Raw genomic sequence first — 57671 nt, 5'->3', positions numbered from 1 at the left:
TTCTTTTTGAAAAATGTCCATTTCATTTGTTTGCGGCATCTACATCCTCCCTCCTTTCAATATCTCGCGTATTTAGCGCGGAATCACTTCATCTAAACCATAGGATGTTATGTGATCAAGGTTATCTGCAATTTGACCTTCAAGTCTCATATTTCCGTCTGTTTCTATATAAAGCTTTGTCATACCTGTTGTACCAAAAATCGGAACGATCCTGCTGCGAAATTTAGACGGTCTATACGCCGGCGGAAGAGTTCCAAAAACAACACCTCTTTTTGTAATGATTTCGCCCTCTAATAAAAGAAGCCCGCCCATTAAAGCACAACGCACTTTTCGATCGCCGTGGGACGCTCCGTTTTTAAGCGGAACATCAGTCCATGAAGGTTCCAGATCATCTGCTGTTACGATTCGTTTCCATCCCTTGAAGATTCCATTCGTATGAACAGTTCCATGCCATAAAGTATTATCATAGCTTCGCCATGCGTAAATGGTTTTTCGGCCTGCATCCGTCTCAATAACATCATAATTGAACCATGAACTATCATTGGGTACTGGATTATTTTGAACAACGTGCCCCGCCGCAAAATAAAATCCGGTTGGCAATGTTAAAATATCTGTTCCATTGGCAAGCTTGGCCCTTGATCCATTATCAGTCGTCACCTTGTATAATTGTGCGTTGCTCCATTTTTTACGTTCTTCACCAGTGATGTGAAAAACCGCATTGTTCGCGTGAGCATCGACTTTTAATTGTGCCCCTGAGACAGATTCAAGCTCCTCCCATTCCGACCAGTTCCCTCCGGAAATGGCTTTTCGGTATGTTTTATTAGCATGATCAAATGCGATAGCTTGGCCGTAGCTGCCTGTATGATCACATGTCCAGATGCCTCTTACAGCTGTGTCGGGTCCATTTTGCGCACCCGCTGCTGCTGTAAAGTGAATCAGCCCTGTATACTGAGGAAGAACAACATGAAAATCGTCTGCTTCACCAATAAAGACTTTTCCTTGTCCATCCTCATTGGTAATATTAAAAATTTGACTGCCATTCCACTTCATTCGCTCATTTACTGTAATGTGCATTGTATTGTCTTTAAGGTGTGCATTGAAATCCATTTTGGTTGCTGTATTTTGTTCTACCTCTTCAGCACGCTTTGCAATCAGTTCATCATTTTCATTCAGCTGATCCACAACTTTATTAAAAATATCGGCATGAGCGCGGTCTGTTGTTTCAAAGCGTCTCGTTTTTTTGATTTCCAACCTGTTTTCGCCTCCTAAATCAAGTAGGATGTCTTTTGCTGTAAATTGATCAGCTTCGCTCTCGGACTCTGCTTTCGAATTCTCAATTCTTTCTGAGCGTTCAGCATCTCTGCTCAGATGAGACCGGTGTCGGCATAAGCAGCAATGGCTCTTGATCCAAGTCGGGTGTTCTTATTTGCTGAAAATCCCGCCCTTCTGCTTTATAGAGACATAATAAAAAACCCGTCTATATAGACGAGTTCATTTGTTTTCTCGTGTAGGCTGGATCATTGGTAAATAATCCATCGACCTTTAATTGAAGCATTTTTTCAGTCAGTTTTTTCTCACTATCCGCATCAAAAAACACATGAATCTGAAGACTTTCCTTGTGAATCTTACGAACAATCGCTCCATTGACTAATTTGCCGTTTGATCCGACAGAAGAAGCATATGTTTTGATTTTTTTTAACGTATCAGTGTTTAAGTGCCTTACTTCATCATCGTGCAGAAGGCGGGTAAGCGGAATATCGTTGTTGATGGAATGGACTTTCTTTAGGCTTTTATCACTAAAAGATTGCACAACAGCTTTGTCTCCAGAAATTAAATCATATTTATTGAGTATATCAACCAACTGTTTCTCCATGACCAATCGCCCGTTATCATCTTCCCTCGTTTCAATATAATACTTTGTTGACTGGCCAAATTTACTGAGGATCTCTTCAAGGGTCAGTATTTTTTGTCCTTTTCCTGCATCGAGTTTTTTTAATTGAGACAATGTTAACTTTTGCACTTTTCCTTTTCCGTTCGTTGTTCTTTCAACATCTTTATCATGTATAGCGACTAATTTGCCGTCTTTCGTTTGTCTCAAATCAATTTCGATGAAATCAGCACGGTCTTTGATTGCGTGCTCATAAGATGAAAGTGTGTGCTCTGGCTCAATAGCAGAAGCTCCCCGATGTGCAATCATTAAAGGATCGTAGCTGTTTACCCGGGCTGCTTTTATCGATATCTCTGCCTCCGAACAGCCGCTTACCAAAATAAATAGCCCTATTATAAGGATGTAGATAATCTTTTTCATCATAAGGACAAAAATATCATACTTTTCCATTAACGGCAATGTTAAACGGTTTTTAAACAGCTTTAAAACTAAAGCCCAAACTGATATATTCATTTGGATTAACCGTATTTGAGCAATTTTCGATGATGACCCTTCCATTAATATCAACGAGTAAACGGTGATGTTGGGGAGCGCCTGACATCCCTATTTGAGAAGCTACGCCGACAAACTGAAAAGACCGTGATGGACGATATCCGACAGGAAGCTCAAATGCAGGTATTTCAAAGCCGACCTTTCCTTTAGCAATAGCACCTTCGACAAAAACAGTTCCTGTCGCGTCCTTCATGTATCGCACTTTATTTGAATCTGTATAATTGACCCAATCATTTTGAAGCACTGGATAGAGCCATGATGTCTTTGTTAAATCAGCCTTCAGGTTATCGGTATATTTTTTAGCATCACTTAAAACCTTATCCGCCTTTGCCTGGCTGCTCGATTTTGATTCAATAGGGAACCAATTAATTGCGGTATGAACTGTGTTGTAATAAAACCACCAGGCATTTCCTAATGTATCAACAGCATATCCCATGCCTATCCCTTTTTGGCCGACCAGCTGCATCCCCCGAAGGCTACCATTTGTCGGAGTATCTTCCACGGCATTCGTACCGTAAAAAGTTACGGTTCCTACATGTTTTAAAGCCGAGAAGAATGAACCGGATGTCAGATTTATTTTGTGTATTCCCGAATCGGAAGTTATTTTAAATAATTGGGCACCATTCCATTTATTTCGTTCAAGATCTGTAATATGACGGATGACATCTTGGTCGTGCGAATCAAACTCTGTTTTGGCCGCTTGCTTAATATTGTCTACATTACCGAGCCCGATCTGATCCTTCGTGACTCCGTGCGGGTTGTCTTTATTTCCCGCATGCTTGTCAAGATATGTTTGCGCATTCTGTTCCGCTTCATCGGCCCTTTTTGCAATTTGTTCGTCATTTTCGTTCAGCCGCTCGATCACTTCATTAAAAATATCGGCATGAGCGCGGTCTGTTGTTTCAAAAGGCCTGGGCTTTATTAGATCCATTGTTTCACTCCTTCATTCATAGCCTCCATCCGAGCCGCTAAAACAATTTCTGAAACTGAAGCATATTTCTCCTATCAAGTTAAGTAATTTAATCCGCTGATTTCTTTGATATCCAGATAATTATATTGAGGATATTTATCAGAAACGGCTCTTTGCTTTGTCCCGTCATAACCGACATACATGCAAATTTCAACATAATCGCCTTTTTTCATCGGAACAACGGCCGATCCATTTACATTAACAAAAAATTCATTTACTTCTCTTGCGGTCCCGCCTCCTACGCTTTCTCTATAATGATCGATGGGTTTGAAAAGGGAGCCGTTTTTATAGACAAACAGATGGAAATTAAAATACGTTTCCCAGTTTTCCAAAAACAAACCTGTACTGACATAATAAACTCCGTCATTGGGGGCTGTATACCGACTTAAAGACGTATCGAAGGCATCATGGCTGTCAATAACCTTTTTATTGAATTTTATTTTCGGGGTCGTTTGTTTATCAAGCTCCTGTTTGCCTGACATGGTTAAGCTGGCATACGCAAACCCTGATATCTTCTCCCACTTCGTCCAGCCTGAAGTAGTATACCAATGGCGAATCCATGTTCCAGTTAGATTTGAACCTGTTGTTTGATTACCAGTTCCATAAAAATATTGAGTAAATCGAACGGCAGATAACTTTTCATTTTTTATAAGTCCATAACCTAACGGGTATCCTGTTTGATTGTTATCAAATATACCCATGAAAGTGATCCCCGTTGGATAGTCTTCTCCACTCAATGTGGCATCTTGAATTGCATCAGAACCAGTCAAAACAGTCAATTTTTCATTGTTAAAATTTGTGTCGGCGTAAGTTTTAGCATCAGACAACGCTTTATCTGCTTTCAACTGAGAACCTGAGTTTGTTTCAGATTTGCGCCAGCCTTTCCATATACCCGCGTTAATGGTATTTGTAAAAATCGTTCCGGTGGTGTCCGCCGCAATCACAAACCCATATCCATCAGAACCGGAATTTAAAAATGTTCCCCGGACATAGCCGGCAGAGCCAGGCGGCCGGTTTGAAGCGGCTATACTGATTGCAAACGTATGAAAACCCGTCCCTAAACCAAAAAGCTGTGCTAGCGCATCTCCACTTGTAATATGCAGCTTCTCAACCCCTGTATCATCGGTAATCTTTACGAGCTGGGCAAGTTCATTCAATTGTTTGATACCTTGATCCGTATATTCCTTCGCACTCTTTTCCGCTGCTTCAGCACGCGTTCGAATCAGTTCATCGTTCTCATTCAGCTGATCAATCACTTCATTAAACAAATCGGCATGGGCGCGGTCTGTCGTTTCAAAGCGTCTCGGTTTTTGAATGTCCACTTGTTAAATCCCCCTTAATAAATGTCGTCGATTTCAAAGACGAATTCGATGTCGCCGTCTTTATGTTTGTCTGTCATGGTCCTGACCGCGGTGAATTTTCCGTTTTCATCGACAAGGGCGAGTTCGTTGATGATCTCCCCGGCCAGCTCGCTTTCTTCCAATGTGCATGTATAGCGGACTTTCGCCGGTTCCATGAAGACGAATCCGTCGATGTCTTTTTGAAGAAGTTCGTTTTTCAGCGCCTGCTCTGTGCCCTGTAATGAAATCGGTTCGCCTGTATCGTTTGTTCCTCCGTTTCCGAAAGCCATTTTGACGATTTTGGTGAGTGTACCTCCTTCCGCCCGTGCTTTTGCCATTTGCTGTCTTGCATAAAGCGTTGTCACCGTTAATTGTTCTGCCATGTTCATGTCTCCTTTTATAATGCGATTTTTTGCGCTGACGCTGCCAGCTGTTTTGTCCCGTCAAGGAAATATGCGCCGTTAAGCGTCCACCATTTTTCTTTCATTTCAAGTGAACCCGTTTGTTTGATATCGTGCTGGCATTTGAAGCTGATGTTGAGCGACTGGACCTTCTCGTTTTGATTGCTGATGCCGGATCTAAGACTGGATTTTGCTTTTTGTCTCGTTCGATTTTCTGTGCTTGCCCTCATCATAAGGTGTGAAGCAGACCAAATGTTTTGCTGCTTTTTGTGGCGCAGTGTCAGCTGATGCCTGAATCTGCGCGGCAAACCGTCAATCTCGCGGAAGCCGTTCAAATAAAATGAATCATCAAGCGGATACTGGCCGTCTAAATAGACCGGAATCGTCCCGAAAAAACCGTTTTTGCTTCTTAATACAAGCCTGTTTTGATAGCTTTTCGGAGCCTGAAACCTATAATGAAACCCGCCCCGAAACGTGTAAGCTAAATGGGCGGGCTTCATATGGTTGACGGTCTGGATGATGGAAGGAATATACTGCAGATCTTCTCCGTTTACATTCAGCAAAAAATGATACCGCCCTGCGGTCAGTCTGACTTCTGCGGACGGCTGTTTTAAAAAAGCATTGACTGCGCGTTCGATCGAGCGGTAGGTAATCGGCGGAATGTTGGACATTTTAGTCAATAATCGCGCTCGTCGAATATCAACGCCATCCGAAGCTTCTCGCCTGACATCCAAAATCGTTTCCCACCGCTCCAGTCCCCAAGTGGCTGTTGTGACAAAGAGCTGGTCTGTCATGTCAAAAATCTGTTCATTCTGCTTTTCAAACTCAGGGGCTTCAGTATTTAAAATCTCATCGATCTCCCGGATTTCCGCTAAATAGGGAGGCAGGTCGAAAGTCATTTCGTCAATCTTGCTCAATGATGGTCACCTGCCCCAGCTTTGGAATTTCCGTCTCTGTCAACTGCAGATTTTTCACTTCGCCGTTAATAGCCACTTCAGAATAGTCGCTGACAGAGGATGATTCATATATCATGTTGTTGATTTGCGACAGCCGGATGACGCTTTCTTTAAAGGCAATTTCTTTAAACAAAAGAGTGATCTTTTCTTCAATTTCCTGTTTGGCGTCAGCGATCGTCCGGCCTGTTGCAGGAATGATTTTCGCCGAGATTTGAATGTCTTTCCATACTGCGCTTTCAACCGTCGCATATGCGCCGATCGGCGCCATCCCTTCTCCTTTTCCAGGTTCAGGGTCGATATATTGCTTGACTCTTTCGATTAAAACTTGTGATGCAGGCTCCATTTTGGCATTTGTAATGACGATTTTCACGGTTCCTTCGCCATTCCAGAGCGGAAAAATTTTTGCTTTGCCGACACCTTCCACTTCTTCCGCCCACTGTTTGTAATGGAGCTGATTCGCGCTGACTGCTTCCCGGCGGACCCGCACCAGATACCTTTCATACAGAGACTCGTCCGATTCTTCATCCCGACCTGGGATCTCGAGATTCCCCATGACCGCTTTTTCAAGTCCGGGGATGGTGTCGAGCGGGAGCAAAGTTTGACCTGTGAGGTTTGCGTTCCCGCTTGTCCCCGCAGTTTCACATTCCAGTTTTCCGTTCTCCTGCATCGTAAAGTACAAGTCTTCTAGAAAAAAACGGGTTCCGGCGGGAATGAACACACCTTCTGTAAACTCGCCGGACCAGATCGCTTTTGATGCCTGGTAGCGCTCTAAGCCGGCTTCAGCAGCCCTTCTGTCCAAATATTCGCCTTCAGCCGTATCCGCGTAAACCAAATTCAGCACTTGGTCAAGCCAAATATAAGAAACGGCCAGCTCAGCCGCCGCCGGGGCAAGGGCATTCCAGATCACGCTGTTTTCACGCTTGTCAATATCAGCTGAAACCCGGTCAAGCATCCGTTCCATAATCTCTTCAAATGTCTGATTTTCAAACATCTTCCCCTATCACCTCCTCTATTTCCAATGTCCCTTCATCTGTTTCCACTGTAAATGACACATGGAAAGCATCCCCATGACGTTCAATCTCAAAATCGCTTACTGCAGCGATCCGCTCATCATAGATGAGGGCTTCTTCAATCAACCTCGGAATCTCCATTTCTTTATAAGCATCTGTTGTCTCATTGTCTGAAAGTACTTCCTGAAGCTCATTCCCTATATTATGGCTGTAGACGGCATAGGCATAACGCTCAGTTCTCAGCGCCATGTAAACCATTTGTTCAATTGCCTCAAGTCCTGAAATGATTTCACCTGTAAGCCGGCCGGTTTCAAAATCAATTTTGTACGTTTTTGAGGTTTCGATTACTTCACTGTCATCCTCGATATCTTCGAAAGGTATTTCTGGTGAAAGAGCCAAACCAAGCCACCTCCTATATCCTGTCGATCACAAAAAAAGATTGTCCACCCGGCATGGCGGCAATCATCACGTGGTCGCCTGCATGTAATTGATTGTAAAAGCGTATCGTTTTCTCTTCCCCGTCAATCCGGATCAGTTCTGTATGTTCAGTTAAATGCCGGGCCACCACCAATAAGTCGGACGGGATCACCAATTTTTCATGATCGCGCAGTTTAAGCTTGAGCGGGGCGGCAGAAACAACTTCCGCGGGCATAACATCAACAGGTGCTTCGGCATTTACAGCTCCCAGAGCCAGTTCTTTTATCGCATCGCTAAATCTCATGATGATGCTCCTTTAGGTAAAGTGTTTTTCGCTACAACATCAATCGTCATCATATGCTTCGTTCCGATAAAGTCATGTTTATCTTTATCAACCCAGTAAGTCTCTTTGACACCGGCCTCCGGAATCGAAATATAAACCGGCAGACCGCTTTGGATTTCAGGAATGCCGATGGCCTGTATGCTTTTCAGCTCTTTTTTGACACCTTTCTTTTCGGCTTGCAGCCGCTTTGCCCGGTCGCGCAATTGAGCCTGGTTAATATCGTCTGAAACCGTTTCTGTATATTGAAGAACGCCGAATTTTTTTATGCCCGCGCTGTCTCTCTCAGATGCAGTATAGGTTTTGTTATCCTTCTGTTTTCTCAATTTAACCCGGGTTGCCGTTTCTTCGATTGATGTGCTGTAACCGTAATCCGTAATGTTTACGCCGGTTTCCAAAACCCAAATCTCCGCTGGGGATGGCCATGCTCTTAAACAGAGCCTGCCTTTTTCTGAATACAGCTGATAATTTTTCCCCGTTTGTTTTTGTGTTTCCTTTAGTGCCTTTAAGATGATGTCATATAGGCTCGTATTGTCCTTGAATACAAGCGATTTGATCGTGTGACCCGTTCTAGCGATCGCGCCTTTTGGAATCTGAAAGTCGCTTGCAATCCGCTTGACAATCTCATCGGCCGTTTTGTTCGAAAAGACATAAACATCCTGGTTTTTCACCAAGTACTGAAGCATGTCATACGCTTTAAACGACAGTGTAAATTCTTTCGGCACCCTGCTGAACACGATGCCGCGAAACAGCTCTTTTCCTTTCCATTTGAACAGAACGGTATCTCCTTCCTGTACGGTGTAGTACTTATGGTTCCCTTGCTTGATCACAATCTGAGCCTCGATCGAGCGCGGAGCCTGAAATCTTTGGCCTTCCAATGAGACGCTTTCTGCGACAAGCTCATACCGTTCGGTTTCTTTTATGACAAATAGTTCGATCATCATTATCCCCTGCTTTGATTTAACGAAGAAGCACCGGACATGCCGGTGCCACATTCTACGGTATTTTCAGCTTCTGTCCCGGAAAAATCCAATGTCCCGGCTGCTTAATGTTGCGCTTGCTGCGTTTTATCATCGCTTGTTTATTGGCATTCCAAATTTTTCGCCACTCCTGGCTGTTTCCGTAAAAGCGCCCTGCAATGTGCCAGAGCGTATCTCCTTTTTTGACGGTGTATACTTTAGGAGCAGACTTGGACGGCCGTTTCTTTTTTGTCTTCTTTTTCTGTTTGATCTTTCGCGGCGAAGCTGTTATATATTCTTTTAATGAGATATCAAAATCGCGGTCGCCGATATCCTTTTCTCCCTCGTGATGGGAAAAGCTTTCGATGCTGCATGTGAAATTCACCTTCGTCCCGGTCACGAGAAATCGAATCGGCTTTTTTGCTTTCATCCATTTTTCAATTTTAAGAATCGCGTTTTCCGGCGAAGGAAACCCTTTGTATTCGGCGAGTGAAGAATATTTTTTTGGAAAATGGGACGAAAACGAAATCGTCTTGGCGCCCGGTTCATTAATAAAGGTGACCTCGCCGAATTTCGCCACTTTTACCGACTCGTTACCAAGATTATCGCTGACCACAAGCTGCTCCGGAAGAACGGGGAGGCGCAGCTTTTCCTTGCCTTGTGTCAGCCAAAATTCGTACACGGATTTAGTCATAAGCTACGCTTCCTTTCGTTCCGATATGGATGTCTCGCTCAAGCTCTTCGACAAGGGCCCGCTTCATTTTGGCAATCAATGACTCATGATCCTGATCATTGTGGTAGTGATTGTCTCCTGTTATATAAATATTGACTTCTTTGGCTCCTTTTGCAGCCGTTTGCTGCGTGCGGGTTGCACCTGCAGTGGCTGCCGCCGCTTGACCGCTTGGTATAGAGCCGGACGGCTCGGAAGCCGGATTATGAACTTCCATTCCCAACGCTCCTGCAGCCCGTTGCAGCAAGTATTTGCCGCGAATGCCGCGCTCTTCTGGAATGATCCATTCGCGCTTGCCGCCTTCACCGATCCTAGCGATTTGCTCGCTTGTAATTAAGCCGCCGTTGGCATAGCCTTTATAAGCCCCGCCTCTTGCCATGCTTTTGATACCTGGAGTATTGAAAGGCGACCCGTATCTCGATTTGATGTAGTTGATGGCAGCTACCGCATTATGAATCGGATTGAAAATATCGTTCATTCCTTTTTCTTTGTATGCGTTGAACGTTTGGCCGATCGTCTGCATCAAACCTCTGCTCGGGTCCCCCCGCTTGGCATTGATGTCCCAGCCGTTGTAGGCACGCGGGTTCCCCCCTGATTCTTTTTGGGCAATGACAGAAAGCGGATCTAGCCAAGACAGCGGTGATCCTGTCGCCATTAACGCCTGCTTTATCCAGGACTTCACATTTCCGCCGACTGCACCGATGCCTGAGAAAGCGGCTGCCAGTGATCCGGCTTGTTTTTCAGCAAAACTTTTGACATCGACAGAGCTTAAGCCTTTGACGATACCGACTGAGGCAAAACGTCCGAGGCTCATCATAACCCGGGATGGAGAATGGATATCAAGTTCTTCACGGAACGCTTTTTCTACTTTTTTGGCCAGGTCTTTCGCAGCCTGGGACACTTCACTGCTTTTCTCATTCATGCCGGAAATAAAATGCCCGATCATTCCGGAACCCCATCCCGAAGCAGACTGTCTAGAATCCAGGAACGGTTTATTGATGTTTTTTTCTACGTATTGTGTCGTCCCCGTCGGTGTCGTATTTTGCCCTGAAGCAAAGTTTTTGACAGTATTCACTCCCCATGAGGATGAGGTTTTCACCGTTGTTTGGTAAGGCGCATTTACTTTTGACTGGAGAAAGCCGTTCGTACCCGTCACAGACGCATTTTGCCCTGAAGCAAACCCGGCGACTGTCTGTTTGCCGTAATTAGACGATTCTGCCGTAAGACTGCTAAACGGTTTGCCAATATTTTTTTGCTTCCATTCATCAAGTGAAACAGCACTTGAGCCGATGCCTGTGTCAAATCCGTCGGTAAATTCCCGGCCGAGAGACGCTGCCTGATTCGCCATATTCACGGTGCTCACGGCAGGCGAAACAGAAGCTGAATAGGAAGACACGCTTGAAACAGTTGGAGCAGTTCCGCCATCTGCCGCTGCGGCACCCATGTCGTCAACAACGTGCATGCCAAGCTTTGTCGCCGCCTGGGCAAGCAGCATTTTTCCCCGTCCGCGATTGTTTTCCGTCGGGATGACAAATTCGTTCCCAGCTTCACCGATCCAGGAGATGGTTGGTTTTGTGATGTAGCCGCCTGTGGCGTTTTTATCGGCTTCTTCGTTGTTCCCTGTCATGAAGTTGATGACGGCATCGATACCGCCGCCGACCTTTTCCCAAATTTTTCCTACCCAGCCGAACGCTGCTTCAAAACCATCGCTGATCAGACTTGCAATCTTTACAATCGGCTTTTGAATGTTTTTCTCAAACCAGCCGGCTACACCTTCCCAAATGTCCGTCACCGTTTTTTTGGCAGCTTCGAATTTATCTCCGATGGCTTCCTTTACTCCTGAGAACGTACTTTGTATCGGGTTCCAGACCGTATTCATAAACCATGAAGATACCGCGCCCCATACTCCTTTAATCATGTTCCAAGTCGTTTGAAAACGATTCCAGATTCCTGTCGCTACTTCTATCACTTTTGAGACCACCGGATTCCATACGTTTTCCGCAAACCAGCCGGCCACTGTCATAAAGGTTTCCTGGATCATCGTCCAGGCTGTCACAAGCTGGTTCCAGATTCCTGTCGCTACCGCTATCACATTTGTGATAATCGGATTCCAGACATTTTCTGTAAACCAGCCGGCCACTGTCATAAAAGTCTCCTGAATCATCGTCCAGGCTGTCACAAGCTGGTTCCAGATTCCTGTCGCTACCGCTATCACATTTGTGATGATCGGATTCCAGACATTTTCTGTAAACCAGCCAGCCACTGTCATAAAAGTCTCCTGAATCATCGTCCAGGCTGTTACAAGCTGGTTCCAGATTCCTGTCGCTACACCGATAACTGTTGTGAAAAGCGGGTTCCAGACGTTTTCCGTAAACCAGCCCGCAACCGTCATAAACGTTTCCTGAATCATCGTCCAGGCTGTTACAAGCTGATTCCAGATGCCCGTCGCTACTTCTGCCACACTTCCGGCGATCGGGTTCCAGACGTTTTCCATAAACCAGCCTGAAACCGTTGACCATGTGGCTTGAATCGCTGACATGGCCTCTCCCGACTTTTCTTGTATTGTCTTCCACGCTTTTCCGACGCCGCCGTTGTCATCAAACATCTTACCGAAATATTCGCCGATGCTTGAACCGCCAAGGCTTCCGACCATGCCGCCGATAGCGCCCCCAATTGCCGTCCCGCCTACAGGAAGAATTGCAGTTCCGATGGCTGCTCCCGCTGCTGCACCGGCTAAACCGCCTCCAATCCCTCCGCCTGCTGAACCGATTTTTTCGCCTGCATTCTTGCTGTTCATGTCGAGCAGCTCAGTAGCTGATAAAACAGCCCCTGCATAAGGGAGTGCTTTCCCCCCTATTTTCCCCAACTTGCCAATGCCTCTCCTAAACCTGCCGCCGGACCTTGCTTGTCCATTCGTCGGACTTCTTTCACTTCCAGGTCTGTTGCTTGTTGCGGGTTCATTTGTCGGGCTTCTTTCACTTCCGCGTCTGCCTGCGGCGGGTTCATTGATTGGGGAACCTCCCCCCTCACAACAGCAACCGTTTCCGCCGCCTTCATTGCCTTTTAAAAATTTACCGAGGATGGCATCAAATGATTTATCCCATACCTTTTCCGGAAGACCCTCGACCCATTTTACAAATTTGTCTTTTCCCGCCTGAAAAAATTTCGTCCATATTGCATCCGATGAAGACTCTTTTTTATCTTTTTCTTCCCCTTCTGAAGAAGTAATTTTTACGTCAATGGCCCGCTTCGCCTCAATTTTATCAAGCTTATTCTGGAGAGCCATGATTTTACCTGTTGCCAGATCATTGACGGTTAGGGTCGCTTCGAATTCTTTTGCCAAATGGCTGTCGATATAAGAAGAAATTCGGCTGGCTGTTTTTGTTACTTTATCGATCACATTGAGCGTTGCCGTATATCCTCTTTCAAATACGCCCTTCATGTAACCGGCTATTTTTTGAACGGCTGGGGTGACCCCGTCTTGAATGGCTGCGGTTATGGAGTAGTCTGCAGAAGACAGCTTTGACAGCATGTTTCTGATTTTTTCGATGCCGGCTGTCGCCTGATCGGTGACTGTGACCGAAAATTGATAGTTATCGGGCAGTTTTGTTTTAAGCTGATCTGAAATTCTTTGAATGGTCTGGCTGGCCATATCTACAGCTGAAATCTGAAGCTGCCATGATTGCAAGTTTTTTTGTAATGAAAGATGGAATTTTTTTAATAGATTCTCTGCTTTTTTGGAATTGACTTTAATGGTTAGCGGACGCTCAAACTTCTTCCGCCTTTTTTCCAAGTCCTTAAATCCTTTTTGAATCCTCCGCAGCTTCTTCGACACCCGGTCTTCCAGCTCAAACCGCGCAGTCAGTTTTGCCATGATTATGTACCTCCTTTCCTTGCTTCTTTTTCCAAGATGTCTAGCTTATAGCTGATTAAGCCGTACAATAGAGCTTTAAAAGGCTTTGGCGCTTCATAGAGCTCCTGAAGCTGGGATGGAGAATAATGAAGTTCATGCATCGCAAAATATAGATACACCGCTTCTTTATTCCCATCCTTGATTAGTTTTTTGCTTCTTCTTCCAGATCTTCAAGGTCGTCTTCAAAGCCGTTGATTTCAATCGCCTTGTTGAGCCAGTTGGCATATTCTCCGCCGACGGAAAGGACGCGTTTGGCCACTTCGACCGGATCAGCTGTTTTATAAGCTTCTCTTAATTCTTTTGAACGGAAATCGGGATAGATGGTGGATTCGATCGCGATTCTGGCATAGAAGCGCTGGGTGTCGAGGTCTTTGACGCGGCCTCTGCCTTTAATGTTTTTATACGTCGTATTTTCTTTTTCCAGCTCATCGATGCGCTCTGTTGTAATCGGTTTAAACACAAATGGAATGACATTGCCTTTTTTATCGGCGAAGCGCTTTGAAATCGGGACTTTGATTTCTTCGGCTTCAACGGTTTGGCCAGGCATAAAAAAGGATAGATCATATACTTTTTGTTCTTGTTTTTCGCTCATAATTGTTTGTCCTCCCAAAATTCGTTTTTCGGATTCGTATTTTTCAAAAATAAAAAACACCCCCGGCTTAGCGAGAGTGCATGGTATAATATTCCTTGTACAACTGAATTGGCTCACTCAAGGGGCGGTCTGGCTCACTCCTTTAAAAAGGGGGTGAGGCCTTTTGACGACATTTGAAGCGCTGATGCTGACATTTACATTTACCAGCTTAATCGTTGCCATGCTGTCATTCAACAAAAAGAAATAGACCAACCCTTGAGCCTCACAAACCAGGGATTGGTCTATTTCTATGAACAATCTGAGCCAGCCCGCTATGGGCTTCGTTGTACACGGCTTCAGGTGTTACCAGCACCTGAAGCCCGTTTTTATTTTACGAAGAATATACCTTTTTTATAACATAGATAGAGAATATTGACAACCGACAGCCATTAAAACGTATCCTTCAGCTTTTCAGGTACATCAAAATCTTCAAATGTGAATGGCACTTCTTCTTCAAGCGCCTCTGAATCAACGTCAAGTCCGGCGATTTTGGCGGAGTCGAAGTTGACGTCATACAGGGTGACGCGCTCTGTTCCGCGGCCTGATGATTGATCTTCAAGAACGGCCTGGAGAGTAAAGTACGGATCTTCGCCTTTTTTCACATAATTCATCATCAGCGTGACAAATTGAGAGGTGACTTTATAAAATGTTGCCGTTCCAGTACCGTTTGCACCTGTTGTTTTGTGGCCCGTCATGCGCCGTCCCATAATATTGACTTCAGCCTTATTTTTTTCTACATTCGCTTCAAATGTTTTGATATGGGCCATCTCCTGTCCATCAAGAAACAGACGGCCTTCTTTTCCTGAAATCGTATTTTGCGCTTTTAAAGCCATATTATTTTACCTCCACATTAAAGTAGAATTTTTCTGCCGCATCAACCGGCTGAATTGCTGCATCGATTAAAAATCCGTCGCGGTCTTCGTTCAGCGCAATGGCAATGTCATTTTCTGAATCAAATCCGGAAATGCCGCCTGCTTCCTGAAGCGCCGTCATGTATTGGATAATCAAGGTTTTCACATACTGCAAGCCGTCGTCAGAAGCAGGAATGCCGCTGCCGCTTGCTTTTCGGGCTTTGATTAAAGCCTTCAATTCACGGGTCAGGTCATTGTTTACCCCGTCAAGGACGCGGATGATTTTGTTTTTGGAGAATTTTTTATTCTTTTCCGCCGTGAAGCTCGTTAAAGAGTTGATGTCTTTTTCAACGCTGACCGATTGATCTCGGGCATCAAACGTAAATAAGAACTCGCCTTTTTTCAAGCGGTCAATCACCCGGTCTTCATCCAAACGGTTAAGGACGTCAACAGCGCCTTCATATTCGACAAAAGTTAATGATTGATTAAAAGTCGCACCCGCGCTTGCTCCGGCGACCCATGCCGTCGCTTGTTCAGGGGTGATTTCTGTGCCGTCATCCAGCACAACGCCCCCTGTTACATTAATGATGCCTTCATAATCACCGGCATAATTGGCGACGACGCCTTGGATTTTCAGCCCTTGTTTATCGCGAAGCCGCTTGATGAAAGCCGCAAAAGTAGCTTTCAGCTGTTCATTTTCGGCTACGGGCAAAGCGATCGTATGAAAGTATTCTGTTTCAGCTGCATCTAAAAATGCCGTGTAATCGGCGACACTCGCCGTGCCGTTTTCACCTCCGGACAGTTTTGCGCCGGCTGTCAGTTCAAGGGGGCCTTCTCCCTGAAATTCGACATAAGCATTTGGCATAAGCTCTTCAGCCGTTTTAACGGTCTGGCGGTCAGCTTCATCTGTGCCGACAAAAGTTGCCACATCATATTTTTTTGAATCGAGAACATTCTCGGAAATGCGAATGGAGATGTCGTTCCCTTTTTCACCTCCGTATTTTGCTGTTACCGTCATTGTTTCGCCAATTTGAGCTTTGGCTGTAACACCTGTATTCAAACGGTATAATAGAACCGTCTCCGCATTTTTCTTCGCTTCGCGCAACAATAGAAGAGACGGATCATCAATGTTCAGTCCCACTTTTTTGTTTAAATCCTCGATGGTTGAAATGGCTGCAAATGTTTTCGGTTCTCCCCAGCTGGTTATGACAGGAAGCGCTACCGTGCCGCGGTTTCCGAGAGAAACCCGTTCCTCTGCTGTCGTTTTGAAATTAAAATAAATACCGGCACGCTCTTTTTCTTTACCTGGTGTAAATGTTCCGCCGTTCATTAATTTATGACCTCCTTGGCTAAAAATGTTTGAATAAGCTGACTTGCCTCAGTTTTTGAAATTTGTTGTTCTTTCACATGAAAAAGAGCACCGTCGAGAACTTCCGCTTTAATGCCGAAAAGCTCTTTTGCGTGCTCTCGCAGATCTGCAATAAAAAAAAGCGCTTCATGCTCTGCCTGAGACGCCTTTTTTGCTTCGGATTTTGTCTTTTTACCGACTGCCAATTATTTCACCCCGTTTGTAAAATCAATTGTTTCAAGAGAAGGCTGAGCTTCTCTTTTATACCAATAGCGGCTGTTCCATTGAACAATAATGGACGCCGTCCCGGCATCTCCTATCCTCGTCTCGATTCTGCTGATTCTCAAGCTTTCCCCGGTATCGGCGCCTGACTGATCAACAAGCGGAATGGCATGGCGCACTTGTCTTACGGCGTCTGCGATCCGTTCCGCATGATCATGGGCTTTTTGTGAGTCATGATGAAACAGTTTTACATTCAAGCTGAAGACCTTCTTGAAGGTTGAGACTGTGTCATTTTCATCAAAGACAGAAGGAGGAGGAAAATAAAGCGACGGTATTTGAAAATGATCTGGAATTTCTTTTTCATAGCATACTGCGGGAAAGATTTGATAAAAGAAATTCATGACAGATCCCGTTTCATCGTTCAAATCATCACCTCCTTACAAGGAATCCAGCCATGTTTGCAGCCTTTCATCAAGACGTTTTTCAAATAAACGCTCAAATATGTAAAGCGCATGCTCCCAATAGCCTGTTCCTTTTATCCATTGCCGTTTTAATGCCATGCCCTTTGATGATCCGGGATCATATTGAAAACGTCCGCCCTGCCACCTTCCGGGAATCCACCTGACTCCTTCTTTTCCTCCCATCCAATGACCGTCATTCACAAATGAGGCATAATCCAATTCAGTGCCTATTTCGAGCGACAGGCCGCCGCTTTCCATTGTCCATATATTCCTGTCCGCTCCCCGCCGGAACGAACGCAGAAGCAGTCCCGTATCAACGGAGCCCGCCTGCATGATTTCTTGCCTGACAAGATCTAAAAAATCAAGCCCCTCCTGTTCAAGCCACTCGGCGGCTTTTTTCCGGAAGCTTCCGCGTCCGGCTTTTTCAAGTGCTCCGGACAGCTGCTTCAAACCTTTTATTTTCATAGTTTTTCATCCCTTACGGCCAAGACTTCCCAATGATGATCTTTGATGCTTTTTGGTTTTTGCAGAGTATAGCTGACACCGTTCCACACGACTAGATCATGGAGACGGACATCTGCATTTAGCGGAAAATGCACCAAATAGGAATGGTAAATGACCTGCTCCGGATCTTTTTGAATCATCGACTGGCTTCTTTCTGTAAAATAGCAGGGGACATTTGCAGCATCAGGCGTTTCCCCATATGTGCGGAGCGGCTGAAGGTCTCCGGCAGGAACGCCGTATCTCGCTTCTTGCGCCTGCTCTTCTTTTACATGGTAGATATCACAGCGGTCGCTTAACAACTTCCGGTAGCTCATATCGCACGCACCTTTAAGCGGGCAGATTCGTAATCGAGAATATATTCTTCAAGAAGCTTGTAGACATCCGGCTTCACTATTCCTCCGCCGTCAGACAGCGTATAGGAGTAGTCTCCTAGCTTTTCGGATTTGTAGCCTTTCAGCAGTGACTCATCACCGTTTTTCAAGGCATAGTATTGTGCCAGCTGCAGCAAAGCGAGCCTTGCCTTTTCCGGAAGCGGATAATATTTTTCATCTGTGAAACGATGACCCGTCATCTGCTGGATGTCTGCTTCGGCTTCAAGAATATCCCGGCGCAGCAATTCCGGAGGACGGTTTTTCACAGCCTCGAAAACGGAATACTGAATGATTTCATCAGGTGTGATCAGCATCTTCATCCATCCTTCCTCGGGCTTTTGCCGTTTTCCGGCGCGTTTCCTTGACTTCAAAACAAGGGTTTTCTTTTATATACCGGTATATTTCCCTGGAAATGGGCTGTTCCTCTTGATATCTGAACCTGCACCCTTTCACATCATAGGTTCTCCCTTTTACCAATCTTGCACTGTACATGCCTGCTACTCTTTTACATTAATCATTTTTGCGACTGCATCTTCTTCTTCAAATTTGCTGTCGAGCTTAGCAGTCAGCACGATGATAAATTTGCGGGCGCGGATGTCTTTATCAACTTCGATTCTGATATTCCGCGAGAAACCGAGAATAATGTTTTTCGGATGCGTCAAGATGATGTCTGAAGCCTCACCTGCCGTTTCTCCTTCTCCATAGGTATACGGCTGAATGTTTGATACCCCTTTAACAGGTACTCCGAAAGCGGTAGACAATCCGCCTTGAACGGCTGCATCCCCGAGATTTGTTTGACGGTCTGCGACACGGTCCTTCCATTCCACTTCCTGTCCAAGCGAAGTATAGAATCTGAATTCCTGAGGAACGCGCATATATTTTGCCGGAACGGCTTTAAGCCCCCGTTTAAAAAGCTGTCTGCTGATTTCTTCTCCTCCGGCATCGACAATGTGGGAGACGGACTGCTTCCTGATGCCGTCAAGCTGGGCAAGATATGGGTCAGATGATGACACATCACCATTGACAATCAGCTCTTCAATATCGACGGCGGCGCGTTCTGCAAGCATCTGCATCAGCGTATTTTGCAGGCCGTCTTTTTCAATGTTATTTTCAAGCGTGTCGTACGTAATGTTGACTTCGGCGATGACTTCTTTCGTATTCAGTTGAACAGTGCTTGTCACCGGGACGGTTAATTGATCATCAGCCAATGCTTTTCCTTCATCAGCCGCCCTTAAAATCCGCTGGCCAAAGCCGATCTTTTCAAACTTCTGCGAATCGTTTTCCATTTGGATGACGCGGGATTCATTGAAGATCGTCGGCGTATTTTGCACCATGCGAATAAATGCGGAAGCCTGCGCCGGATTCATTAATCCTCCGCTTTTGAGCGTCGCAAGCGACATTTCTGCTTTTCGAATGATATCTTGATTTCTCATTGTTTTCCTCCTCTTGAATTAAAGCAATCCGCTCCAAATCGATTTTTTAACTTCCTCAGCTCCGCCTTTTTCATCTTCGGTCTGCTTTGAAGCGCCTCTCATCTTTTCGAGCGCTTCAATTCGTGAAATAAGGGGTTCGAGCATTTCCTGGATCACTTCTTTAAGATGAGCGTCCTGCTGTGTTTGATCGTGTTTATCGTTTGCATCTGTATTTTCTTCCAGAGCGTCAAGACGCTTAAGAAGCGGAGCCAAGACGGCTTCGATGGTTCCCTGGAATTCTGTTCGTTTCATCTCTTTTTCTCCCTCTCCCTTTTTTTGTTTGTCTCGTGCGAAAAATTGTTTCATCAGCTGAAAAAAACTGTCATTTTCCCTGTCGGCTGCTGATTGATGGTGGAGCGTTTCAGCGGTTCCTGCCATACTGTAGCCTGTTATTTCTCCTTTTTTAATCTGCTCCCAGACTTCATCACAGGCTTTTGTGACCAAGACCCAAGAGCCTTTTACAATCGTTTCGCCGTTTACTTCAAAATCAGCCGGAGCGACATATGATTCGACAACTTCACCGACGCCGCCCTGAAAATTGTGGTCCTTGTCAATCTTGCGGGCGTCTTTCAGAAAACCGTGAGCCGCCTTTTGGATTTCCTCAGCCGTCATAAAATCGCTGTGGGCATCCATGACATTCGGTTCATAGACCACACCGTAGACGAGTTTTTTTTCATCTGCTGCTTTTGTGATCAGTTTGACTTCCTTTTGAAATGTCGGCGGCCCGCTTGATTTGGTCAAAAAGAATTTCTTTTTGTTAGCCGCTTTATCGACATAGCTGACAAAATTGATTTTTGCATTCTTAAGCTCTCTCGGCACGAAGTGTTCACCTCCTTTCAGGGTTTTTCAATGACTCGATGACGGTCTTTAATTCCGGTATAAGGCTTGCGATTTCAGCCGCATCTTGAGGCTGAGACTGAGCGGCGGGCGGCCGGCTGTAAATCTCTTCAGGCCATTCATCAAGCGTTTTGCCAAGCACCCTTCCAGCCAGATCGCGCAGATCATTCGCAGAAACGGCTCCCGCCTGAATAAAAGGACCAAGCACTTTTGCGATCTCAAGCGGGTCGCGAAAGTCTGGTCCTTTTAACTGCAGCCGGGCATGATAAATTTTCAAGTCGCGCAGAAACAGCGTATTCAGCTTGCCGATCAGGATTTTCCGCTCCGGTTCAAAAACCTGTTCTTCCGTTATTTTGCGGGCGGTATCAGCCGTCGCCCTGTTGTATTCATGGGCATCTCCTGTATAGAGCGGAGGAAGCCTGAAGGACGAGCGGATTTTGTTGCGGCTTTTTTCGTCATATTCAAGAAACAGCGCATCTTCCTGCAAAATTTCAGCAAGCGATTTAATTTCCACTTTGACTGGGGTAATGTCTTGTGTGCCGTGAAGATCTTTTTCCTGAGCGATTCCTTCGGCTTCGATCAGCAAAAACTTATGGGCATTTTCAACGCCTTCCAAATCATTCATATATTCCTGCAGCTCTCTGTACGACGTCTCTGAGAGCATGCCGTTTTCTACCGTAATCACGGCCGGCACATGCCGCCCCTGTCTGAAATACATGTAATTCAGCTCTTCCGCCTTCCTCGCTCCGTAAAGATTGACGATATTCCCGATCCAGCGGGGAACGCCGTAGACGCCGCTGCCAATTCTAAAATGGATCGCTTCATTCGCACTTCGTTCAGGGGGAGTCTGTCCGTCAAACTCGCCGGTGGTCATATCCATGATGCGCGGATCGCCGTACTCTTTGAAGTACACTTTCCTTCCGTCAATCATCTGGACGTATTTGCGGAATTTTTTTTGTCTTTTCATTTTTTTCACGGTTCCATTTTCCATGAAGACGAATTCGATCTCGACCGGTTCCGTCAAACCGCAGACGCGCATATTTTTCACATCAAGGTATTCAATTCCGGCCGGCTGTCCCGCGCCGTTCCTCAATACTTCCAAAAAGCCGTTTCCTGTCTTTTCCCGGTCTTCTATCATATAGCCTAATACCGTTTCCGCTGATTCATCAAAATGAAGGTGGCGGCAAAATTCTTCAAGCCTGGACCAATCGGTTTCAGCCGCTTTTTTCTTGTCGGGCGTCACATCGGCTCCGTTAAAATCAAATGCATATTCGATATCAAGCCCGAAGCCGGAAATATTCGTTTTATATGCATCAATACATTGCTGGAGAATGGAAGAATATTCGGCAATCATTTTGAGCTCTTTGATATTGTATGGAGGCGCGATAATGTCCTCACCGTAGATTTCCGTAAATTGATCTTCATATATTTGCTTGGTCACAGGCCCCTGAAGCTGGGATTTCATGACCCTTGCTCTTACTGTTTGCTGAGAGGTCATGCGTTACCTCCTCCTTTTTCTGTTTGGACGTTTTTTCACTTCCGGTTCGGCTTTCAAATCAGTGACTTCATAGTCATCAAGCGCGTACCATAAAGCAGAAAGAGTATGCGGGTCAATCGTGAACTGGTCCTCTTTCATATTTCCGTCTTTGTCCGCTGCATAGGTCAGCGGCTGCAATTCATAGATCGTATTGATGCAGCGGTCAGAACAATAGATTTTTTTAAACCGTTTGATTTTTTTCGTATATTGCAGGCGCGATCCCTGATATTTGCGGGCGCCGGCCATGTTAAAACCGTTTTGTCTGAAGTATTGAATGCTTTTCGGTTCAGCCGGGTCGGCTTTAATCAGCTCCTGTGTGTCGCGGAGTTCCTTGAGCTCTTCTGCCGTCTTGTCATCTGTCATCTTGTTCTTGTAATACTCCCAATATATATAAAGAACTTTTTTATCGGGATCGATGACCGACCGGATGACGGCATTGTAGGATTCTTCAAATCCGAAATCCATCCCGGTTCTCTTCAAGGGATTGTTGATGAAAGAAATCTGCTTCATCACCTCATCATGCTCCATCACTTCAAATTGCGGCAAAACCCTTGTCCCATTTACCCCGAAACGGCCTTTCCGGGCAATCCGGTAAAGATCTGGATCGTATTCTTTCATATCCTCAAGCTGTTTGATGTAGCTTTTCGGCAGAAACAAATTGTCTTCGGCCGTAGAATGGTGGTAATACGTATCTTTAATGACGATTATCCGCTTCTCATACAGGGTCTCGTCATCCAAAATAAACCGTTTGTTCCGCTCATCCTTAAAGAAATGTCTATATGTCCAATTGGCTTGACTGACGGGGTTTGTCGTTAAGATCATATAGAGTTTAAAATCAGGATGTCTCAGCCGGCCGATCAATTCCTTGAAGCCTTCATACTTCACTTCTGAGCATTCCTCGATCCAAATCAGCGAAATATTATTGACTGATTTCAATTTAGCCGGATTGTCCATTCCTTTAAAAATGATCCGGCTCCCATTGGAGAACCGGATGTGCATCGGCGAGGAAACCGCCTGGACTGCTTTTTGAGCCCCGAGCTCCTCAATAATGGATGAAAATAATGAAAAGGTTGAGTCCCTGTGTGTTTCAAACACTTCCCGTACCACTAAGGCGGTCCGCTTTTCCTGAAGGAGCTTTAAGACGATTTTTAATGCCGTATGATAGCTTTTCGATGAGCCGTATCCGCCGACGAGAAATTGAAAGGTTTGATCCCAATTAAATACAAAATCTTCAAAATGGGGATTGACCTCCTTCATGATCAAGCCGAATCACCTTTTCGGGTGATCAACACTTCAACAGCACCGTCTTGTGCGTCCTTTTCCGTTTTTTGTCTGGCGAGCTTCAGCTTTTCTTTTTCGATTTTCCGTTTAAATGAATCCGGAAACAGGTCAAAGTATTGTGACAGCTTGTCCAGCGCCTTCATCTTGTCGGCCAGCTTGATCGCAATACCTTCTTTGCCCAGCTTTGCTTCTGTGATCACTGTGCCGTCGACAAAATCGGAATGTTTGACATCGACAAAGCTGACCTCTTTCATAATGGGTTTATTTTCTTCGTCAAAGAGCGGTCCTGACTTTCCGACTGCTTGCACTTCTTTCTTGCCGAATGTCACATAATCCGTCATATCTGCAAACGCAATTTTCACATAGACGTGAAGGACGTCCATCGCCTCTACGAAAATCTCACCTACCATATCTTTTTTGATGCGCCTGATTTCGTCCGCCACCTTTTCGTTTTTAAGGAGCCGGCAGCCTGTCACATGGGCGCTTGCGGGAGAATATCCCGCTTTTACGGCGGCTTGGGTGGCATTAAAGCTTTTGACATAGTAAATGCAAAACAATCTCTGTCGTTCATTCAGCCCTTCATTATAAATGAGGCCGACAGGTTTTCCCTTGCCATTTTGACTTCCGTTTACGGCTTCCTTCCAGCGGTCGCGGATTTTCCAGGCGCTGATTTTTTGATTCGAAACCCCAAGCTCACTGGCGATGGCGCGATTTGTGATATTCCCTTCATATTTTTGGTAGAGCTTGTATGCTTCATCTCTTTTTGGATCTCTAGGCCTTGGCATCGCAGGTCTCACCGCCTTTCTTTCAGCCTGTTATATTTTACAGTCCATTCGTATGATCTAAAACTCTGCCGAAACGACTGCTTTTTAGGATCTTGTATATGCTCCTTTGTTCACGGCTGCAAACAGCAGATGAATATTTATGTTTTTCTCTTTTCACTTATAGGTGGCAAACGTATGACAAAAGTTTGATTTTTTTAAATCAAACAATTAAGAGGCTGTTGTCATTTGCTTCGCTATTTTCGTTTGCGCCCGTTTGACATTGGTCTGCACGGTTGATTTTTTGATGCCCAGCATGGCGGCAATACGCTCATAAGAAAACTGCTCCACCTTATTTAAAATGAAAATTTCCTTTTCCCTTGCCGTAAGAACGGAAAGGGCCGCTTCAATCCGCGCTTTATCAAACGCCGATACTTCCTGCGCCGGTTCAAATGCAATACCTTCTGAAAAAGTATCGATAATCCGCGGGTCTTTGATCAGCATCCGTTTATAAGAATCCCGCCTGTCAATGGCTCGTCTGATTCCAGGTTCTCTGCCGTTCTCAAGCCATTCGATGACATATTCCAAATCGGTGATCATGCTTCTGATCAGTTTTTTATCTTTCAGCTGTTCCGCTGTCAGTCCGCTTTCATCTTGATAAGGCTGATAAAGATTTTTCGTCTCTTTCAATGATCTTTTGTATTCAAAAAGTAAGTCTTCCATTTTTTGTTGACCTCCGTATTTTCGAAATCAAAAAAGGACACCAATCAGCTGCACAATGATTTGTGCATTCTGATCAGTGTCCGCAGGCTTTCCGTCTTGGACATATTGATTTTTAAGGGGAATCAGCTGAGCTTATATCCGATTTCAAAATCGAGTCTTGCCAGATCTCCTTTTCTCGTTTCAACAACAGTTTTCCCATGCTCAGGTGCTTCGGTCTGCCATGCCGTTCCGTTGATTCCGTCAAGTACGATCACCGTCACCTTTCCCTCTGTGATTCGGCTTCCGACGGTTGTATCGTGAATGGCTTTTATTTGTGTCGGGTGTTGCATCTGTATTCCCCCTTTTCGGCTGTATCTGCTTCATGTTCTTCCGCCTTGGCGATGACTTTACTTAATATATGCTTCAGTTTATATTCAACCGAAGCGGCATCACCCGGCCCCTTTCGATTCAAGTAGGCGAGCGCAAGTTTTGCTGCGATCAGCAGCTCCGGTGCTGCTGCGATGAGCTGAGCATTTTTTTCCTGTGAAAACGCGGTGTAATCAGCGACTTTTGCAATGACCCTCCCGTTTGAATACGGGAACCGCTTTTTCTCGAGTTTGCTGTATGCTGAATAAATGTATAAGTCCGAATTTGTTCTGACGACGCGCCATGGTAATGGGCTGTACGTCCCGACTTCTTTTTCCATTCTTTTCTTCCTCACTTTCCGTCATCTTGATGCCATTTTTTAATTTGCGCCTCTCTTTTTGCCGCTGTCAGTAAAATGAGAATCAGCGCGTATAGAGATTTAAGCACCCTGCTTCACCCTTGCTTTCATTTTTAAAATCAATGCTTCAAGATCTTTGATCGTCTCTGTCAAATCACCGCTTTTACCGCGGCAGTTTGGACAGGCGCTGAAAACAACTCCGAAGCCGGCATCCTGTTGAACCGATTGCCGGCCTTTGCATAGACGGCACATCAAAGCATTCCCTCCAGTCTATGATTGATGTCGAAAGAGTTCCCTTTCAGGATAACGAGAAAATCCTGGCACATTTCTACAATCCTCGTTCCGAGCGCTTCATCAATCGCGACGATTTCTTCTACATCCAGCTCGCTTGAAAGCAGAATCGGCTTGTGATTCAAATACCTGTAATTGATGACGGCATATGTTTGTTCAATCTGCCATTCCGTTGCCCGCGGCTTTCCGCCAACCGGCTTAAACAGATCATCGAGAAATAGAACCTCAATTTGCTTCATCCTGTTCAGTTTTTCCTCAAGCAAAGCAAAATCCTGTTTTAAATCATTGAAGCCCTCGACAAAAGGAAAATACAGCACCGGCACAAACAGCCTCCTCATCAGATCATTGGCTGCCGCCGTAAGCAAATGGGTTTTGCCCGACCCAGGCCGCCCTAAGAGCGCAATGCTGTTTCTGCGGCATTTCTGAATGTCCGGATAAACTTGTCCATATTCAAGTGCGCATTCATAGGCGTCTTTTACAGACTGATGCTTGCCAGCGGTCTTAAAATTTTCAAAGCTCAAGTTTTTAAATGCTTCGGTGATTTCGCTTGACTTTAAAAGCTTTTGCGCTCTGCGCCGCTCCCTGCAGGCGCATGCCACCCATACTTCTGTATTTCCGCGCTGTTCGATATACCCGAGCTCGTCTTTACACTTAGGACATTCATACCGTTTTTCGGCGGATTCGTCCGCTTTGTCCGTCTGTGATAAACGCCTTCTGTTTCTCAGTTCTTTCATAACCTCGTCGATAGTTCGTTTGGCCATTGTTTCCCCTCCTTGACTCTTTCCTGGTTTCCAGCTCTGCCAGACGGTCCAGCATGTATTTTTCACAGTAGCTGAAGACCTTGATCGTTTCTTGTTTGCTTCTTCGCCGGCCTTCATACTCTAGGAAGCATTGTTCAAGCCATTTGATTGTTTGCGAAAGTGACACTCCGCGGGCGACAATCCGGGCGATGGCTTGATAGTCCCTTGGCGAAGGATGGACAAGCCTGTCTTCCTGCAGAGACCTGAGTGCTGCAAAACGTTCTGCTATCGCCTCAATTTGATTATTTTTTGTTTTGATCTGTGTAATATCTTTATTAGCTTGGACAAGTTTGTCCTTACAATCAGATGCATTTGTCCGTTCTTTGATCTGTGAATGGACATATCCGGGCTTTGATTGATTGACGAATTTTTTCGAATGTCTGACAGACAGAACGAAGCCGTAAGGGGCTCTCGCCACAGCAATGTAGCCATTCCGCTCAAGCTGGGAGAGCCATCTCCTGACTGTTTTTTCATTTACGCCAAACACGTCCGCGAGTTCTGATGCTTTCAGCGGCTTATGTCCGAGGACGATCCCCCATGTCACACCATCCCGTTCTACTTCTTTCGTCGTTGAACTGATACACCATAAAAACAGCCAGAGAGCACTGCCGATTTTTTCAAAATGGCCGGAAGTTAACAAACCTGAGTAAATCGAGAACGGATAGCTGTTTTCAGACTGGATAGGACTGGATGTGTTCATCATTCAACTCCCTCCTCCCTTTTGCGGCAAGCGTTCAGCTTCAGGTATCGTTCATATTGATCTTTGTTTTCAAATCGAAATACAGGCAATCCGTCTTTTGTAAATGAGATGGAGCCGCCCGCTTTGCCAAGCCTCCATTGATCGAACCGGTCATTGCTGTATGAAATATCAACCGTCTCCATGCTGTGTTCCCCTTCCTGTCCTGGTGATCCTGATGCTTTTCGCATCGTTTTTCGCTCTGCTGCCTCCTTTGGATAGCCGTATGCCCGAATTTGTGTAATGATCGGATGTTCGAGGTTCATGATCTGCCTTCTTTCGTATGGATTTATATTAGATACATTTTGTATCAAAAATGACCTGAAAAAGATCGGGAAAAAGCTCGCGGTCTGGAACGGAATAGAGCGTTTCAAACTTCAGCATCGTTTCTCTGCCCGGATTTCGCGCTCCCTTTTCGATTTTGCGAACATACACCTCAGAAATCCCCAATCGTTCGGAAACCTGCTTTTGAGTCCATCCCTTCCTTGACCGCTCTTCAATTAAACGTTTTCGCAAATGCCCCACTCCTCCGCTTATGATACAATTGGTATCTGTCTGACTATGATTATAAATGATACACTTCTTATCATCAACACTTTTTTGATACTTTTTTTATCATTTGTTTATTTCGATACATTTTGTATCTATAATAGATATTATAATGCCGAATGAGGAAGAGAGGTCATTCTATGTTGGGAGGCAGACTAAAAAGCCTGAGAGGAAAACGGACACAGGAAGATGTAGCAAAACAGATCGGCGTATCAAGAGCGCGCTATTCCCACTATGAAAACGGAAGAAGCGAGCCGGACTATGAAACCTTAAAAAAACTGGCTGATTATTATAAAGTGACAATAGACTATTTACTGACAGGTGCCGAAAAGGAAAAATCTCTTCAAGACATGCTTGATGATCCTGATCTTCAAATTGCGTATCGGGACATGCGGGAATTCTCCCCTGAAAGCAGACAGCAGGCGATTGAATTTATTCAATACTTAAAAGAAAAAGAGAAGAAGCGGAAACCCGGAGATTAAAAAACGGATAAAAAAGGAATTTTTCATTAAACATTCCCTGATGAGCGCCGATTTAATAATTAAGATGATGTAAAAAAGGGAAAGATTTGCTAAAGGTGCTGCTCATCGTATATATTATATATCAGTAGCCCCTTTGCCGGGCTTTTCTTTCCGCCAAAAACAGAACATTTGTTCGAAAGGGTGTCTCTATTGGAATTTTATTTATCTCACCTAGAAGAATACGTAAAAAATATGTATCTAAAGTTCGGTTTCACTGAGCCGCATCAAATCGATATGACTCGTATAGCGGCGAGTTTAAATATTTGGATTCATTATGAACATGTGAACAGCATGATGATCAAGCATGACGGCATGTACAGCATCATTCTCAACAGCAGCCTGTCAAGAAAAAAGCAATGGGAAGACTTCGCACACGAACTCTGCCATGTATTAAAGCACGCGGGAAATCAACTGAACATGAATCAAATGTTTAGGGAGCTTCAGGAATTTCAAGCCAATCAATTTATGTATCATTTTTGCGTACCGACTTTCATGCTTTTAAAATTGGATTTTCCCCAGCTGCGCTGTCATGCCGTAAAAATGATTGCTGATCTTTTTCATGTGACAGACGAGTTTGCCTCCAAACGAATCGAATTGTTTGAAAAGCGACAGATCGGAATGGAGTTCCATAAAGCATGGACGGACAGCCTCCAAATTGCAGCCGAAGACAGGGCTTTGACTGCCATGATGAAGATGAACTCACACGCTATAAAAGAAAGTCACGACGCCCTTACTCCATTGCCAAAAGCGCTCAACAGCTTTTTGCCGCTGAAAGACAAGCAACATATCTGCTGAAAAAGTGACAGAAAAAACAGCCGGCTTAAAATGCCGGCTGCGCTCATCCATACGCTTTTTTCGCCCCTTCCCTGACTGCTTTCAGATAACGGTAAAACACCTCATTTTTGGAGTTTTCTCTTCCCTTTAAACCGAAACGGCCAAACATCGCCTTTCTTTGTGCTGTGCTGATTTCAAATTGTACGCTTAAACCCGTTTTGCACCGATTGTTGATGCTTGCCGGATTCGTTCCTGAAAGACAAGCGCCGGCCGACAGCAGCACCGCAGAAAAACCCTGCTTTCTAAGCGCCTCGGCAAAAACCTGGGCGCGCTTTCGGTCAGTGCCGCCGATCAGCGTCTGGCAAAGAGAGCGCTCCTCATAACCGTGAAAAGCCAATATGTATTGATGTCTCCCGGCCATTTGCATGGCAAGCGGATCATCAAAATGAGCACTTGTCACGTGAAGCCCTTTATTGCCTGAGCTTTTCAGCCCCTCGAGCAGATAAACGGAACAATCCTCAGTTAAAGCCCGTACAATTTCGCTGATGCCAGGCTCAATTCCTCCTCCATGCGGAGCCATTACAAGGAGACCGCTCTCTAATTCCCGTGAAAATACCGTATAATCGATTCCTTCGGTTTCATGATCAGCCAGCTCTGTAAAACTTGCATATCGATCAGTTAAAACGCGCTTCATGGCTTATTTTCTCTCTCCTGACTTCCTGTTTTTTTAGTAGTTTACCGGGAGTCTTAACAATTGTAAATTACAATTGGATCTTTTTTTGATATGATCAAATGTATACTGCACGATTAGGAATGAATGCTGAATGATGAAAAAAACACTTGGAAACATGATCGCAGTTACCTTAATCTTTCTTTTAATCCTCTTTGTCTTCGCACTCTTATTTGGCTCTTATTATTTCGGCGCTGCCGGCTTTTTCGCGATTTTCGGCGTGACATATGAATCACCGGCTTCACTGCTTTGGTATATCCTCTTAAGCTTTGTACTCGGTGTGGCCTTTGAGATTCCCGAAAAATTTCTCAGTTTGCTGATCAGACAAAAAGCCGTCACTTTTACAATCGAATGCTTCTTTACTTGGCTTTCGATTCACCTTGCAGATGAAATGATGGACAGCATTACCATCCCTCTGGATGTCGAAATCATCGCCTGCTTGTTTTTATTCGTGATCCAGCTGGCTTTTGAGGACAATAAAGAAAGGGGAAGAACGGAAGAATAAGCCAAGAGCGGAGGGAAATGTTAGGAAATGACTTACTTGGTTTTAATGGCAGGATTATTTCTGTTGATTTACTTAAAAGAACCATTCAATAAAAAGATATACTGCTATATATGGCTGTCTTTTTATTTAATGGTTTTGGCCCTTTATATTATCAATACTGCATTTGTACATTTGATATCAAACAACCTGCTTTTCATCTTGGCAGTGATTGCCGTAATGCCGCTGATCATCAGCTGCCTGAAATCTTCAACTGAATTTTATTAAAGAGTTCATTACAAAAGGAGATGGGCAAAATGACTGAACAAGAAAAAGACATAAATGAATATCGAAAACATAGAAAACTGGAGGAACGATCCCATTCTTTTTTTGGAATATGCACGATTTCCGAGTCTGCCTTGGTGTGTCTCAAATGGGCCGGCAGCCTGATCATGAAAATAGTCCTTTGACACTATTTCTAAAAAAGGCCTTTAAAAAGGGCCTTTTTTTTCGTTACAATACTTTATGTTGACCGATCAGTATAAAAATAAAAGGGATGATATGATGACAGATAAAACAAGGAGCCGCGATAAAATCCTGCACACAGCTTCCCGGCTCTTCCGAAAACAAGGCTATCATGCTACAGGGCTGAAGCAAATCACGGACGAAAGCGGCGCGCCAAGAGGATCTATCTATTATTACTTTCCCAGCGGGAAAGAAGAGCTGGCTGCCGAAGCCATCAAATTAACCGGCGAACGGATCAAAACATACATCTCCTCAGCCCTCAGCCGGGACTCAGATCCTGTAAAGGCCTTTCAAACGTACATTCAGATGATGGCTGACGGAATTGAAGAATACATGATGGAAGAAAACGATGATATTCCGATTGTATCTGTCGCTGCAGAAACATGGTCTTTGAGTGAAGTGCTGCGAAAAACTTGTGATCAGGTGTATAGAGATTGGCAGCGTGTGTATCAGGAAAAGCTGATTCAATCTGGTTTTCCAAAAGAAAAAGCGGACAGTTTGAGCATCGCGATCCAGGCTATGATTGAAGGCGCATATGTACTCTCGGTTACGAAAAAAAACGGACGGCCGCTAAACGCGGCTGCCGAACAAATTCCATATTTGCTAAAACCATAATCAAGGGTGGGAAATAAAATGGAACACACAAAAAAAGGCTCCATTATGATTATCGCAATCTTAATCGTCGGCAATTTCCTTGCTTTGATTAATGAAACGGTCATGAATGTGGCATTGCCGAAGATCATCGACGATTTCAGTATATCCGCTAATACAGCCCAGTGGCTGTCGACCGGATATATGCTCATGATTGGCATCGCCGTGCCGATTACCGCATTTTTAATGCAGCGTTTTACGACAAGGCAGCTGTTTCTTTGTGCAATGTCTTTATTTACAGCAGGAACACTTTTGGCAGGAACAGCCCCTGTTTTCCCTCTCGTTCTCGCCGGCCGGATCATCCAGGGTTCCGGTACAGGCCTTATTTTGCCTTTGGTGATGAATGTCATTTTGACATTGGTTCCCCCTCAAAAGCGCGGAACGATAACAGGGATGCTGACCCTTGTCATTTTATTTGCCCCTGCGATCGGGCCGGTGATTTCAGGGTTTATTGTCGAGCACTATTCATGGCGTGTCGTCTTTTTTATGATGCTTCCGGTTGCGCTCTTCATGATCTTTTATGCAGCTTTCAGATTAAAAAATGTCACCGAACTGACCAATCCGAAAATTGATATCTTGTCCATCATATTATCTACCATTGGATTTGGAGGAATTGTTTTTGGCTTCAGCAACGCCGGAGAAGAAGCAGGCTGGAGCAGTCCGAAAGTCATGATCGGACTGGCTGCCGGCATCATCGGATTAATGTTGTTTGTCCGCCGCCAGCTGAAAATGAAAGAGCCGATGCTTGATATGAGGCCTTTCCGATCAAAAGTGTTTTCTGCAGCAGTCGTCTTAATGTGGATCGTGATGATGCTGCAATTTTCGATGATGCTGATTTTGCCGCTGTACTTTCAGATGGCGCTCCAGCTATCACCTTTAGATACAGGCTTTCTAATGCTTCCGGGCGGTTTAGTATTGGCCATGACGTCTCTTGTAGCAGGACGCCTTTTTGATAAGTTAGGTTTTAAACCGCTGTTGATGACCGGTTTAATCATTGTGATAGCCGTGCTGTGGCTGTTTACGAACATTTCAAGCGATACCTCAATGGCAGCAGGGATGATGCTTTATGCCGGGTTCACACTCGGCGTCGGGCTGACGATGGCTCCGATCATGACACTCGGCTTAAACCAAGTGCCTAAACCTTTATATCCGCACGGATCGGCGATTATGAATACGGTCAACCAAGTATCGGGCGCAATCGGCCCCGCTTTATATACAACGATCCTGACAACCGTTTCAAACCGTTACATTGAGCTTTCCTCTTTAACAAATAAACAGGAACTGCAAATGCAAGGAATGACGGCCGGCGTTCATACGGTTTATTTCGTCGCCATCGGGTTTGCGGCTGTAGCGCTTTTTCTTTCTCTTCTCGTGAAAAGCAACAGCCATGAAGAAAACCATGGGGTGTAAGCATCCGCCCTTTATGATCAAAAACAAAGACGCAGAGAGGCATATTGCCCCCTGCGTCTTTGTTATATTAGTTTAAAATTTGGACGTTTACGGTTTTCACGCCCCAATTCAGCGCGTCTTTTTTATTTGGAATGAATACGTCTATTTTATTTCCGTTAATGGCGCTTCCGGTATCTTCTGCCGTCGCTTCGCCATAGCCTTCTACATATACTTTCGAACCGAGCGGAATGACGCTTGGATCAACCGCAATCACTTTCGCATCTTGATTGGCATTAAGGTCGACTCCCGTTTTCGTGATACCCGAGATGCCGCCGTCATTTGCCGTATATGCTGTCGCCGTCACAGTCAATTCTTTTTTCGGCTTTTCTGTTTGTTCAGTTTGGACGGCTTCTTGCTTTGCGGGTGGTGTCACACCTGCAGCTTGTCCGTCTATTGCGATGGTTTCTCCGGCAAAAATCAGATCTGATTTGATGTTATTCCGTTTTTTAAGATCATCGACAGCTACACCAAAGGTTTGGCCAATTTTTGAGAGCGTGTCTCCGGATTCGATGGTGTACTGCTTCTCATCAGATTTTTCTTCTTGAGAAGAAATGTTCAGCTTTTGACCTGGAATAATAAGGTCTGAAGAAAGCTGATTCCATTTTTTTAAGTCCTTTAGGTTCATCCCATGATCTTTGGAAATCCCCCAGAGCGTATCCCCTTTTTCCACTTCGATTTCTTTTGCTGAGGCATTCGCTCCGAATGCAGTCGCTGACAGAGCTGCGGCTGCAGCCAAGGACATGATTGTCTTCTTCATAAGTTAAATCCTCCCTTGTTAGCTCTTTTGAAACTAACAGGGAAAATCGTAACACAGCAAAATGTCACCTCAATGACAAATTGATATGAGTTTCGTTACAGTTTCTTTACTGAAAAAGTTTGATTTTATATAAAATTCGGTGTTTTCATTATTTTAAATATGTAGAAATAGGGTGATCGACTTGATCTTCGTCATGTGACTGTGTTTGCTTTTGATTGATAGCCGGCAGCTCCAACTGATGTTTTTTTATTAAAAAAAGAGGGAAACGAATCTATAGGATATCCATTGAATCTTTTTGAACACTTCTGATGGTTCTCATTTTTGATGAGAAGCTGACGGCCGTCATTTTTCTCAAGAAACGAAAACTCGGCTTGCTTTTTCTTCGTCATATATAGCAAAACAGGCGGAGGAAAAATTTTCTCGCAAACTTCTTGTAATATAACCGTAATTATTGTAACATTTGTAACATAAGAGATATATTGAAGGAGAGAAGAACATTGAAAAAGTTTATCGTTTGTTTGTTGACTGCTTTATTGATTTTACCGATCGGTACGACGATTGCTGCAAAAAAACAAACATCAGGGGATTTAACGAATCAACAGGTGATGACGATGACACTGCAGGCCCGTGAACATTTTTGGAATACAATGAGCGGCCATAATCCTAAGGCTAAAAACTCATCATGCCAGACAAAAACATTTGAATACCGAGGCATTCCATATACGTACATGTGCAGTGAATTCAGTACAAAGGCAAAATTAACGGATTACTTGACGCCGATTTTCACAACAGATGCAATTAAAAAAGGATTCGACAAATACAATATCATCGCCTATAAAGGCAAAATGGCCGTCCCTGTCGGTGATGGGGATAATCTCTTAGGATGGGAACAGGCAAAAATGAAACTGATCTCCAAAAAGGACAATGTAAGAACATACGAATTTGCTGTACCTGCATTAGACGGATCAGTCACTGCAAAAAGAAAAATCACGTTTGTTAAAGAAAATAACAAATGGAAAATTAATCAGCTTGATGCTGCATTCTAAAAAAAGCCAATGTCTAAAAACATTGGCTTTTTTTCTTGCAGGCTGTTAAACGGTCAGTTCGACAAGATTTCCGTCCGGATCCCGGATGACGCTTTCATAGTACCCGTCCCCTGTGACGCGCGGCTTCCCAACAACCTGAAAGCCTTCCTCTTCAAAACGGCGGGTCATGTCATCGACCTGCTGGCGGGAACCTAAAGAGAACGCCATGTGGGCATAGCCCTCTGCCGGCTCTTCTCCCGGCGCCAAGTCCGGTCGTCTCATCAGCTCCAGCCGCGTCCCTGACTGAAACTGAATGAAATATGATTCGAATTGCTTTTTCGGATTGATATATTTTTCACTTGCCGTCCCATGAAAATAGTGAGTGTAGAAGTCTTTCATTTCCTCTAATTGTTTCGTCCAAATTGCGATGTGTTCGATTTTCATTTTTCTTCACCCCCATCTGATATTACCATATATAACCTTGAACTTCCCCATGATTTTCTTACATCTTTTTAAATCTGTAAGTATTCATAAAGATACCAATGCAGACCATTAATGCGCCAAGCATGATGTTAAATGTTATCCGCTCATGCAATTGCAGCCAGCCAAATAAGAGGCCTAAGACAGGAACAAACATTAAAGCCATAGATGCTTTTGACGCTTCTATTTGATTGAGTATCCAAAACCAAATGACAAACGTAAAGGCCGTGGAGAATAAACCATTAAATAATAGAGATAAGACCGCTTCATTTGACCACTGAATCGAATGGGATGGTTCCAGAATGAGAGAAAAGATCAATAACATGATCGTTCCCATGATAAGCTGCCAAGCATTCATATGAATGATATCTATGTTTTTAAATTTCAGTTTGCTGAAAACATTGGCTATACCCCAGCTAAGCGCCGCCATAAGAACACATAGCTCTCCAAATATGACGTTTTTATCGACATTAAGAATCTCTGTTCCTAAAATAAACAAAAGGCCGATAAGGCCGGATAGTAAACCAATCATTTTGTAAACATTGATTTTCTCGTTTAATCTAAAATGACTGATAACAGTAACAAAAATCGGCATGGTGTACACCAAAACAGAGGTTTTTCCTGAATCGACAAATTGCATGCCATATGTTAACACTCCCATATAACCTAGACTCATCAATAGGCTCATGATCATATAATTTTTCAGATTCTCTTTTCCTATAGAACGCTTTTTTCCTTTTATAAAGAGAATCAAAAACAAAGGAGCCGCACCGATGAACAAGCGCAGTGCTGAAAATAAAATAGGGGGGATGTCATGGATTGCTATTTTCATCGTCACCCATGTATAACCCCAAATAAGAGTGACTGAAATGATCCCCAAAATAACTTTAAACATCTTTATGCCGCCTTTCTTTTAACTATTTCTGATTTTTATCATATGCTATCTTTATATATAACTGAAATACATCTTAATTATCGGAGGTATAACTTAATGGTTATGAACATGAATAACCTTCACATATTTGTAAAGGTTGCAGAGAAGTTGAATTTTACTGAAGCATCCAAAGAATTGTTTATATCTCAGCCTGCAGTAAGCAAAGCGGTTAAAAACCTGGAAAAGTCGTTAAATATTCAATTATTTATGAGACATAAACAAAATGGATTATGGCTAACCGAAGCGGGAAAGGACATTTTGGTCTTGGCCAGACAAATGATAAGTATCGAAAATAGAATATTTCAAGCGGCCTATCAGAAAAACAAGCTTCTAAGCGGGAAAGTGACGATCGGTTCGTTTCCGGCTGTATCAACGAATATTCTGCCCCAGGCAATCGCTTTATTCAGATCTAAATATCCATTGATTCAAATCGATTTAATCGAGGGAACGTCCGCCCAAGTAAAAGAATGGGTAGGGAATCGAACGGTGGACTTTGGAATCGCGGCATCTCCTTTTGAACCGTTTGAACATCAATTATTGTGCAGCGATTATATGGTAGCCGTCATTCCTGAAGCATATGATGATGAATTAAAAAAAGAAAAATATGTTGAACTGAAAAAATATCAAAATGACATTATTTTTTGTAAAGGTGGGCATGAAATCGCCATGTCAAAAACATTTCAGCAATACAATATTGAATTAAAAGAGAATTTAACAGTTCAAAATGCCGAAACGTTAATTAATATGGTCAAAAACAATCTGGGCATCGGCATTATTTCAAACTTTACCCTTTCATCTGTATCCCATCGTCTGGCCAAAAAGGACATCTTCCCCCGAATCACTCGCGATATCGGTATCATTACATATGCATTTGATGATGTTACACCGGCGGCACATGAGTTCATTCAAGTCTTGAGCCAATATCATGCTGGGGGTTTTCACAAAACAAAATCGCCTTAGAAAGCTAAGGCGATTTATGATATCCGAACCATTTATGAAGTTTGATCAATTATGAAAATTCGTACCGTCTGTCGTTTCTTTAATAATCCCGGCGCGGATGACGAAGTCGCCGAAATGTTCGCCTTCCTCGCGTTCTTTTGCATAGCGCGGAAGGATCGTGCGAAGTTCTCTTAAAATGTCTTCTTCCCCGATGTTTTCGCGGTACATTTTGCTTAGGCGGCTGCCGTCGAAAGCGGCGCCGAGGTACATGTTGTATTTTCCCGGCGCTTTGCCGATAAAGCCGATTTCACCGAGGGCATGGCGGGCGCAGCCGTTTGGGCATCCTGTCATACGGATGGTAATCTCTTCATTCTGCAGCCCGTTTTCCTCAATGATTTCATCGATCTTGTCTATCAGAGTCGGCAAATACCGTTCCGCTTCAGCCATCGCCAGTCCGCACGTCGGCAGTGCGACACACGCGATCGAGCTGCGGCGGAGAGCCGTATAATGCTTGCCGTCAGTCAGACCGTACTGTTCGATCAGCTCGCAGATCTTTTTCTTCTTTTGACTTGATACATTGGCGATGATCAAGTTTTGATTTGCAGTCAGACGGATATCGCCAGTGTGGACTTTAGCGATTTCACGCAAGCCGGTCATCAGCTTGTAGTCATCATAATCGGTGACACGGCCGCCTTCGATAAACATAGTAAAGTGCCATTTTCCGTTAACGCCTTTCACCCAGCCGTAGTGATCGCCGTTATGATCGAAATGATACGGCTTTGCTTCAGCAAGGCTCCAGCCGAGGCGGTTTTCCAGCTCGTTTTTGACCGTTTCCAAACCAAGGCGGTCAACGGTGTACTTGAAGCGGGCATTTTTGCGGACGGAACGGTTTCCGTAATCACGCTGAATCGTAATCGTTTTTTCGGCGATATCATACATTTGTTCAGGCTTGCAAAAGCCGATCACTTTGGCAAGCTGAGGATATGTCGCTTTGTCTCCGTGGGTCATGCCCATGCCGCCGCCGATGGCCACGTTGAAGCCGATCAATTTGCCGTCTTCAACGATCGCGATAAAGCCAAGATCCTGTGAAAAAACGTCAATATCATTTGACGGAGGAACGGCAATTCCGATTTTGAATTTCCGCGGCAAATAAAGCGGTCCATACATTGGTTCGACTTCTTCCGTCTCGGGTGTGCCGGCGACTTTTTCTTCATCAAGCCAAATTTCGTGATACGCACGTGTACGCGGCAGCAAATCATTACTCAATTTTTTTGACCATTCATACACCTCGGCATGGATCTCGGATTGATATGGATTTGAGGCGCACATCACATTACGGTTGACGTCACCGCATGCCGCAATCGTATCCAAAAGAGCCGAATGGATTTTCTGGATCGTTTTTTTCATGTTCCATTTTAAAATGCCATGCATTTGAAAGGTTTCCCTTGTCGTCAGCTTCAATGTCCCGTTGCCGTACTCGCGGGCAAGCTCATCCATGACAAGCCATTGCTCAGGCGTCGCCACACCGCCCGGCATCCGGACGCGCAGCATGAACTGATAGGCGGGCTCAAGCTTTTGTTTTTGGCGTTCATTGCGGAGGTCCCGGTCATCCTGCAAATAGCTGCCATGGTGTTTCATCAGCCGGTTGTCATCATCGGAAATTCCGGCGCTGATTGACTCAAGCATCGATTCCTTCAATGTGCCGCGCAAATAGTTGCTTTCTTCCTTAATGCGCTCTACATCGCTTGGAGGGCCTTCCGGTGCTTTTAATATTTCGTTCCCCATGTTGAAAAAACCCCTTTCAATCAAAATCAGTATACATCACGCTGATAACGTTTTTGCTTTTTCATCTCGGCGAGATACGCTTCCGCTTCTTCGCGGCTCACGCCGCCTTCTTTTTCGATAATGTCGAGCAATGCGCTGTGAACGTCTTTAGCCATGTTGTTCTTATCACCGCAAATGTAGAATACCGCCCCTTCTTGAAGCCATTCAAACAGTTCTTTGCTGTGTTCAAGCATGCGGTGCTGCACATATACTTTTTCTTCCGTATCGCGCGAAAATGCGACATCCATTTTCGTCAGCACTCCATCATTCAGCCACTTTTGCCATTCTGTCTGATATAAGAAATCGGTGACGAAATGCTGATCGCCGAAGAACATCCACGATTTTCCCGCCACTCCGGATTCTTCGCGCTCCTGCATAAAGGAACGGAATGGTGCGACTCCTGTGCCAGGGCCAACCATGATGATCGGCGTATCCGGATGCTCAGGCAGCTTAAAGTTTTTGTTCGGCTGAATGAAAACCGGCAGTGTATCGCCAGGCTGTAGGCGTTCTGCACATAAAATCGAGCAGACCCCTTTTCGGTCTCTGCCGTGCGTATTGTAGCGGACCGCGCCGATCGTCAGATGCACTTCATCAGGATTCGCCGTTAAGCTGCTTGCGATCGAATATAAACGCGGCGGCATTTTCCGCAAAATCGAAACAAATGCCTGCGGAGTTGTGCTGATCGGTCCGAAATCGCGGACGAAATCAAGCAGATCACGGCCATCGATATACGCTTTTAATTTGTCTGCATGTTCTGATGCGGCAAGCTCGCGCAGCTTTTCATTTTCTAAAAGTTCAGCCGCCTGCTGAATAAATTTCTTCGTTAATATCGTAATCTCAAAATAAGAAGTCAACGCTTCTTTGAGCGGGAGGCTTTCCCCCTGTTTGTCAACGGTGACGGTTTCATTTGGGTCCCATTTCAGTTCCTCAAAAAGCATGTCGACAAGTGCCGGGTCATTTTCCGGATAAATGCCGAGCGCGTCGCCGGGCTCATATGTGAGGCCTGACCCTTCAAGCAATAATTCAAGATGGCGCGTTTCTTTATTGGATCCGCGTCCGTTTAAATTCAAATTTTCCAGAACTTCGGCTCGAAACGGATTTTTTCTAGAGTAAACCGCTTCCCCTGCTTGAGGTGCCGCTGTCTGAGCAGGTGCTGTGCTTTCAGCTTGGCCCTTGGCTTCACTTAAGCCGCCAAAGACGCCTTCAAGCCATTCTGCCGCCGGCTCATCATAGTCAAGATCACAATCAACACGCTGATAAAGCCTTGTGCCTCCGAGTTCGGCCAGCCGCTGATCGAATTCTTTGCCGGTCTTGCAGAAAAACTCGTATGAACTGTCTCCAAGCGCCAATACGGAAAAGCGGAGATCATCAAGCTTCGGAGCCCGTCTGCCATGAAGAAATTCGTGGAATGACAGCGCGTTGTCAGGCGGCTCGCCTTCCCCGTGTGTACTAACGACAATCAACAGATTTTTCAGTTTTTTCAATTGATTTGGCTTAAAGCCGCTCATTGAAGAGACGGTGACTTGAAAACCGCGTCCTTCAAGAGATTTGCCCGCATTTTCCGCAATCCCCTGGGCATTGCCTGTCTGTGATCCGTACAGAATGGTCACTTCTTTTGAAACAGGCTGCGCTGTATTTGCGGCCGGGGCTTCAGCCGGAAGCGTTTCTAGCGCCGCCGCTGCATCGGTTGACTGTGAAGCCGCCAAATAACCGCTCAGCCAGGCTTTTTGTGATGCTGTCAAGGTTGGCAGAAGGCGGTTGAGGAGCTCTGCCTGCTCCTGATTAAAAGGACTGTTCATTACTTGAAGTTGCAACGATATCCACCTCACTAAGGAATAAAAAATGATGACTTTTTTGAAACGGAAAAGGATTACATCTATCATATATCCACTATTCCGATAAATCAAATCGGTTTTAAATACGCAAAATATTTGCGTTTGATAGAGGTTTGTACTTTTTAGAAGTACTGAAAGCGCTCAATCCTCACTTCCCTTTTGCCCAAATGTAGCGTCATTTTGCTTCAAACTATACATTTCCTAAAAAAGATTCTAATTTAAAGTTTACTGGAATACTCAACATTAGTAAAATATATATTAATTATTACTGCTATTAAGATCTTTAATAATAAGGCGGGATTGTTTTGTATTATGATGCGCTAAAAACATTTGTCACTCTTGCGGAAGTTAAAAACTTTACAAAAACGGCAGAGCTTCTCCTGATGTCACAGCCAAGCGTTAGCATGCATATCAAAAATCTGGAAAAAGAATTCCAGACGAAATTATTTGAGCGCTCTCCGAAATATTTAAAAATCACCCCGACAGGTGAAATTTTATATGACCGTGCCAAACAAATGATTACGATTTATGAACAAACAAGACAGGATATTCTTGACCACCACAATTCCATCAAAGGCGAACTGAAAATCGGTGCAAGCTTTACGATCGGAGAGTATATACTGCCGGCACTGCTTTTTGATCTGCAAAAAGAATATCCGGAGCTTGAGCTTCAGGCTGTCATCGGAAATACGGAAGAAATCGTACAGTCTGTCCGCCTGTACAAAGTGGATATCGGCTTAATTGAGGGGCAGACCAATGAGAAGGAGCTTTCGGTTCACCCCTTTATACAGGACGAATTATTCATCACTGCTTCAAGCGACCATCCGCTTGCCGGGAGAAAAGAAGTCGAAATGGCCGACCTCCAAAATCAAACATGGGTGACGCGGGAAGTCGGATCAGGGACGCGCGAATACCTGAACCATGTGATCCGTTCAAACGGTTTAAAAGTAAAGTCGTTTCTTACGATAAGCAGCAATCAAGGAATCAAAGAAACGCTGATGACAGGCATCGGGCTTTCTCTCTTGTCGCAAAGCGTCATCGAAAGAGATGTACAGCACGGCAACCTTTCAGTCATCCGGCTGAAAAATCAAACCTTCAACAGGACGCTTTCATATATTTACTCTCCCATCATGCAGGATAAGAAAAATGTTAAGACATTTATCAATGCACTGAATAAACGAACCAACCCGAAATGATTATTGTACAGAACTGACAATTCCTGCCTCTTCACATTAATATCTTTTTTGGTTTGTACATTATGTGAATGATGGACATCATCAATTGACTGGCGCCACAACACCCCATATCCTGGAATTATCAAACAGAAAAGGGATGATCTTATGAAGTTGTTAACGAAAGGTTTAGTTGCTTCATTTTTATTCACCGGCATTTTCGCAATTTCAGGTAACCCGCTGCAGGCACAAGCCCAGGAATTGCCTAAAGCGGCAAATCATTCTGTTCAAGGGATTTTCGCCCCGCAGGCCGTCGTCATCAACAGGCCGATGAGGGTGGGACAGGAAGATCAATATGTCGGCATTACGAACGTGTCTTACAGCGGCAGCGCCATTACGGTCAGAATCACCTCAGACCGCGTATATGTAAAAGCCGTCAGACCTGGAAAGGCAATCTTTTCTTACCGGAATACCCTAGGCGAGATGATTATTAATAATATTACGGTTAACCGGTAGCATAGAAGTCCGCGGAAGGCGATATCTTCCGCGGATATTTTAAACTTCTGCTTCCTCTTGATAAACCCCGCAGCCGCAATATATCCTCAGGCAGACAATGTAGTCTTCCACACATAAATCGAGCAGGGAAACGGCAACTGATGTTGAATTTATGCCTATAGGCAGTGTTTCGTATGAACAGATTTGGTGACGCTTTCATGTTAACGGTATAAGATCTATTGAAAAAACAGGAGGACGGCATGGCTGCAATGAAAGATTATATCAATTTGGTGAAACCCGGCATTATCATATCCAACTCGATCGCTGCATTCGGCGGGTTTTGGATCGCCTATATCAGTTCAGAAAGAATATTAACAGGGGCCGCATTTTTTGTTACCATGGTCTCGGCGCTGGCCGGAACGGCGCTTGTCATGGCTGCAGGGACCGTGTACAACAATTACTTTGACAGGCATATAGATGCAAAAATGGAGCGCACGAAGAGCCGTGCATCTGCCGCGGGAAAAATGTCCCCCCGCTCGATCTTGGCATGCGGCACCTTGTTGGGAGCCGCAGGACTCGCGATATTATTGACGGTGAACATTTTGACAGCCCTTCTCGGATTTGCCGCTTTTATTTTGTATGCGGTGATCTATACGGTTTGGTTTAAAAGGTCTTCGGTATGGAGCACTTTTGTCGGAAGTTTTCCTGGAGCATCGCCGCCGATCATGGGGTACTGCGCCGCTGCGGGACATGTTGATATGACTGCTCTCGTTTTATATGCCATTATGTTTTTATGGCAGCCGCCGCACTTTTGGGCGATCGGTATTACCCGCAAGGAAGAATACCGTGCCGCAGGAGTGCCCCTTTTGCCGGTTGTTAAAGGGAATCATTTGACGAAATTGAGCATGATCAGATACATCATTCTCCTTGTGCCTGTCACACTTTTATTATACTTTTATGTCGGCCTTGACCATCTGAGCCCGCTCTATTTTATTTCCGCATTAATCCTCGGTTTTACCTGGATTTATAAAAGCTGCCAAGGATTTAAAACAGATCATGATGTCAAATGGTCTAAAGGCATGTTTGCGTATTCGCTTCTTTATTTTTGTCTGCTGTTTTCCGTCATGATTGTAGACACTTTTATAATGGCGTTTATCATCAAAGGATAATAAGGCTCCCTGCAGCGGGAGCCTTTCTTGCCGCATTATCGCGACTGGTTGATCCATACTCGCATTTCACCCGGCTCACGGTTGCACCATGCATAATAAGGAACGGCTTTGATGTCTGCTGGACTTGTTTGGATCTCAGCCGTCCGATACAGGCTTCCTCCCCAATCTTTCTCGTCGATTCGTTCCGCTTTTCCTGAAATAACGACGACCCCCTCAAGCAAATCCTCGTCATACTCCGCTTTCAGCTCTGCCTTCCTAGGCAATAAAATATTTTGCAATTGCCCGCCGTTATCGGCTTCTTCTAAGCAATACACAAGCGGTCCGCGCTGAAGCGCCGCCTTTCCGACATTATGGCGGACCAGCGGATTTGCTTTGATTTGTTCGATCGTCATTTGAATCGATAATTCAATTTTGTCCTGATCTTCCCATGTACGTGTGATATACACATACCCATTTTTCATAATGGGAAAATGGTCAACAACTTCGCCATTCACCTTTAAAACAGCATGTCTCGACCATCCCGGAATGCGGAGAGCTACCGTGAATTCATATGCTTTTTCAGGAGATACCGTCATTGTGACGTCGCCATCCCACGGATAGTTCGTCTCTTGGGCAAGTTGCACCCTGCACCCGGCAAGCTGCACATTTGTTTCATGCCCCATATATAAGTGGACAAACAGCTCTCTTTCTTTTTGAGAATAAATGTAATGACCGATGGACGAAATAAGTCTGGCGAGGTTGGGCGGACAGCATGCACAGCCGAACCACGTTTGTCTCACCGCTTTGACATGCTTTTGGTCATTCCGTTTTTCACATGCCTCAGGCTGCACCTCCAGCGGATTGACATAAAAGAATTTTTTCCCGTCCAAATCCATCCCGCTGATCGTTCCGTTGTATAAAGCTTTTTCCATGACATCTGCATATTTATGATCAGCCGCCAGTTCCAGCATTTGTTTTGCCCAGAACACCAAGCCGATCGATGCACATGTTTCTGTGTAAGAAACATCGTTTGGCAGGTCATATTGAAATGAAAACGCCTCTCCGAATGCCATGGAACCGATTCCGCCCGTTAAATACATTTGTTTTTGTGTGACATTTTCCCATAATGCTTCACATGCCTTTTTTAAGGTTTCATCATTTGTCTTTGCTGCGAGATCAGCCATGGCTGTATACATATACACAGCACGCACGGCATGGCCGACGGCCTCTTTTTGATCTCGTACCGGCAGATGGGCTTGATGATAGGCATAGCCATCATGAAAAAAGAACGGTGAAGATTCCTGCCTCTTCTTCTTCTCGATGTCAAAAAAATGCGGCTGTTTTCCGCGCTCATCGATAAAATATCGACTCAAGTTTAAATATTTATCATTTCCTGTCACATCGTATAATTTAAGAAGCGCAAGCTCGATCTCCTGATGGCCGTCATAGCCCTTCAGCTTCCCTTCTTCAGGACCGAAAACAGTGTCAATGTAATCGGCATATTTAGACATCAAATCTAAAAACGCTCTTTTTCCGGTTGCTTGATAATAAGCAACCGCCGCTTCAATCAAGTGGCCTGCACAATAGAGTTCATGGTTGTCGCGAAGATTCGTCCAGCGCTGATTCGGTTCTTTCAGCATATAATACGTATTTAAATAGCCATCTTCGCCTTGCGCTTTTTGCAGCAGTGCAATGACTTCATCAGCTGTTTTTTCCAATTCGGGATTTGGATGATGCTCCAAGCTGTAAGCTGCCGCTTCCAGCCATTTGGCGACATCACTGTCCTGAAACACCATGCCGTGATATTCTCCCTCTGCTTCACCTGCCGCGATTCTGAAATTTTCAATCGCATGACTCGGTTCTGCATCCTCTAGACGATCGTTTAATGCGGCCCATTGATAGGGAATCACGTGATCATGGATCACCTCTAACCGCTTGCTCCAAAACCTGTCCGTGATCTTTACCTTTTGATAGCCTTTTTGCTGAATTGTCATCTCGATCCCTCCCTTTTCTATGATCAAGGATGTTCACACGATCCCCTCTATTCTTTTAACCCTGACAGTGTGACGCCGCGGATGAAGAAATCCTGCGCCAACAAAAATATGACGATCACCGGCAGCAAGCTTAAGACCGTCCCGGCCATTAACACAGGCCAATCGGTCGAGTACATCCCCTGCATCGCCGCCAATCCTAAAGGAAGGGTCATCTTTTCCAAGGAATTGATAAACACCAGCGGTCCGAGGAAGTCATTCCACACCCCCATGAAAATAAATACGCCCAATGTCGCCAGCGCCGGCTTTGACAACGGCAGAAAGATCCGCCAATAGATGCCGAAAGGGGTGCAGCCGTCAATTCTTGCTGCATCTTCAAGCGCCTTTGGAATGGCCAAAAAGAATTGACGCAGCAGGAATGTGCCGAATGCGGACACAATCCCGGGCAAAATTAATGCCGCATGTGTATCTACCAATCCATAAAACTTCATTAAAATAAAGTTGGGAATCATAGTCACTTGTCCGGGCACCATCATGGTTGCTAAATACAGCCCAAATAGCAGATCTCTATATTTAAATGTCAGCCGCGCAAACACATACCCGGCTAATGAGCTTGTGATCAATTGTGCGGCGACAACGATCAGCGTCACTTTTAAACTATTGAAGAAAAACTGTCCAAACGGAAAACGGTCGGAAATCCTCAAGTAATTCTCCCATTGAAGCTTCTCGCCAAACAGTGTCGGCGGGAAAACAAACACTTCTCCCACGTCTTTAAAGGAGGTGCTGATCATCCATATAAACGGAAAAATCATGGTCAGCGCTCCGAGGGAAAGCAGCAGATGGGCAAAGAGACGGCGGGCATGCGGCTTTTTCATAGCCATTGACCTCTCCTTTTAATAGAATGAATGATTTTTTTGCCGCCAAAATTGGACCAAAGTGATCAGCGCAATGACAAAGAACAGGACGTAAGACATGGCGCTGGCATAGCCCATACGGAAAAATTGGAAAGCATTTTCATAAATATAATGCACCATGACTGATGTGGATCTGGCAGGTCCGCCTTGTGTCATAAGGTAAACCGAATCGAATACTTGAAATGAATTGATAACCGCCATTACGGTGACGAAGAAGGTCGTCGGTGAAAGAAGCGGAACGGTAATGCGCCAAAACTTTTGAAGCCAATTGGCTCCATCCATTTCGGCCGCTTCATAATAGTGTTCGGGAATACCTTGCAGTCCTGCCAGAAAGATGAGCATGTTGAAGCCCAATCCTTTCCAGATGCTCGTCAAAATCACAGCCGGCATGGCCCAAGTCGTACTCGTCAGCCAGTTTGGCCCTGAAATCCCTATCAAGCTTAATAAAAAGTTCAGCAGGCCGTATTCCGGATTGTAGATCCACTGCCAAATCACTGCGACAGCGACCATCGAGGAAACGACAGGCAGAAAGTAAGCGGCTCGGTAAAACTTCATCCCCCTCAATCCCTGGTTTAAAGCAATCGCCAGCAAAAGTGACAATGCGATGCCGATCGGGACTGATACGGCCGTAAAATACAGCGTATTCCAAAACACTTTGATAAACGTTTCATCACTGAACAAGTCCATATAATTTTGCAGTCCGACGAATTGAATCGGCTGCAGAAGATCCCATTTTGTGAAGCTGAGAAAAAAAGAGGCGACGACCGGCCAACATGTAAATACAGCGAATCCGGCAAGGTTTGGCAGCAGCATGATGAACGCCCAAGTACTGTCCTTGGAAAACAGCCTTGTCAAACGGCTTTCCCGAGGCTTCAGATGCGGGGGCGGCCCGTGCTTTAGGCCGTCGGCACGCTGATTTTCAAAGCCAGCTTTTCCCTCAAGTCTGCTCATCGTTTTATCACCCCCGTTCTCACGATTTTGCCAGTTCTTCTGCTGTGCGCCGGTCGATATTTTCTGTCACCTCATCCACTGGCTTTCCGTCATAATAAAACTGGTCTAATTCTTCGGTGATAATGGAACCGACTTTATTATTTGAAACCATGGCATTCGGGTATGGTTTGGCATCTCTAAAAAAGGCCGCCATTTCCTTAAAACCTTCCGGGTGTACATCAGGGTTATACCATTTTTTCATCCCTTCCGGTGTATAAAGCGACTGTCTGTTCGGCATCCATAATCCTTCTCTTACTAAATCGAGCTGATATTCTTCCGAAGATAAGAACGAGATAAGCTTCCACGCTTCTTCGGGATGCTTTGTTTTCCCTGAAGCAGCATGTAAATGTGCCTGCCCGTGAGTGAACGGCTCTTTAAACTTCGGCAGCGGAGCGACACCAACAGGAAATCCCATACTCGACAGTTCTTGAAGCGCCCAAGATCCCTCTGCAAGCATCGCAACCTTCCCTGTCTGCAGCATTTGCGACGGCCTCATCCCAATCTTCTCTAAAACGCTTGCTTCAGGAGCGGCTCCGTCCTTTTCCCGCAAGTCGAGAACGGACTGCAATACTTCTTGAATCTCCCGAGTTTGATAAGCCGCGGTTTTAAAATCATCAGCAAACGGGCTGCCCCCATTTGAGAAATACTCCGCCATTGTCATGTAGTTGTTTTCAAATCCAAAAGCGCCGTATTGCTCGGTTTTACCGCCATTTTTGACGGTAAGCTTTTGAGCTGCATCGACAAACTCTTCCCATGTCCATGCATCATCTGGATTGTTCGGCGGCAGGGGGACGCCAGCTTTTTTAAACAAGTACTTGTTGTAGAATAAAACCGGAGAAACTGTACAGCTGCTTACGCCAGCAATCGTTCCATCGATATCCATAATCTGTGCCGATGAGGGGATAAAATCTTGCAGCGAATATTCCTTGTGAAAATAGCCGGTTAAATCCAACAGCACGTTTTTCTTTTGAAATGCACGATAATCTTCCGAACCTAAGAAAAAGACGTCAGGGGCTGCATCCCCAGCCAGCATCGTTAATAGCTTTGAACTGTACTGGGCGTTTGGAATCGGTGTGTATTCGACTTTGATAGTCGGATTTTTCTCCATGAATGCTTTTAAACCTTTTCTTACAGATTCCGTTTCCAAGGGGCTTGCTTCCCATCCCATCAGCTTCAGCGTGACAGCCTTGCCATCTGCTTCAGGTGTATGGGACGATTGACTGCAGGCAGTTAACATGAGTGAAACAATGAAGAAGAATGCCGTTAAGACATGAAGCTTTCTCATCAATTCACACTCCTTTTTTGTTGGTTATTGCCTTTTCTCCCCGTTGACAACGCTTACATTATGCCCTTTCTCCTCCTTTCCCGCTGTTTATCCAATAAATTCGAGCCGCTGATCGAATTTAAAAGATTCCGGTTTAAACGTTTAACTTCAACATATGCTGCCGCCTAAATCTTCATCGATTTAGGTGTGCAGACAGATTCTCTTTCAATCAATTCACAAGTCAGCTTGCCGCCAGTTTTTGAAGAGCCGCTGATCAAATCTTGAATCGCTTGAATCGATAAAAAGCCCATTTCCTGCAAAGGCAGGCTTATCGTCGTCAGTTTAGGTGAAGAATATTCGCTGAATTCACGGTTATCAAACCCAATAATTGAAATATCAGCCGGAACTTTGAACCCTAAATCATTGCATGCTTTGATGGCCCCTACTGCCATTTGATCATTCATCGCCAGTATGGCGGTTGGAATATTGTCATGCTGCAGCAGGTCTTTCGCCAGCGTATAGCCGGAATCAAAGTACCAGTCTCCTGTTTTGATATATCCCGGATAAAAGGCGAGCTGGTGCTCCTTGATGGATTGGTAGTAGCCCGAATATCTTGAATGCGCTGACTTTGAGTCAATATGACCGCTGATGAGCGCTATTCTTTCGTGCCCCTTTGAAATCAAATAATTGGTCGCTTCATATGCCGCCAGCTGATCATCATATATAATCGAGTGTTGATGAGCATTCGTTGTGTAGCAATAAACAAAAACAATCGGGATGTCAACATCCGGAATAATCGCGGTCACGTCTCTCGGATGCAAGCCGATATAAATGATGCCGTCCACCTGTTTGCTGATCAATTCGTCCATAATCTTCTTCACTAAAGGTCTGCATTTTTCGGGATCTGTCGGATGATTTCCCACCAGTTTTTCTAATCGCATATTTGTTAAAATAATCGATAAGCCGAACTTTTCCGCGTTTTCGTTTATTCCATCAATAATCTTTGGGGCATTGAATACGGTGACATCTTCAACAATGACACCAATCGTATTTGTTTTCTGCATTTTTAAGCTTTTTGCGATATGATTAGGGCGGTAATTTAATTCTTTTACGACTTCCCATACTCTTTTTTTCGTTTCTTCGCTGATATTGCCGTTTTCATTTAAAACGTAAGAAACGGTTGCAACTGAAACATTTGCTTTTTCCGCTATCTCCTTCATCGTTACCATCAGTATCACCGCATTTAATCGTTTAAGTTAGATTCATAATACCGCGCCGTTCATCGCGATTTCCAGAAAATTTTTTCGACAAAAAATAGAAGGAGTGGTTATTTTTCAGAGGGTAAACATTCCGATTTTGATCTTTATAAACGTTGAAGGTCAATGTAAAATGGCCAAAAACGAATGAAGGGGCTTTCTATGAAAATTTTCAAAGATATTGTAGTTGGATTTGCGATTTGCCATTTCCTTTTCTTGATTCTCTTGTATTTAAATCTTTACCGTCGCGGCGCTTTTCACGAATGGCTCGACACCATTCCATACGCCTTCATCCTATTTTCTTATATTCCGCTTTTAGCTTTAATTGAATATTTTGCGTTTCTTTGGATGTTAAAAAAGTTAAATGTCTCTTTTTTAACTGCACTCCTCGTCGGAGTAGCCAATGGGGCTGTTCTATACCTTCACTCCAACGAAATGTTTATGGGCGGTATTGCAGGAGTGAGCGCTTTTTTCATGGGCCTGGCTCTTCGCTGGAATGAATCCAGGCGCAAGACGGTCGAATAGCCGTGATTCTTGCAAACGTGCTTGAACCCGATTCACTCCTTTGTCAATGAAATCGAGCGAATCGGGATCAATACCGGCGATTATCTTTTATCAGGCTTCAATTATTGATTTCTTCGTGCTGCTTTTATCACTTTGCGAACGGATATGTTCTTCTAATTCTTCAAGGTACGGTCATTGGTTTCCGGCATGGCAATGAACCAATAGAAGTGTATATAAAAGGCTCTTTTTGCAGCCCGATTGCTTTGAAAACAAATCGGTGTTTTTCATAGCGAATCTTATTTTATATCAATCCGCTTTATGATTCTTGCAGGATTCCCGCCGACAAAGCACGTCTTTTGTCACAACCGCTCCGAAAGCAATAACCGCTTTGTCGCCGCTCGTTACACCCGGATTAATAATGGCCCTTCCGCCAATCCATACATTTTGGCCGGTGGCTACCTACTCCGCTTATTCTTTCAGCAGGATCCAGCGGATGTACTGCCGTATAAATATGGACGCCAGGCCCAATCAAACAGTTGTCGCCTATTCTGATCTCACAGGCATCCAGAAACACACAGTCAAACTACTTTTGGAAATGCAAGTGTGATGTACTAGACTATTGACTCTCTCCTAATAACTTGTACCAAGTAAATTTCTGCATATTAAAACATCAAACTAAAAAAACATTGAAACTATTCTTCTCTCATATAGTTATCATAGAAGGTCACTTAAGAAAAAATATTCTTAAATCATCTACCTATTTTTTTGCTTCAATTTTTGCTCCATGCGGAAGAATTAAAAATCGAATTCCACCCACTAATCCGTTTGCAATAATAAAAAAACAGTGGAGAGCAAAAATTTTCATCACTGCACTTTTATGTATTTAAATAAATTAAAACCACTTTTAAATTAAAGGTTTTGCAACTAGTGTATTTTTTGAATCCCAGAATCTACGTAGATTTCTATTAATGACCACGATTTTATGAGATTGCTACCTTAAGCATTATATTGTATTTATAATGGAGGGGCTTTTTCTGTTTCATAGCTTTTTTTAACTTTTCCTTCCCAAATTTGGACAGACCTAAAAATAAAAAATGAAACTAAGGGGGTTGGGAGAGCTACTATCAAAAACAGAAAATTTTCATCTATAATCTCTGATATCATTCCTGCTAAAGCATATCCTAAAGGCATTAAAGAGCTGTTCACAGCAAAAAACGCCCCCAGAGATCTTCCTCGATCACTTCCTTCGGTAACTCTTTGTAAGAAACCTTCAAGGTAAATATTTACGATTCCGCTTATAGCCCCTGTGATTACAAATAGGGTTAAACCAATAAAAACATTTTTAATCCATCCTAAAGGGGCAAGTAATAAACCAAAAATTATCATTAATGCCGGGGCTACAATTTTTAAATGTTCTTGCTTTGCTAAAAAAGACAGAGTTATTGCTGCTAAAAGTGTTCCCATTCCCCATATTGATTGAAATACCCCGCCAACCCACTCTTTGTCTTTGATCAATAAAGAAGTCCAAATGGCTATATAAATCGGAAAACCGCTAAATAAAAGCTGCTGTATACTTGTACCGTACAATAGATTTCTTAAAGGTTTATTATTAAAAAGGTTTATGAAACCAGTGAATAATTCTTTTCTGCTAAATGTTACCTCCTTTTGGCTGCCTCGCCTATCTTTAATAAAGAACTCCAAAAAGATCGAGATGAAGGTTAAGCAGCCACATAAAAACCATACATAACCAAATGGAAGAAAAGTGAACAAAATACCAGTTAGAATTGGAACTATTACTTGTGTAACTTGATTCAATACTTCTTGAAATGCTACACCTTTCTCAATTAAGTCTTTTTCAACAGTATCAGAGATAAGCGATCTGGAAGCTGGTTGAATGGCAGCCAAACCGATTGAAATTAACGCTCGGGCAAAAAACAATAGAAGTACAGATGTAAAATTAAAGATCGCTAAAAGTCCTATTATAAAGAACAAAACAGAAATCATCATATCGGAGAAAGCAATTATCCTTCCCCGATGGAACCTGTCTGCTAACCACCCCGTTATTGGGGAAAGCGCTATTGATATGCCCATGCCAAGCCCAATAATTAGGCTGCCACTTAAAGCGCTGTCTGTTTCATTTAAGGACCACCAAATCAAAGAATAATAAAAAAGTGTAGAACTTAATAAAGATAAAAAAGTTCCTGACCATAACTTAAAAAAATCACCTTTAAATATCCATGAATTCTTCAAATGTTTTCCCCCACTTCAAGAATAGAGACTATCTATCGATAGTCTCTTAAGTAATTTTAATTGGCTATAGTTTTTGCTTCTTCAGGGAAAAGCATTTTAATTACATCAGAGGTCTCATGTGTATATTTAGATTGTTGAATTACTGTCATATTATGCTGAAGAGCAGCAATGATTAACTCTCTTGCCGAATTAGAAACAGAGTTATACAGTGAGTTAAAATCATTGTTTTCCAGAGCTTCAACGGCCTTTTCTTCCGCATTAACATATGTTAAATGATCAATGCACTGAATTACATTTTGAATCCCACGGACTCTGATTCTAAAGACTTCTTCTATTTCTTTCTCATCATACATCATTTCTTCATACTTTGTTTCTAATTTTTTCGTGTTGTGAGGATGCATTTCGAGTTCTCTGTGTTGAACTTCGACCAGAAGGTCTCTTGCATGTTTTAATTTTTTAAATCCTTCTTTAATCGCAGCAATCGCCTTCACCTTGTCTCCAGCAAAATAATATTCTCCAACTCTATCAAACTCGATGGTCCCAAGATAGACCTCTACGAGTGATTCCTGTGTTCTAACCGCTAAAGCCTCAGCTTTTGACTTCAATCCAGGAACCTTAGAATTTCTACAATAATTCGCCACTACACCCATATATTTTTCCTCCCTTGAGATAATTTTACAATAGTTATTTTACACATAAAAGGTTATTTTTTCAATTATTTTTTTAAAAATTCAAAACAATTAACATTAATCACATTATCACGTGGTGAAAATTAGGATTCGAAATGTTTACTGTATGAAATTAAATAATCAGAAAACTGATATCCTAAGTTCATATCAATTTAGAACCTGCCGATACATTGAATAAGAAGCGCATTGCAAATTGGATTCCCCGTCTGAATAAAGGACATTTGAAATGACAGCCTCTATACCCACTTCCCTAAAAAGCATTGATTGTATTTTAATGATCTCGTTGATCATTTTTTTGTTCTGAAATGTCTTCTCGATATCGAAAATAAAAAGCGGCCATTTCTCATTTTGATTCTCTTTTTCATCAGTATATATTTTGTTGTCATGTTTTAGAGATCTTGGAGAATTTGTTTACAACCGTGTCCTAGAGATCAAGAGAAAAGCTGCAGACAGTGTTTCAATGGTCATTAACCATTTTGCGGGATGACGCAAAGATTATTTTTTCAATCAAATTGATTTCTGTTATGTTAAAATGATGTAAATATTATTCTGAATTTTTTAAGAAAGAGGGGAGTCCTCATGAGCAAGGTTGCTTCAGAAATCGTTGCCGGCATATTAAATGAACTTCATCTCGCCATCAAAAAACAGGAGGCAGATCAGGCGACTAAGCTCTTTCATCAAGCGAAGTCAATGTTTGATGGGATGGAGGAAAATCAGAATGTACTATTGTATTTTTCTCTGCTTGAAGAAAGATACAAAATGATGCTGTACGATATTAAAGGAGAAAGATTGCCGTACCGTTCGCGCTTTAACGATGACAGCCTGGAATACGCTAGGCAAACTGATCATATGATCGATTTTTATTTCTACTTTTTTGAAGCCATGTATGAGTCGTATAACAAAAATTTTGAGCGTGCCATCAGTCTATATAAAGTAGCAGAGAAGAAGCTGTCCAAAATACCGGATGAAATTGAAGCAGCTGAATTTTACTCAAAAGTGGCCTCTTTATATATGTCATTGCGGCAAAGCGTTGTTTCTCTCAACTACATAAACCAAGCCATTAACATTTATAAAGGGCATAAAGGCTATGAGAAAAAACTGGCCATTTCAATGGTTGTCATGGCGACAAACTATATGCATATGGGGCGCTATAATGATGCGGAAGCTTATTATGACCGCGCAATCAGCATATCAAAAGAGCTGAACGACCATTTTCTTGAAGTGATGCTGTATCATAATGTAAGCATTGTCTATTCTGTTGCCGACAGACCCCATGATTGTATAAATGCCCTGAGAAAGCCTTTGTCAAATGAAAGCTGGTGCTCATCAGGCTACTTGATCAACTCGATCTATATGATAACGAGAGAGCTTTTCAAGATCGGAAAAAACGACGAGGCTCATATCTATTACCAAAAGGGCCTAAAAGAATTAAAGCGAAGAGAAAATAAAATATATGAGGCAAAGCTGAATATCGTATATGAACTTTATTCCAAAAACACATCGGAAAGCATTGACAACTGCCGATCATATCTTCATTATTTAATTGAGAGGAATGATTTGGATGGAGCAATTGAACTTTCTCTCATTATATCCAAACATTATGAAGAAAATGAAGATTACCAGGAGGCCTTAGAATTTGCAAAAAAAGCGATTCAGGCTGAGAACAAAATGAAACGTTTGGAGGGAATTTAATGAAAAAATTAGTTCTTTGCATGACAATCATGGCGTTCGTACTAGGCGGCTTATCGGTATCCGGCAGCAGTCAGGCCAATCAGTCTCATATTCACGAGACAGCAGAATTGCCTGTTGGTACGTAAAAAAGCAATCATAAAAGGTACAGGCCCCTCTCAGGTGAGAGGGGGTTTTTGTTGGCTTTTGTACAGAATATTGTTCCTTATTTATCTTTTGTATAGTATCTTTATAGGTGGATAATTGATGCATGAGACTAGATACATATGACGGATTAATTGAAAATAAAGAAAAGAGGATGGGTGTTAGTCATTGGTTATTTTGCAGCCTACTTATCAAGCAGCCGATTTTAAGAACCGGACGTAGTTTCTTTTCATCTATAGTGTTAAATACTCTATAAGAGACTTTAAAATGGAAACATTTTTTATATCAATTTTTCAATGTACTAATCAACTTTAAAATTGGATTTGGATATTAGGCTATACATTCACATCACTTACGATTGCTCATGAGCCTTCTTTTGCAATTCAGATTATTTTTATATTATTACCTGACTTCTTCTTTCAAAGAAAGATTCAACCAAAATTCCGGATGCATATTGGTATATTTTATACCCTACAGGATTGATTTATTATAATAATCTGTAGGACTTATTTTTTGCACCTTCCCAACTTCCCCTCTGCCGCTTTATTACACGTGAGTGATTTAGTGTTTAATCTCATCTTCTGAAATTAACTGAGTTTCTCTGTAATCGTAAAATGTTTCACTAATTCTCTCTTCTCTACAGCGGCATTCTCTCGTTAAACAAGTTCCATAGAAAAAACTACAAAAAAGTTCAAAAAAACAGTTGACGAAATGATGTAATCCGCATATAATAGAACTTGTCAGTAAGATAAATACCCAGTGTTACATATCATGATTCCGTAGCTCAGCTGGGAGAGCGCTACCTTGACAGGGTAGAGGTCGCTGGTTCGAGCCCAGTCGGAATCATACCAACAAACCCTTGTATATCAAGGGTTTGTTTTTTTATGGCATTACTTTAAATACACCCTGATGAATTGAATTGTTGGCGAATTGTTGGCAAAAAACTTTTTTAATCAACGACAATGATGCCGCCGGAGCATGTCAGCCTGCTTCGCGAATTAGAAAGCAACCAGAACAAAGTAAAAAGGCCGGTGCTTGATGCGAAATACCTGCATTTAAAAAACGTCTCCTAAATTCCGTTTAGAAGACGTTTAATAATCTATTCTGGAGTGAGGTGCCTAAGTCATCGAGTAATCTAGCGTTTAATCAATGTTAATGTAACGCGGTTTATTAGCTAGATAACTTATTCCAGGGGGCTAATTTTGAGACTAACCCTACTTAATTAATTTTTAATTTTATATTTCGATTTTTTGTTTTGCACTTTTATTAATCCGACTTAAAATTTTAGCTTTCGAAACTTCTTTATAATCTCTTATTAACTCCGGCATTATTTTTCTATATTTATAAATATTTTCTCTATCTAAATATTTAAAGTCCTCTTCTTCTTTCATTTTTAGATAGTTCAGGAAGAGCTCCACATTTTCAATCCTTGCCTTCCATTTATCCATAAAATCATTTTGTTTTTCAATATGAAATTTATAATTTCTAAATATCATATTAAAAACATTCTCATCTTGAATCTTTGTATCATATAATATCATCTCTAAATATTGATGATTACTTATTAACTTATCTAAATGATATTGAGCTGAAGGAGCTAGCCTAACATAACCGATATTATCGAGATAATTATCTTCCCCCATTTTCCTGGAGCCAATGTCACTTTCAATAATATGACGTTCAAGCATTGGTGCTAATAGCCGTCTTAAATTATTAATATCATTACAATAAACAGTTAATTTCTTGCGAATAAAATCAAGAGGTACAAAACCTTCCGAAACACCAAATTTAAATGATTCATTTGAATGTTCTTTGAGAATGTCAAAAATTCTAAAATTAATAAAATGACTTCCAAATCCATCAAAAGAATAATTCTCAAATAGATTAATTAGTTTTGAATTCTTAGAATTATAATTCTCACCTATTGAAAGACCAACGCTTTTGACAAGTTTATCAAAAGGAACTATTTTTGATTCTTGAGTATCTTCATACTTATAATTTAATATTTGAAAAAGATTACTATGACCCGAAGTTACAATATCACTGAAAATCTCGAGAGCGTATCTAACATTTCCACTCGAGAGATATTTTAATAAATCTTCAGCTTCTTCTGTCTTGAGAGTGTCTGATAATAAATTCAGGAGATCTTTATATTTAAGGGTAACTGCTTTGCCGCCATTATCAAATGTGACATCATCTTCTCCAAGAACCTCTTTTACAAACTGAATTCGTTTTACCAATACGTCTTTAATACTTGGTGGAACTATCTGATATGAAGTAATGTTTCCATAGGCATCCATAGGAGGTTTTGATTTCATAGCCCAATAAGTTTCATCTCTAAGAGAAAGTATAGTTGTCAAATTTAAATTTTTACTTTTTGCAAAACAATAAAAACTTGCTCTTTCTTGTATATCACCAGGTTGTTGATCTAAGTTATCTAAAACAAGACACACTTCAAAGTTAGAAGTTATTAAATAGTTCATGATCTCTTGATATCTTTCTATAAAATCTCCTATTTTTTGTTCCAGTTTATCAGGTTCATTCCTATAGCCCTTCCAAGTTCCTTTTAACTTATCTGATATTTCATCCTTGTATATTTCCTGTAATGTATCAAATTCATTAATATCAATTTGATCGATGTTTTTTAATTGTTTCTCAATATCTGATAATATCTTTGTTTCAACAT

General features: G+C 43.3%; 64 protein-coding genes, 1 tRNA gene and 2 pseudogenes (1 of these 67 running past the window's edge). 16 read left to right on the top strand and 51 right to left on the bottom strand.

Translation table 11 applies throughout. From position 1 onward, the window contains the following. The 36 genes from BTA30_RS15910 to BTA30_RS15745 form a co-directional block, all read right to left on the bottom strand. Positions 1–39: the start of a hemolysin XhlA family protein gene (locus tag BTA30_RS15910; protein WP_076762288.1), read on the bottom strand. Its footprint begins 231 nt before the window's first position; the window shows 39 of its 270 coding nt (coding positions 1–39); its start codon is at positions 37–39; its stop codon lies beyond the left edge, outside the window. Positions 40–72: 33 nt separating this feature from the next. Continuing rightward, positions 73–1251: an XkdV family phage structural protein gene (locus tag BTA30_RS15905; protein WP_076762287.1), complete on the bottom strand. Its 1179-nt coding sequence runs from the start codon at positions 1249–1251 to the stop codon at positions 73–75. Positions 1252–1477: 226 nt separating this feature from the next. Then, positions 1478–2308 (bottom strand): glycerophosphodiester phosphodiesterase family protein, encoded by an 831-nt coding sequence (locus BTA30_RS15900; protein WP_076762365.1) that lies wholly within the window; start codon positions 2306–2308, stop codon positions 1478–1480. 52 nt (positions 2309–2360) lie between these two features. Next, positions 2361–3371, bottom strand: a complete 1011-nt coding sequence (locus tag BTA30_RS15895; RefSeq protein ID WP_076762286.1) for an XkdV family phage structural protein — start codon at positions 3369–3371, stop codon at positions 2361–2363. A gap of 74 nt (positions 3372–3445) precedes the next feature. Beyond that, positions 3446–4732: an XkdV family phage structural protein gene (locus BTA30_RS23530; protein WP_076762285.1), complete on the bottom strand. Its 1287-nt coding sequence runs from the start codon at positions 4730–4732 to the stop codon at positions 3446–3448. Between the two features lie 14 nt (positions 4733–4746). Further along, positions 4747–5133, bottom strand: coding sequence for a phage tail-collar fiber domain-containing protein (locus tag BTA30_RS15885; protein WP_076762284.1), 387 nt, complete (start codon positions 5131–5133; stop codon positions 4747–4749). Between the two features lie 14 nt (positions 5134–5147). After that, positions 5148–6068, bottom strand: a complete 921-nt coding sequence (locus BTA30_RS24485) for a YmfQ family protein (RefSeq protein WP_076762283.1) — start codon at positions 6066–6068, stop codon at positions 5148–5150. Then, a complete protein-coding gene (locus BTA30_RS15875; protein ID WP_076762282.1) occupies positions 6055–7098 on the bottom strand; it encodes a baseplate J/gp47 family protein in 1044 nt (347 codons plus the stop codon). Before BTA30_RS15875 ends, BTA30_RS24485 begins: the two co-directional genes overlap by 14 nt. After that, positions 7091–7516: a DUF2634 domain-containing protein gene (locus BTA30_RS15870; RefSeq protein WP_076762281.1), complete on the bottom strand. Its 426-nt coding sequence runs from the start codon at positions 7514–7516 to the stop codon at positions 7091–7093. The genes BTA30_RS15875 and BTA30_RS15870 overlap by 8 nt, the downstream gene beginning before the upstream one ends. 13 nt (positions 7517–7529) lie before the next feature. Continuing rightward, a complete protein-coding gene (locus tag BTA30_RS15865) occupies positions 7530–7838 on the bottom strand; it encodes a DUF2577 domain-containing protein (RefSeq protein WP_076762280.1) in 309 nt (102 codons plus the stop codon). Further along, a complete protein-coding gene (locus tag BTA30_RS15860) occupies positions 7835–8815 on the bottom strand; it encodes an XkdQ/YqbQ family protein (protein WP_076762279.1) in 981 nt (326 codons plus the stop codon). The genes BTA30_RS15865 and BTA30_RS15860 overlap by 4 nt, the downstream gene beginning before the upstream one ends. A gap of 55 nt (positions 8816–8870) precedes the next feature. Next, positions 8871–9527, bottom strand: a complete 657-nt coding sequence (locus BTA30_RS15855; RefSeq protein ID WP_076762278.1) for a LysM peptidoglycan-binding domain-containing protein — start codon at positions 9525–9527, stop codon at positions 8871–8873. Then, a complete protein-coding gene (locus tag BTA30_RS15850; protein WP_412677616.1) occupies positions 9520–13428 on the bottom strand; it encodes a transglycosylase SLT domain-containing protein in 3909 nt (1302 codons plus the stop codon). Before BTA30_RS15850 ends, BTA30_RS15855 begins: the two co-directional genes overlap by 8 nt. Before the next feature lie 11 nt (positions 13429–13439). Further along, positions 13440–13577: a hypothetical protein gene (locus tag BTA30_RS22785; RefSeq protein WP_094777344.1), complete on the bottom strand. Its 138-nt coding sequence runs from the start codon at positions 13575–13577 to the stop codon at positions 13440–13442. A 41-nt stretch (positions 13578–13618) separates the two neighbouring features. Beyond that, a complete protein-coding gene (locus BTA30_RS15845; RefSeq protein WP_076762276.1) occupies positions 13619–14068 on the bottom strand; it encodes a phage tail assembly chaperone in 450 nt (149 codons plus the stop codon). Positions 14069–14496: 428 nt separating this feature from the next. Beyond that, the gene (locus BTA30_RS15840) at positions 14497–14940 is read right to left on the bottom strand and encodes a phage tail tube protein (protein ID WP_076762275.1); all 444 of its coding nucleotides are present in this window, start codon (positions 14938–14940) and stop codon (positions 14497–14499) included. A gap of 1 nt (position 14941) precedes the next feature. Next, positions 14942–16288 (bottom strand): phage tail sheath family protein, encoded by a 1347-nt coding sequence (locus BTA30_RS15835; protein ID WP_076762274.1) that lies wholly within the window; start codon positions 16286–16288, stop codon positions 14942–14944. Continuing rightward, on the bottom strand, positions 16288–16512 hold the full coding sequence (locus BTA30_RS15830) for a YqzN/YkzM domain-containing protein (protein ID WP_076762273.1): 225 nt from the start codon (positions 16510–16512) through the stop codon (positions 16288–16290). The genes BTA30_RS15835 and BTA30_RS15830 overlap by 1 nt, the downstream gene beginning before the upstream one ends. Continuing rightward, entirely contained in the window at positions 16513–16953 is a 441-nt protein-coding gene (locus BTA30_RS15825) for a phage portal protein (protein ID WP_076762272.1), read from the bottom strand. 12 nt (positions 16954–16965) lie between these two features. After that, positions 16966–17454, bottom strand: a complete 489-nt coding sequence (locus tag BTA30_RS15820) for an HK97 gp10 family phage protein (protein ID WP_076762271.1) — start codon at positions 17452–17454, stop codon at positions 16966–16968. After that, positions 17451–17807 (bottom strand): YqbH/XkdH family protein, encoded by a 357-nt coding sequence (locus tag BTA30_RS15815; RefSeq protein WP_076762270.1) that lies wholly within the window; start codon positions 17805–17807, stop codon positions 17451–17453. The genes BTA30_RS15820 and BTA30_RS15815 overlap by 4 nt, the downstream gene beginning before the upstream one ends. After that, positions 17804–18178 (bottom strand): protein YqbG, encoded by a 375-nt coding sequence (yqbG, locus tag BTA30_RS15810; RefSeq protein WP_076762269.1) that lies wholly within the window; start codon positions 18176–18178, stop codon positions 17804–17806. Before yqbG ends, BTA30_RS15815 begins: the two co-directional genes overlap by 4 nt. Beyond that, positions 18162–18356 (bottom strand): YqbF domain-containing protein, encoded by a 195-nt coding sequence (locus tag BTA30_RS24330; RefSeq protein WP_076762268.1) that lies wholly within the window; start codon positions 18354–18356, stop codon positions 18162–18164. The genes yqbG and BTA30_RS24330 overlap by 17 nt, the downstream gene beginning before the upstream one ends. Before the next feature lie 5 nt (positions 18357–18361). Next, the gene (locus tag BTA30_RS15800; protein WP_076762267.1) at positions 18362–19297 is read right to left on the bottom strand and encodes a phage major capsid protein; all 936 of its coding nucleotides are present in this window, start codon (positions 19295–19297) and stop codon (positions 18362–18364) included. A gap of 18 nt (positions 19298–19315) precedes the next feature. Continuing rightward, the gene (locus BTA30_RS15795; protein WP_076762266.1) at positions 19316–20155 is read right to left on the bottom strand and encodes an XkdF-like putative serine protease domain-containing protein; all 840 of its coding nucleotides are present in this window, start codon (positions 20153–20155) and stop codon (positions 19316–19318) included. 7 nt (positions 20156–20162) lie between these two features. Next, positions 20163–21671 carry a phage portal protein gene (locus BTA30_RS15790; protein WP_076762265.1) on the bottom strand — a complete coding sequence of 503 codons (1509 nt, stop codon included), beginning with the start codon at positions 21669–21671 and terminating at the stop codon, positions 20163–20165. A gap of 3 nt (positions 21672–21674) precedes the next feature. Further along, complete coding sequence (locus BTA30_RS15785; RefSeq protein ID WP_076762264.1) at positions 21675–22973, bottom strand: PBSX family phage terminase large subunit; 1299 nt, start codon at positions 22971–22973, stop codon at positions 21675–21677. Then, positions 22970–23776, bottom strand: a complete 807-nt coding sequence (locus BTA30_RS15780; RefSeq protein WP_076762263.1) for a terminase small subunit — start codon at positions 23774–23776, stop codon at positions 22970–22972. Before BTA30_RS15780 ends, BTA30_RS15785 begins: the two co-directional genes overlap by 4 nt. Before the next feature lie 207 nt (positions 23777–23983). Continuing rightward, complete coding sequence (locus tag BTA30_RS15775; RefSeq protein ID WP_076762262.1) at positions 23984–24475, bottom strand: sigma-70 family RNA polymerase sigma factor; 492 nt, start codon at positions 24473–24475, stop codon at positions 23984–23986. A 122-nt stretch (positions 24476–24597) separates the two neighbouring features. Continuing rightward, positions 24598–24804, bottom strand: a complete 207-nt coding sequence (locus BTA30_RS15770) for an XtrA/YqaO family protein (RefSeq protein ID WP_076762261.1) — start codon at positions 24802–24804, stop codon at positions 24598–24600. After that, the gene (locus BTA30_RS15765) at positions 24783–25160 is read right to left on the bottom strand and encodes an XkdD/Y8K6 family phage-associated protein (protein WP_076762260.1); all 378 of its coding nucleotides are present in this window, start codon (positions 25158–25160) and stop codon (positions 24783–24785) included. The genes BTA30_RS15770 and BTA30_RS15765 overlap by 22 nt, the downstream gene beginning before the upstream one ends. A 99-nt stretch (positions 25161–25259) precedes the next feature. Then, positions 25260–25433: a hypothetical protein gene (locus BTA30_RS23195; protein ID WP_158027645.1), complete on the bottom strand. Its 174-nt coding sequence runs from the start codon at positions 25431–25433 to the stop codon at positions 25260–25262. Then, the gene (locus BTA30_RS15760) at positions 25430–26230 is read right to left on the bottom strand and encodes an ATP-binding protein (RefSeq protein ID WP_076762259.1); all 801 of its coding nucleotides are present in this window, start codon (positions 26228–26230) and stop codon (positions 25430–25432) included. The genes BTA30_RS23195 and BTA30_RS15760 overlap by 4 nt, the downstream gene beginning before the upstream one ends. Then, entirely contained in the window at positions 26130–26972 is an 843-nt protein-coding gene (locus BTA30_RS15755; RefSeq protein WP_239693712.1) for a winged helix-turn-helix domain-containing protein, read from the bottom strand. The genes BTA30_RS15760 and BTA30_RS15755 overlap by 101 nt, the downstream gene beginning before the upstream one ends. After that, the gene (locus tag BTA30_RS23940; RefSeq protein ID WP_083696967.1) at positions 26969–27271 is read right to left on the bottom strand and encodes a YjzJ family protein; all 303 of its coding nucleotides are present in this window, start codon (positions 27269–27271) and stop codon (positions 26969–26971) included. The genes BTA30_RS15755 and BTA30_RS23940 overlap by 4 nt, the downstream gene beginning before the upstream one ends. 28 nt (positions 27272–27299) lie before the next feature. Next, complete coding sequence (locus tag BTA30_RS15745; RefSeq protein ID WP_076762258.1) at positions 27300–27521, bottom strand: helix-turn-helix transcriptional regulator; 222 nt, start codon at positions 27519–27521, stop codon at positions 27300–27302. A gap of 173 nt (positions 27522–27694) precedes the next feature. On the opposite strand from BTA30_RS15745, the gene xre reads away from it, so the two are divergent. Both xre and BTA30_RS15735 read left to right on the top strand, forming a co-directional pair. Further along, on the top strand, positions 27695–28036 hold the full coding sequence (gene xre / locus BTA30_RS15740) for an HTH-type transcriptional regulator Xre (protein WP_076762257.1): 342 nt from the start codon (positions 27695–27697) through the stop codon (positions 28034–28036). Positions 28037–28267: 231 nt separating this feature from the next. Beyond that, positions 28268–28870 carry an ImmA/IrrE family metallo-endopeptidase gene (locus BTA30_RS15735; protein WP_411813167.1) on the top strand — a complete coding sequence of 201 codons (603 nt, stop codon included), beginning with the start codon at positions 28268–28270 and terminating at the stop codon, positions 28868–28870. Between the two features lie 43 nt (positions 28871–28913). On the opposite strand, the gene BTA30_RS15730 is transcribed toward BTA30_RS15735, so the two are convergent. After that, positions 28914–29543, bottom strand: a complete 630-nt coding sequence (locus BTA30_RS15730; protein ID WP_076762256.1) for a poly-gamma-glutamate hydrolase family protein — start codon at positions 29541–29543, stop codon at positions 28914–28916. Between the two features lie 130 nt (positions 29544–29673). On the opposite strand from BTA30_RS15730, the gene BTA30_RS15725 reads away from it, so the two are divergent. The 4 genes from BTA30_RS15725 to BTA30_RS15710 all read left to right on the top strand — a co-directional run bounded on the left by BTA30_RS15725 (position 29674) and on the right by BTA30_RS15710 (position 32646). Beyond that, complete coding sequence (locus tag BTA30_RS15725) at positions 29674–30084, top strand: regulatory YrvL family protein (RefSeq protein ID WP_076762255.1); 411 nt, start codon at positions 29674–29676, stop codon at positions 30082–30084. A 27-nt stretch (positions 30085–30111) separates the two neighbouring features. Beyond that, positions 30112–30348, top strand: a complete 237-nt coding sequence (locus tag BTA30_RS15720; protein WP_076762254.1) for a hypothetical protein — start codon at positions 30112–30114, stop codon at positions 30346–30348. A 276-nt stretch (positions 30349–30624) separates the two neighbouring features. Further along, positions 30625–31200: a TetR/AcrR family transcriptional regulator gene (locus BTA30_RS15715; RefSeq protein WP_076762362.1), complete on the top strand. Its 576-nt coding sequence runs from the start codon at positions 30625–30627 to the stop codon at positions 31198–31200. A gap of 18 nt (positions 31201–31218) precedes the next feature. Next, entirely contained in the window at positions 31219–32646 is a 1428-nt protein-coding gene (locus BTA30_RS15710) for an MDR family MFS transporter (protein WP_076762253.1), read from the top strand. A 67-nt stretch (positions 32647–32713) separates the two neighbouring features. On the opposite strand, the gene BTA30_RS15705 is transcribed toward BTA30_RS15710, so the two are convergent. Continuing rightward, positions 32714–33442: a LysM peptidoglycan-binding and 3D domain-containing protein gene (locus BTA30_RS15705; RefSeq protein ID WP_076762252.1), complete on the bottom strand. Its 729-nt coding sequence runs from the start codon at positions 33440–33442 to the stop codon at positions 32714–32716. Positions 33443–33939: 497 nt separating this feature from the next. On the opposite strand from BTA30_RS15705, the gene BTA30_RS15695 reads away from it, so the two are divergent. Continuing rightward, on the top strand, positions 33940–34488 hold the full coding sequence (locus BTA30_RS15695) for a DL-endopeptidase inhibitor IseA (protein ID WP_076762250.1): 549 nt from the start codon (positions 33940–33942) through the stop codon (positions 34486–34488). A gap of 45 nt (positions 34489–34533) precedes the next feature. Here BTA30_RS15695 and BTA30_RS15690 read toward each other — a convergent pair whose 3' ends face one another. Next, on the bottom strand, positions 34534–34911 hold the full coding sequence (locus BTA30_RS15690) for a VOC family protein (protein WP_076762249.1): 378 nt from the start codon (positions 34909–34911) through the stop codon (positions 34534–34536). Between the two features lie 58 nt (positions 34912–34969). After that, a complete protein-coding gene (locus BTA30_RS15685) occupies positions 34970–35842 on the bottom strand; it encodes a DMT family transporter (RefSeq protein ID WP_076762248.1) in 873 nt (290 codons plus the stop codon). 96 nt (positions 35843–35938) lie between these two features. On the opposite strand from BTA30_RS15685, the gene BTA30_RS15680 reads away from it, so the two are divergent. Then, positions 35939–36841 carry a LysR family transcriptional regulator gene (locus tag BTA30_RS15680; protein WP_076762247.1) on the top strand — a complete coding sequence of 301 codons (903 nt, stop codon included), beginning with the start codon at positions 35939–35941 and terminating at the stop codon, positions 36839–36841. A 45-nt stretch (positions 36842–36886) separates the two neighbouring features. Here BTA30_RS15680 and cysI read toward each other — a convergent pair whose 3' ends face one another. Together cysI and BTA30_RS15670 are read right to left on the bottom strand one after the other, a co-directional pair. Further along, on the bottom strand, positions 36887–38605 hold the full coding sequence (gene cysI, locus BTA30_RS15675; protein ID WP_076762246.1) for an assimilatory sulfite reductase (NADPH) hemoprotein subunit: 1719 nt from the start codon (positions 38603–38605) through the stop codon (positions 36887–36889). Between the two features lie 26 nt (positions 38606–38631). Next, positions 38632–40458: an assimilatory sulfite reductase (NADPH) flavoprotein subunit gene (locus BTA30_RS15670; protein WP_076762245.1), complete on the bottom strand. Its 1827-nt coding sequence runs from the start codon at positions 40456–40458 to the stop codon at positions 38632–38634. Between the two features lie 326 nt (positions 40459–40784). Here BTA30_RS15670 and BTA30_RS15665 point away from each other — a divergent pair, with 326 nt between their 5' ends. The 3 genes from BTA30_RS15665 to cyoE all read left to right on the top strand — a co-directional run bounded on the left by BTA30_RS15665 (position 40785) and on the right by cyoE (position 43315). Further along, positions 40785–41675, top strand: coding sequence for a LysR family transcriptional regulator (locus BTA30_RS15665; RefSeq protein ID WP_076762244.1), 891 nt, complete (start codon positions 40785–40787; stop codon positions 41673–41675). A gap of 144 nt (positions 41676–41819) precedes the next feature. Beyond that, the gene (locus tag BTA30_RS15660) at positions 41820–42167 is read left to right on the top strand and encodes a hypothetical protein (RefSeq protein WP_192855978.1); all 348 of its coding nucleotides are present in this window, start codon (positions 41820–41822) and stop codon (positions 42165–42167) included. Between the two features lie 239 nt (positions 42168–42406). Next, positions 42407–43315, top strand: coding sequence for a heme o synthase (gene cyoE / locus BTA30_RS15655; RefSeq protein ID WP_076762243.1), 909 nt, complete (start codon positions 42407–42409; stop codon positions 43313–43315). A 35-nt stretch (positions 43316–43350) separates the two neighbouring features. On the opposite strand, the gene BTA30_RS15650 is transcribed toward cyoE, so the two are convergent. The 5 genes from BTA30_RS15650 to BTA30_RS15630 form a co-directional block, all read right to left on the bottom strand. Next, positions 43351–45288, bottom strand: coding sequence for a glycoside hydrolase family 127 protein (locus tag BTA30_RS15650; RefSeq protein ID WP_076762242.1), 1938 nt, complete (start codon positions 45286–45288; stop codon positions 43351–43353). Between the two features lie 47 nt (positions 45289–45335). Beyond that, positions 45336–46166 carry a carbohydrate ABC transporter permease gene (locus BTA30_RS15645; protein WP_239693666.1) on the bottom strand — a complete coding sequence of 277 codons (831 nt, stop codon included), beginning with the start codon at positions 46164–46166 and terminating at the stop codon, positions 45336–45338. 12 nt (positions 46167–46178) lie between these two features. Beyond that, on the bottom strand, positions 46179–47012 hold the full coding sequence (locus BTA30_RS15640; RefSeq protein WP_076762359.1) for a carbohydrate ABC transporter permease: 834 nt from the start codon (positions 47010–47012) through the stop codon (positions 46179–46181). A gap of 157 nt (positions 47013–47169) precedes the next feature. Further along, positions 47170–48474 carry an ABC transporter substrate-binding protein gene (locus tag BTA30_RS15635; protein WP_076762241.1) on the bottom strand — a complete coding sequence of 435 codons (1305 nt, stop codon included), beginning with the start codon at positions 48472–48474 and terminating at the stop codon, positions 47170–47172. 164 nt (positions 48475–48638) lie between these two features. Further along, positions 48639–49682: a LacI family DNA-binding transcriptional regulator gene (locus BTA30_RS15630; protein WP_076762240.1), complete on the bottom strand. Its 1044-nt coding sequence runs from the start codon at positions 49680–49682 to the stop codon at positions 48639–48641. 189 nt (positions 49683–49871) lie between these two features. On the opposite strand from BTA30_RS15630, the gene BTA30_RS15625 reads away from it, so the two are divergent. Continuing rightward, entirely contained in the window at positions 49872–50234 is a 363-nt protein-coding gene (locus tag BTA30_RS15625) for a hypothetical protein (RefSeq protein WP_076762239.1), read from the top strand. A 275-nt stretch (positions 50235–50509) separates the two neighbouring features. Here BTA30_RS15625 and BTA30_RS23075 read toward each other — a convergent pair. From BTA30_RS23075 to BTA30_RS23935, 3 genes and pseudogenes are all read right to left on the bottom strand, one after another. Further along, a pseudogene (locus tag BTA30_RS23075) lies at positions 50510–50796 on the bottom strand (DapH/DapD/GlmU-related protein); the annotation flags it as partial. 431 nt (positions 50797–51227) lie between these two features. Further along, a complete protein-coding gene (locus tag BTA30_RS15615; protein WP_076762238.1) occupies positions 51228–52463 on the bottom strand; it encodes an MFS transporter in 1236 nt (411 codons plus the stop codon). A gap of 56 nt (positions 52464–52519) precedes the next feature. Beyond that, positions 52520–53113 (bottom strand): hypothetical protein, encoded by a 594-nt coding sequence (locus BTA30_RS23935; protein WP_239693665.1) that lies wholly within the window; start codon positions 53111–53113, stop codon positions 52520–52522. A gap of 618 nt (positions 53114–53731) precedes the next feature. Here BTA30_RS23935 and BTA30_RS15605 point away from each other — a divergent pair. The 4 genes and pseudogenes from BTA30_RS15605 to BTA30_RS23930 all read left to right on the top strand — a co-directional run. Further along, positions 53732–54844 (top strand): Rap family tetratricopeptide repeat protein, encoded by a 1113-nt coding sequence (locus BTA30_RS15605; protein ID WP_076762237.1) that lies wholly within the window; start codon positions 53732–53734, stop codon positions 54842–54844. Further along, positions 54844–54969 carry a PhrK family phosphatase-inhibitory pheromone gene (locus BTA30_RS22905; protein ID WP_095999807.1) on the top strand — a complete coding sequence of 42 codons (126 nt, stop codon included), beginning with the start codon at positions 54844–54846 and terminating at the stop codon, positions 54967–54969. The genes BTA30_RS15605 and BTA30_RS22905 overlap by 1 nt, the downstream gene beginning before the upstream one ends. Positions 54970–55758: 789 nt before the next feature. Further along, a tRNA-Val gene (locus BTA30_RS15600) sits at positions 55759–55831 on the top strand. Positions 55832–55947: 116 nt separating this feature from the next. After that, positions 55948–56025: pseudogene (locus BTA30_RS23930) on the top strand (YolD-like family protein); the annotation flags it as partial. 195 nt (positions 56026–56220) lie between these two features. On the opposite strand, the gene BTA30_RS23190 reads toward BTA30_RS23930, so the two are convergent. After that, a partial coding sequence (locus BTA30_RS23190; protein WP_158027642.1) for a hypothetical protein occupies positions 56221–57671 on the bottom strand: 1451 nt, incomplete at its 5' end.

The sequence above is a fragment of the Bacillus swezeyi genome (assembly GCF_001969815.1).
Lineage (GTDB): Bacteria > Bacillota > Bacilli > Bacillales > Bacillaceae > Bacillus > Bacillus swezeyi.
Note: the sequence above shows the minus strand (reverse complement) of the source record. Positions and strands in the feature narration are given on the sequence as shown.

Coding starts and splice junctions, on each gene's coding strand:
- BTA30_RS15900 (WP_076762365.1), bottom strand. CDS start 2,308: ATGAAAAAGATTATCTACATCCTTATAATAGGGCTATTTATTTTGGTA.
- BTA30_RS15895 (WP_076762286.1), bottom strand. CDS start 3,371: ATGGATCTAATAAAGCCCAGGCCTTTTGAAACAACAGACCGCGCTCAT.
- BTA30_RS15885 (WP_076762284.1), bottom strand. CDS start 5,133: ATGGCAGAACAATTAACGGTGACAACGCTTTATGCAAGACAGCAAATG.
- BTA30_RS15875 (WP_076762282.1), bottom strand. CDS start 7,098: ATGTTTGAAAATCAGACATTTGAAGAGATTATGGAACGGATGCTTGAC.
- BTA30_RS15865 (WP_076762280.1), bottom strand. CDS start 7,838: ATGAGATTTAGCGATGCGATAAAAGAACTGGCTCTGGGAGCTGTAAAT.
- BTA30_RS15860 (WP_076762279.1), bottom strand. CDS start 8,815: ATGATCGAACTATTTGTCATAAAAGAAACCGAACGGTATGAGCTTGTC.
- BTA30_RS15855 (WP_076762278.1), bottom strand. CDS start 9,527: ATGACTAAATCCGTGTACGAATTTTGGCTGACACAAGGCAAGGAAAAG.
- BTA30_RS22785 (WP_094777344.1), bottom strand. CDS start 13,577: ATGCATGAACTTCATTATTCTCCATCCCAGCTTCAGGAGCTCTATGAA.
- BTA30_RS15845 (WP_076762276.1), bottom strand. CDS start 14,068: ATGAGCGAAAAACAAGAACAAAAAGTATATGATCTATCCTTTTTTATG.
- BTA30_RS15840 (WP_076762275.1), bottom strand. CDS start 14,940: ATGGCTTTAAAAGCGCAAAATACGATTTCAGGAAAAGAAGGCCGTCTG.
- BTA30_RS15835 (WP_076762274.1), bottom strand. CDS start 16,288: ATGAACGGCGGAACATTTACACCAGGTAAAGAAAAAGAGCGTGCCGGT.
- BTA30_RS15820 (WP_076762271.1), bottom strand. CDS start 17,454: ATGAAAATAAAAGGTTTGAAGCAGCTGTCCGGAGCACTTGAAAAAGCC.
- BTA30_RS15815 (WP_076762270.1), bottom strand. CDS start 17,807: ATGAGCTACCGGAAGTTGTTAAGCGACCGCTGTGATATCTACCATGTA.
- yqbG (WP_076762269.1), bottom strand. CDS start 18,178: ATGCTGATCACACCTGATGAAATCATTCAGTATTCCGTTTTCGAGGCT.
- BTA30_RS24330 (WP_076762268.1), bottom strand. CDS start 18,356: ATGTACAGTGCAAGATTGGTAAAAGGGAGAACCTATGATGTGAAAGGG.
- BTA30_RS15800 (WP_076762267.1), bottom strand. CDS start 19,297: ATGAGAAATCAAGATATCATTCGAAAAGCAGAAATGTCGCTTGCGACG.
- BTA30_RS15790 (WP_076762265.1), bottom strand. CDS start 21,671: ATGACCTCTCAGCAAACAGTAAGAGCAAGGGTCATGAAATCCCAGCTT.
- BTA30_RS15780 (WP_076762263.1), bottom strand. CDS start 23,776: ATGCCAAGGCCTAGAGATCCAAAAAGAGATGAAGCATACAAGCTCTAC.
- BTA30_RS15775 (WP_076762262.1), bottom strand. CDS start 24,475: ATGGAAGACTTACTTTTTGAATACAAAAGATCATTGAAAGAGACGAAA.
- BTA30_RS15770 (WP_076762261.1), bottom strand. CDS start 24,804: ATGCAACACCCGACACAAATAAAAGCCATTCACGATACAACCGTCGGA.
- BTA30_RS15765 (WP_076762260.1), bottom strand. CDS start 25,160: ATGGAAAAAGAAGTCGGGACGTACAGCCCATTACCATGGCGCGTCGTC.
- BTA30_RS15760 (WP_076762259.1), bottom strand. CDS start 26,230: ATGGCCAAACGAACTATCGACGAGGTTATGAAAGAACTGAGAAACAGA.
- BTA30_RS15755 (WP_239693712.1), bottom strand. CDS start 26,972: ATGATGAACACATCCAGTCCTATCCAGTCTGAAAACAGCTATCCGTTC.
- BTA30_RS23940 (WP_083696967.1), bottom strand. CDS start 27,271: ATGAACCTCGAACATCCGATCATTACACAAATTCGGGCATACGGCTAT.
- xre (WP_076762257.1), top strand. CDS start 27,695: ATGTTGGGAGGCAGACTAAAAAGCCTGAGAGGAAAACGGACACAGGAA.
- BTA30_RS15735 (WP_411813167.1), top strand. CDS start 28,268: ATGTATCTAAAGTTCGGTTTCACTGAGCCGCATCAAATCGATATGACT.
- BTA30_RS15730 (WP_076762256.1), bottom strand. CDS start 29,543: ATGAAGCGCGTTTTAACTGATCGATATGCAAGTTTTACAGAGCTGGCT.
- BTA30_RS15725 (WP_076762255.1), top strand. CDS start 29,674: ATGATGAAAAAAACACTTGGAAACATGATCGCAGTTACCTTAATCTTT.
- BTA30_RS15720 (WP_076762254.1), top strand. CDS start 30,112: ATGACTTACTTGGTTTTAATGGCAGGATTATTTCTGTTGATTTACTTA.
- BTA30_RS15715 (WP_076762362.1), top strand. CDS start 30,625: ATGACAGATAAAACAAGGAGCCGCGATAAAATCCTGCACACAGCTTCC.
- BTA30_RS15710 (WP_076762253.1), top strand. CDS start 31,219: ATGGAACACACAAAAAAAGGCTCCATTATGATTATCGCAATCTTAATC.
- BTA30_RS15705 (WP_076762252.1), bottom strand. CDS start 33,442: ATGAAGAAGACAATCATGTCCTTGGCTGCAGCCGCAGCTCTGTCAGCG.
- BTA30_RS15690 (WP_076762249.1), bottom strand. CDS start 34,911: ATGAAAATCGAACACATCGCAATTTGGACGAAACAATTAGAGGAAATG.
- BTA30_RS15685 (WP_076762248.1), bottom strand. CDS start 35,842: ATGTTTAAAGTTATTTTGGGGATCATTTCAGTCACTCTTATTTGGGGT.
- BTA30_RS15680 (WP_076762247.1), top strand. CDS start 35,939: ATGGTTATGAACATGAATAACCTTCACATATTTGTAAAGGTTGCAGAG.
- cysI (WP_076762246.1), bottom strand. CDS start 38,605: ATGGGGAACGAAATATTAAAAGCACCGGAAGGCCCTCCAAGCGATGTA.
- BTA30_RS15660 (WP_192855978.1), top strand. CDS start 41,820: ATGAAGTTGTTAACGAAAGGTTTAGTTGCTTCATTTTTATTCACCGGC.
- cyoE (WP_076762243.1), top strand. CDS start 42,407: ATGGCTGCAATGAAAGATTATATCAATTTGGTGAAACCCGGCATTATC.
- BTA30_RS15650 (WP_076762242.1), bottom strand. CDS start 45,288: ATGACAATTCAGCAAAAAGGCTATCAAAAGGTAAAGATCACGGACAGG.
- BTA30_RS15645 (WP_239693666.1), bottom strand. CDS start 46,166: ATGGCTATGAAAAAGCCGCATGCCCGCCGTCTCTTTGCCCATCTGCTG.
- BTA30_RS15640 (WP_076762359.1), bottom strand. CDS start 47,012: ATGCTGCTGCCAAACCTTGCCGGATTCGCTGTATTTACATGTTGGCCG.
- BTA30_RS15635 (WP_076762241.1), bottom strand. CDS start 48,474: ATGAGAAAGCTTCATGTCTTAACGGCATTCTTCTTCATTGTTTCACTC.
- BTA30_RS15630 (WP_076762240.1), bottom strand. CDS start 49,682: ATGGTAACGATGAAGGAGATAGCGGAAAAAGCAAATGTTTCAGTTGCA.
- BTA30_RS15625 (WP_076762239.1), top strand. CDS start 49,872: ATGAAAATTTTCAAAGATATTGTAGTTGGATTTGCGATTTGCCATTTC.
- BTA30_RS23935 (WP_239693665.1), bottom strand. CDS start 53,113: ATGGGTGTAGTGGCGAATTATTGTAGAAATTCTAAGGTTCCTGGATTG.
- BTA30_RS15605 (WP_076762237.1), top strand. CDS start 53,732: ATGAGCAAGGTTGCTTCAGAAATCGTTGCCGGCATATTAAATGAACTT.
- BTA30_RS22905 (WP_095999807.1), top strand. CDS start 54,844: ATGAAAAAATTAGTTCTTTGCATGACAATCATGGCGTTCGTACTAGGC.